Origin of the sequence: Thermodesulfobacterium geofontis OPF15 (assembly GCF_000215975.1) — a bacterium.
GTDB classification, from domain to species: Bacteria; Desulfobacterota; Thermodesulfobacteria; order Thermodesulfobacteriales; family Thermodesulfobacteriaceae; genus Thermodesulfobacterium; species Thermodesulfobacterium geofontis.
Map to the genome: position 1 here is coordinate 742,662 of NC_015682.1, position 56,729 is coordinate 799,390.

General features: G+C 30.8%; 64 protein-coding genes, 3 tRNA genes and 1 pseudogene (1 of these 68 only partly in view). 50 read left to right on the forward strand and 18 right to left on the reverse strand.

Annotated elements, in window-relative coordinates; genetic code table 11:
* The 39 genes from rpsG to lon all read left to right on the forward strand — a co-directional run.
* Positions 1-61, forward strand: partial view of a 30S ribosomal protein S7 gene (gene rpsG, locus TOPB45_RS03880; protein ID WP_013909550.1) — the final stretch only. It extends 413 nt beyond the left edge of the window; 61 of the gene's 474 nt are visible here — the last part of the coding sequence; its start codon lies beyond the left edge, outside the window; the stop codon is at positions 59-61.
* Between the two features lie 85 nt (positions 62-146).
* A complete protein-coding gene (gene fusA, locus TOPB45_RS03885; RefSeq protein ID WP_013909551.1) occupies positions 147-2,231 on the forward strand; it encodes an elongation factor G in 2,085 nt (694 codons plus the stop codon).
* A gap of 22 nt (positions 2,232-2,253) precedes the next feature.
* A complete protein-coding gene (gene tuf / locus TOPB45_RS03890; RefSeq protein ID WP_013908987.1) occupies positions 2,254-3,453 on the forward strand; it encodes an elongation factor Tu in 1,200 nt (399 codons plus the stop codon).
* Positions 3,454-3,474: 21 nt separating this feature from the next.
* Complete coding sequence (gene rpsJ / locus TOPB45_RS03895; RefSeq protein WP_013909552.1) at positions 3,475-3,786, forward strand: 30S ribosomal protein S10; 312 nt, start codon at positions 3,475-3,477, stop codon at positions 3,784-3,786.
* A 16-nt stretch (positions 3,787-3,802) separates the two neighbouring features.
* Entirely contained in the window at positions 3,803-4,450 is a 648-nt protein-coding gene (gene rplC / locus TOPB45_RS03900) for a 50S ribosomal protein L3 (RefSeq protein ID WP_013909553.1), read from the forward strand.
* Positions 4,451-4,452: 2 nt separating this feature from the next.
* Positions 4,453-5,085 carry a 50S ribosomal protein L4 gene (gene rplD / locus TOPB45_RS03905; RefSeq protein ID WP_013909554.1) on the forward strand — a complete coding sequence of 211 codons (633 nt, stop codon included), beginning with the start codon at positions 4,453-4,455 and terminating at the stop codon, positions 5,083-5,085.
* Positions 5,086-5,089: 4 nt separating this feature from the next.
* Positions 5,090-5,380: a 50S ribosomal protein L23 gene (gene rplW, locus TOPB45_RS03910; protein ID WP_013909555.1), complete on the forward strand. Its 291-nt coding sequence runs from the start codon at positions 5,090-5,092 to the stop codon at positions 5,378-5,380.
* An 18-nt stretch (positions 5,381-5,398) separates the two neighbouring features.
* Entirely contained in the window at positions 5,399-6,220 is an 822-nt protein-coding gene (rplB, locus tag TOPB45_RS03915) for a 50S ribosomal protein L2 (protein WP_013909556.1), read from the forward strand.
* A gap of 19 nt (positions 6,221-6,239) precedes the next feature.
* A complete protein-coding gene (gene rpsS, locus TOPB45_RS03920) occupies positions 6,240-6,530 on the forward strand; it encodes a 30S ribosomal protein S19 (RefSeq protein WP_013909557.1) in 291 nt (96 codons plus the stop codon).
* 11 nt (positions 6,531-6,541) lie between these two features.
* Positions 6,542-6,901 carry a 50S ribosomal protein L22 gene (gene rplV / locus TOPB45_RS03925; RefSeq protein WP_013909558.1) on the forward strand — a complete coding sequence of 120 codons (360 nt, stop codon included), beginning with the start codon at positions 6,542-6,544 and terminating at the stop codon, positions 6,899-6,901.
* 3 nt (positions 6,902-6,904) lie between these two features.
* Positions 6,905-7,567 (forward strand): 30S ribosomal protein S3, encoded by a 663-nt coding sequence (gene rpsC / locus TOPB45_RS03930; protein WP_013909559.1) that lies wholly within the window; start codon positions 6,905-6,907, stop codon positions 7,565-7,567.
* Between the two features lie 18 nt (positions 7,568-7,585).
* Positions 7,586-8,002 (forward strand): 50S ribosomal protein L16, encoded by a 417-nt coding sequence (gene rplP / locus TOPB45_RS03935; RefSeq protein ID WP_013909560.1) that lies wholly within the window; start codon positions 7,586-7,588, stop codon positions 8,000-8,002.
* Entirely contained in the window at positions 8,002-8,199 is a 198-nt protein-coding gene (rpmC, locus tag TOPB45_RS03940) for a 50S ribosomal protein L29 (RefSeq protein ID WP_013909561.1), read from the forward strand. Before rplP ends, rpmC begins: the two co-directional genes overlap by 1 nt.
* A gap of 16 nt (positions 8,200-8,215) precedes the next feature.
* On the forward strand, positions 8,216-8,506 hold the full coding sequence (gene rpsQ / locus TOPB45_RS03945; protein ID WP_013909562.1) for a 30S ribosomal protein S17: 291 nt from the start codon (positions 8,216-8,218) through the stop codon (positions 8,504-8,506).
* Positions 8,503-8,871: a 50S ribosomal protein L14 gene (gene rplN, locus TOPB45_RS03950; RefSeq protein WP_013909563.1), complete on the forward strand. Its 369-nt coding sequence runs from the start codon at positions 8,503-8,505 to the stop codon at positions 8,869-8,871. Before rpsQ ends, rplN begins: the two co-directional genes overlap by 4 nt.
* A 20-nt stretch (positions 8,872-8,891) precedes the next feature.
* On the forward strand, positions 8,892-9,260 hold the full coding sequence (gene rplX, locus TOPB45_RS03955) for a 50S ribosomal protein L24 (protein ID WP_013909564.1): 369 nt from the start codon (positions 8,892-8,894) through the stop codon (positions 9,258-9,260).
* A 4-nt stretch (positions 9,261-9,264) separates the two neighbouring features.
* A complete protein-coding gene (gene rplE, locus TOPB45_RS03960; protein ID WP_013909565.1) occupies positions 9,265-9,804 on the forward strand; it encodes a 50S ribosomal protein L5 in 540 nt (179 codons plus the stop codon).
* Between the two features lie 6 nt (positions 9,805-9,810).
* Positions 9,811-9,996: a type Z 30S ribosomal protein S14 gene (locus TOPB45_RS03965; protein ID WP_013909566.1), complete on the forward strand. Its 186-nt coding sequence runs from the start codon at positions 9,811-9,813 to the stop codon at positions 9,994-9,996.
* A 14-nt stretch (positions 9,997-10,010) separates the two neighbouring features.
* A complete protein-coding gene (gene rpsH / locus TOPB45_RS03970) occupies positions 10,011-10,406 on the forward strand; it encodes a 30S ribosomal protein S8 (protein WP_013909567.1) in 396 nt (131 codons plus the stop codon).
* A gap of 13 nt (positions 10,407-10,419) precedes the next feature.
* Positions 10,420-11,004 (forward strand): 50S ribosomal protein L6, encoded by a 585-nt coding sequence (gene rplF / locus TOPB45_RS03975; protein WP_013909568.1) that lies wholly within the window; start codon positions 10,420-10,422, stop codon positions 11,002-11,004.
* A gap of 15 nt (positions 11,005-11,019) precedes the next feature.
* Positions 11,020-11,409, forward strand: a complete 390-nt coding sequence (gene rplR, locus TOPB45_RS03980) for a 50S ribosomal protein L18 (protein ID WP_013909569.1) — start codon at positions 11,020-11,022, stop codon at positions 11,407-11,409.
* Between the two features lie 21 nt (positions 11,410-11,430).
* Complete coding sequence (gene rpsE, locus TOPB45_RS03985) at positions 11,431-11,934, forward strand: 30S ribosomal protein S5 (protein ID WP_013909570.1); 504 nt, start codon at positions 11,431-11,433, stop codon at positions 11,932-11,934.
* Positions 11,934-12,119, forward strand: a complete 186-nt coding sequence (rpmD, locus tag TOPB45_RS03990) for a 50S ribosomal protein L30 (protein ID WP_013909571.1) — start codon at positions 11,934-11,936, stop codon at positions 12,117-12,119. The genes rpsE and rpmD overlap by 1 nt, the downstream gene beginning before the upstream one ends.
* On the forward strand, positions 12,112-12,573 hold the full coding sequence (gene rplO, locus TOPB45_RS03995; RefSeq protein WP_013909572.1) for a 50S ribosomal protein L15: 462 nt from the start codon (positions 12,112-12,114) through the stop codon (positions 12,571-12,573). The genes rpmD and rplO overlap by 8 nt, the downstream gene beginning before the upstream one ends.
* Before the next feature lie 20 nt (positions 12,574-12,593).
* Positions 12,594-13,904 carry a preprotein translocase subunit SecY gene (gene secY / locus TOPB45_RS04000; RefSeq protein ID WP_013909573.1) on the forward strand — a complete coding sequence of 437 codons (1,311 nt, stop codon included), beginning with the start codon at positions 12,594-12,596 and terminating at the stop codon, positions 13,902-13,904.
* Between the two features lie 13 nt (positions 13,905-13,917).
* Entirely contained in the window at positions 13,918-14,565 is a 648-nt protein-coding gene (locus TOPB45_RS04005; RefSeq protein ID WP_013909574.1) for an adenylate kinase, read from the forward strand.
* Between the two features lie 2 nt (positions 14,566-14,567).
* The gene (gene map / locus TOPB45_RS04010) at positions 14,568-15,341 is read left to right on the forward strand and encodes a type I methionyl aminopeptidase (protein WP_013909575.1); all 774 of its coding nucleotides are present in this window, start codon (positions 14,568-14,570) and stop codon (positions 15,339-15,341) included.
* A gap of 2 nt (positions 15,342-15,343) precedes the next feature.
* Positions 15,344-15,586 carry a translation initiation factor IF-1 gene (infA, locus tag TOPB45_RS04015; protein WP_013909576.1) on the forward strand — a complete coding sequence of 81 codons (243 nt, stop codon included), beginning with the start codon at positions 15,344-15,346 and terminating at the stop codon, positions 15,584-15,586.
* Between the two features lie 5 nt (positions 15,587-15,591).
* On the forward strand, positions 15,592-15,705 hold the full coding sequence (gene rpmJ, locus TOPB45_RS04020; RefSeq protein ID WP_013909577.1) for a 50S ribosomal protein L36: 114 nt from the start codon (positions 15,592-15,594) through the stop codon (positions 15,703-15,705).
* Positions 15,706-15,717: 12 nt separating this feature from the next.
* A complete protein-coding gene (gene rpsM, locus TOPB45_RS04025) occupies positions 15,718-16,089 on the forward strand; it encodes a 30S ribosomal protein S13 (protein WP_013909578.1) in 372 nt (123 codons plus the stop codon).
* 13 nt (positions 16,090-16,102) lie between these two features.
* A complete protein-coding gene (gene rpsK, locus TOPB45_RS04030) occupies positions 16,103-16,489 on the forward strand; it encodes a 30S ribosomal protein S11 (protein WP_013909579.1) in 387 nt (128 codons plus the stop codon).
* 25 nt (positions 16,490-16,514) lie between these two features.
* The gene (gene rpsD / locus TOPB45_RS04035) at positions 16,515-17,147 is read left to right on the forward strand and encodes a 30S ribosomal protein S4 (protein ID WP_013909580.1); all 633 of its coding nucleotides are present in this window, start codon (positions 16,515-16,517) and stop codon (positions 17,145-17,147) included.
* 40 nt (positions 17,148-17,187) lie between these two features.
* The gene (locus TOPB45_RS04040) at positions 17,188-18,153 is read left to right on the forward strand and encodes a DNA-directed RNA polymerase subunit alpha (RefSeq protein ID WP_013909581.1); all 966 of its coding nucleotides are present in this window, start codon (positions 17,188-17,190) and stop codon (positions 18,151-18,153) included.
* A gap of 19 nt (positions 18,154-18,172) precedes the next feature.
* Complete coding sequence (gene rplQ, locus TOPB45_RS04045) at positions 18,173-18,673, forward strand: 50S ribosomal protein L17 (RefSeq protein ID WP_013909582.1); 501 nt, start codon at positions 18,173-18,175, stop codon at positions 18,671-18,673.
* Positions 18,674-18,692: 19 nt separating this feature from the next.
* Positions 18,693-20,147 carry a CCA tRNA nucleotidyltransferase gene (locus TOPB45_RS04050; protein ID WP_013909583.1) on the forward strand — a complete coding sequence of 485 codons (1,455 nt, stop codon included), beginning with the start codon at positions 18,693-18,695 and terminating at the stop codon, positions 20,145-20,147.
* A gap of 71 nt (positions 20,148-20,218) precedes the next feature.
* Positions 20,219-21,514 (forward strand): trigger factor, encoded by a 1,296-nt coding sequence (gene tig, locus TOPB45_RS04055; protein ID WP_013909584.1) that lies wholly within the window; start codon positions 20,219-20,221, stop codon positions 21,512-21,514.
* A 4-nt stretch (positions 21,515-21,518) separates the two neighbouring features.
* Positions 21,519-22,103 (forward strand): ATP-dependent Clp endopeptidase proteolytic subunit ClpP, encoded by a 585-nt coding sequence (gene clpP / locus TOPB45_RS04060; RefSeq protein ID WP_013909585.1) that lies wholly within the window; start codon positions 21,519-21,521, stop codon positions 22,101-22,103.
* 8 nt (positions 22,104-22,111) lie between these two features.
* On the forward strand, positions 22,112-23,374 hold the full coding sequence (gene clpX / locus TOPB45_RS04065) for an ATP-dependent Clp protease ATP-binding subunit ClpX (RefSeq protein ID WP_013909586.1): 1,263 nt from the start codon (positions 22,112-22,114) through the stop codon (positions 23,372-23,374).
* Positions 23,375-23,382: 8 nt separating this feature from the next.
* Entirely contained in the window at positions 23,383-25,806 is a 2,424-nt protein-coding gene (gene lon / locus TOPB45_RS04070; RefSeq protein WP_013909587.1) for an endopeptidase La, read from the forward strand.
* Between the two features lie 3 nt (positions 25,807-25,809).
* On the opposite strand, the gene rho is transcribed toward lon, so the two are convergent.
* Both rho and TOPB45_RS04080 read right to left on the reverse strand, forming a co-directional pair.
* On the reverse strand, positions 25,810-27,150 hold the full coding sequence (rho, locus tag TOPB45_RS04075; RefSeq protein ID WP_013909588.1) for a transcription termination factor Rho: 1,341 nt from the start codon (positions 27,148-27,150) through the stop codon (positions 25,810-25,812).
* A 103-nt stretch (positions 27,151-27,253) separates the two neighbouring features.
* Positions 27,254-27,326, reverse strand: a tRNA-Asn gene (locus TOPB45_RS04080).
* 139 nt (positions 27,327-27,465) lie between these two features.
* Between TOPB45_RS04080 and ahbB the strand changes: the two genes are divergently transcribed.
* Positions 27,466-27,939, forward strand: a complete 474-nt coding sequence (ahbB, locus tag TOPB45_RS04085; protein WP_013909589.1) for a siroheme decarboxylase subunit beta — start codon at positions 27,466-27,468, stop codon at positions 27,937-27,939.
* On the opposite strand, the gene TOPB45_RS04090 is transcribed toward ahbB, so the two are convergent.
* Entirely contained in the window at positions 27,936-29,264 is a 1,329-nt protein-coding gene (locus tag TOPB45_RS04090) for an ArnT family glycosyltransferase (RefSeq protein WP_013909590.1), read from the reverse strand. The genes ahbB and TOPB45_RS04090 overlap by 4 nt on opposite strands.
* 124 nt (positions 29,265-29,388) lie before the next feature.
* Between TOPB45_RS04090 and TOPB45_RS04095 the strand changes: the two genes are divergently transcribed.
* Both TOPB45_RS04095 and TOPB45_RS04100 read left to right on the forward strand, forming a co-directional pair.
* The gene (locus TOPB45_RS04095) at positions 29,389-29,940 is read left to right on the forward strand and encodes a hypothetical protein (RefSeq protein WP_013909591.1); all 552 of its coding nucleotides are present in this window, start codon (positions 29,389-29,391) and stop codon (positions 29,938-29,940) included.
* A complete protein-coding gene (locus tag TOPB45_RS04100; protein ID WP_013909592.1) occupies positions 29,918-32,014 on the forward strand; it encodes a sensor histidine kinase in 2,097 nt (698 codons plus the stop codon). The genes TOPB45_RS04095 and TOPB45_RS04100 overlap by 23 nt, the downstream gene beginning before the upstream one ends.
* 1 nt (position 32,015) lies before the next feature.
* Here TOPB45_RS04100 and polA read toward each other — a convergent pair whose 3' ends face one another.
* The gene (polA, locus tag TOPB45_RS04105; RefSeq protein WP_013909593.1) at positions 32,016-34,616 is read right to left on the reverse strand and encodes a DNA polymerase I; all 2,601 of its coding nucleotides are present in this window, start codon (positions 34,614-34,616) and stop codon (positions 32,016-32,018) included.
* Between the two features lie 109 nt (positions 34,617-34,725).
* On the opposite strand from polA, the gene rpsU reads away from it, so the two are divergent.
* The 5 genes from rpsU (at position 34,726) to ahbA (ending at position 41,745) form a co-directional block, all read left to right on the forward strand.
* Positions 34,726-34,935: a 30S ribosomal protein S21 gene (gene rpsU / locus TOPB45_RS04110; protein ID WP_013909594.1), complete on the forward strand. Its 210-nt coding sequence runs from the start codon at positions 34,726-34,728 to the stop codon at positions 34,933-34,935.
* A gap of 18 nt (positions 34,936-34,953) precedes the next feature.
* Positions 34,954-37,245, forward strand: a complete 2,292-nt coding sequence (locus TOPB45_RS04115; protein ID WP_013909595.1) for an endonuclease MutS2 — start codon at positions 34,954-34,956, stop codon at positions 37,243-37,245.
* 205 nt (positions 37,246-37,450) lie between these two features.
* Positions 37,451-39,193: a DNA primase gene (gene dnaG, locus TOPB45_RS08555; protein ID WP_013909596.1), complete on the forward strand. Its 1,743-nt coding sequence runs from the start codon at positions 37,451-37,453 to the stop codon at positions 39,191-39,193.
* A 13-nt stretch (positions 39,194-39,206) separates the two neighbouring features.
* Positions 39,207-40,760 carry a sigma-70 family RNA polymerase sigma factor gene (locus TOPB45_RS04125; RefSeq protein ID WP_013909597.1) on the forward strand — a complete coding sequence of 518 codons (1,554 nt, stop codon included), beginning with the start codon at positions 39,207-39,209 and terminating at the stop codon, positions 40,758-40,760.
* Positions 40,750-41,745 carry a siroheme decarboxylase subunit alpha gene (ahbA, locus tag TOPB45_RS04130; RefSeq protein WP_013909598.1) on the forward strand — a complete coding sequence of 332 codons (996 nt, stop codon included), beginning with the start codon at positions 40,750-40,752 and terminating at the stop codon, positions 41,743-41,745. Before TOPB45_RS04125 ends, ahbA begins: the two co-directional genes overlap by 11 nt.
* Before the next feature lie 4 nt (positions 41,746-41,749).
* Here the strand turns inward: ahbA and TOPB45_RS04135 are convergent, their stop codons facing one another.
* Both TOPB45_RS04135 and TOPB45_RS04140 read right to left on the reverse strand, forming a co-directional pair.
* Positions 41,750-42,622, reverse strand: coding sequence for a sulfite exporter TauE/SafE family protein (locus tag TOPB45_RS04135; protein WP_013909599.1), 873 nt, complete (start codon positions 42,620-42,622; stop codon positions 41,750-41,752).
* Positions 42,623-43,891 (reverse strand): M48 family metalloprotease, encoded by a 1,269-nt coding sequence (locus tag TOPB45_RS04140; RefSeq protein ID WP_013909600.1) that lies wholly within the window; start codon positions 43,889-43,891, stop codon positions 42,623-42,625.
* Between the two features lie 64 nt (positions 43,892-43,955).
* Here TOPB45_RS04140 and sixA point away from each other — a divergent pair, with 64 nt between their 5' ends.
* The 3 genes from sixA to TOPB45_RS04155 all read left to right on the forward strand — a co-directional run bounded on the left by sixA (position 43,956) and on the right by TOPB45_RS04155 (position 44,707).
* Positions 43,956-44,420, forward strand: coding sequence for a phosphohistidine phosphatase SixA (sixA, locus tag TOPB45_RS04145; protein WP_013909601.1), 465 nt, complete (start codon positions 43,956-43,958; stop codon positions 44,418-44,420).
* A 58-nt stretch (positions 44,421-44,478) separates the two neighbouring features.
* Positions 44,479-44,550: transfer RNA gene (locus TOPB45_RS04150), tRNA-Val, on the forward strand.
* An 82-nt stretch (positions 44,551-44,632) separates the two neighbouring features.
* Positions 44,633-44,707: transfer RNA gene (locus TOPB45_RS04155), tRNA-Asp, on the forward strand.
* Positions 44,708-44,822: 115 nt separating this feature from the next.
* Here TOPB45_RS04155 and TOPB45_RS09235 read toward each other — a convergent pair.
* From TOPB45_RS09235 to TOPB45_RS04210, 12 genes and pseudogenes are all read right to left on the reverse strand, one after another.
* Positions 44,823-45,377: pseudogene (locus TOPB45_RS09235) on the reverse strand (tyrosine-type recombinase/integrase); the annotation flags it as partial.
* A 116-nt stretch (positions 45,378-45,493) separates the two neighbouring features.
* On the reverse strand, positions 45,494-45,817 hold the full coding sequence (locus tag TOPB45_RS04160; RefSeq protein ID WP_013909602.1) for a hypothetical protein: 324 nt from the start codon (positions 45,815-45,817) through the stop codon (positions 45,494-45,496).
* Positions 45,817-47,022: a hypothetical protein gene (locus TOPB45_RS04165; RefSeq protein ID WP_013909603.1), complete on the reverse strand. Its 1,206-nt coding sequence runs from the start codon at positions 47,020-47,022 to the stop codon at positions 45,817-45,819. Before TOPB45_RS04165 ends, TOPB45_RS04160 begins: the two co-directional genes overlap by 1 nt.
* A gap of 35 nt (positions 47,023-47,057) precedes the next feature.
* The gene (locus tag TOPB45_RS04170) at positions 47,058-48,143 is read right to left on the reverse strand and encodes a hypothetical protein (RefSeq protein WP_013909604.1); all 1,086 of its coding nucleotides are present in this window, start codon (positions 48,141-48,143) and stop codon (positions 47,058-47,060) included.
* A 10-nt stretch (positions 48,144-48,153) separates the two neighbouring features.
* Positions 48,154-49,950: a Do family serine endopeptidase gene (locus TOPB45_RS04175; RefSeq protein WP_013909605.1), complete on the reverse strand. Its 1,797-nt coding sequence runs from the start codon at positions 49,948-49,950 to the stop codon at positions 48,154-48,156.
* 71 nt (positions 49,951-50,021) lie between these two features.
* Positions 50,022-51,164: a hypothetical protein gene (locus tag TOPB45_RS04180; protein WP_013909606.1), complete on the reverse strand. Its 1,143-nt coding sequence runs from the start codon at positions 51,162-51,164 to the stop codon at positions 50,022-50,024.
* A 20-nt stretch (positions 51,165-51,184) separates the two neighbouring features.
* Positions 51,185-53,227: a hypothetical protein gene (locus TOPB45_RS04185; RefSeq protein WP_013909607.1), complete on the reverse strand. Its 2,043-nt coding sequence runs from the start codon at positions 53,225-53,227 to the stop codon at positions 51,185-51,187.
* Positions 53,228-53,229: 2 nt separating this feature from the next.
* Positions 53,230-53,544 (reverse strand): hypothetical protein, encoded by a 315-nt coding sequence (locus TOPB45_RS04190; RefSeq protein WP_013909608.1) that lies wholly within the window; start codon positions 53,542-53,544, stop codon positions 53,230-53,232.
* 30 nt (positions 53,545-53,574) lie between these two features.
* Positions 53,575-54,090, reverse strand: a complete 516-nt coding sequence (locus TOPB45_RS04195) for a hypothetical protein (protein ID WP_201763803.1) — start codon at positions 54,088-54,090, stop codon at positions 53,575-53,577.
* 42 nt (positions 54,091-54,132) lie between these two features.
* Positions 54,133-54,360 carry a hypothetical protein gene (locus tag TOPB45_RS04200; RefSeq protein ID WP_013909610.1) on the reverse strand — a complete coding sequence of 76 codons (228 nt, stop codon included), beginning with the start codon at positions 54,358-54,360 and terminating at the stop codon, positions 54,133-54,135.
* 37 nt (positions 54,361-54,397) lie between these two features.
* Positions 54,398-55,630, reverse strand: a complete 1,233-nt coding sequence (locus tag TOPB45_RS04205; protein WP_013909611.1) for a serpin family protein — start codon at positions 55,628-55,630, stop codon at positions 54,398-54,400.
* Between the two features lie 160 nt (positions 55,631-55,790).
* The gene (locus TOPB45_RS04210; protein WP_013909612.1) at positions 55,791-56,513 is read right to left on the reverse strand and encodes an SIMPL domain-containing protein; all 723 of its coding nucleotides are present in this window, start codon (positions 56,511-56,513) and stop codon (positions 55,791-55,793) included.
* Positions 56,514-56,729 lie beyond the last annotated feature (216 nt).

Genomic DNA, 56,729 nt, shown 5'->3' on the forward strand with positions numbered 1-56,729 from the left:
AAGAGACGATACTCACAAGATGGCAGAATCTAATAGAGTTTTTGCTCATTATCGCTGGTAATATTTTTCTTTTATAAAAATAAAAATTGACAATAAGGAGTTAAGATAATATTTTTGTTTTTTTTAAACATAGGTAAGGTGAAAAGATGACGCCAGAGGAATTAAAAATTTTAAAAACAACAAGAAATATAGGCTTTGTTGCACATATTGATGCTGGTAAAACTACTACTACAGAAAGGGTGCTTTATTACACTGGAAAAACTTATAAAATTGGTGAAGTAGATGAAGGTACAGCAACAATGGATTTCTTGCCTCAGGAACAAGAAAGAGGTATCACTATCACTTCTGCTTGTACTACTACTTTTTGGAGAGGACATAGAATAAACATTATTGATACACCAGGGCATGTGGATTTTACTATTGAAGTAGAAAGAAGTTTGAGAGTTCTTGATGGAGCAGTAGTAATTTTTTGTGCTGTTGGAGGAGTGGAACCTCAATCAGAAACCGTTTGGAGACAGGCAAATAAATACAAAGTTCCAAGATTGGCTTTTATTAATAAAATGGATAGAACAGGTGCAAATTTTGAGAGAGTTGTAGAACAGATTAGACAAAGATTAGGAGCAAATCCATTGCCTATTCAAATTCCTGTAGGACAAGAGAGTGATTTTGTAGGGGTAGTAGACCTAATAGAAATGAAAGCTATCATCTGGGATGAAGAATCCTTAGGTGCTAAGTATCATTATGAGGAAGTTCCTGCCTACTTAAAAGATAAAGCTGAAGAATATAGAATAAAAATGATTGAAACCTTAGCAGATATAAATGATGAAATTATGGAAAAATATTTAGAAGGAAAAGAGATATCTCCTGAAGAAATAAGAAAAGCTATTAGAGAAGCAACTATTAATTTTAAAATTGTACCTATTTTATGTGGAGCAGCTTTTAAAAATAAAGGAATTCAACCTTTGCTTGATGCTATTATAGACTATCTTCCTTCACCTCTTGATATTCCACCTGTAAAGGGAGTTAATCCGGATACAGGAGAAATAGAAGAAAGACCTACAGATCCAGATGCTCCCTTAGCTTGTTTAGCTTTTAAAATAATGACAGATCCTTATATAGGAACGCTAACTTTTTTAAGAATCTATTCAGGAAGATTAGAAAGTGGAATGTCAGTATATAATTCTACCAAAAGAAAAAAAGAAAGAATAGGGCGTTTGGTAAGGATGCATGCTAATCAAAGAGAGGAAATTACAGGAGCTTTTGCAGGAGATATAGTTGCTGCTATAGGTTTGAGAGTAACTACTACAGGAGATACATTATGTGATGAAAATCATCCTATAGAACTTGAAAAACTTGAAATTCCAGAACCTGTTATTTCTGTAGCAGTTGAACCTAAAACTAAAGCTGATCAAGAAAGACTTGCTCTTGCATTACAAAAAATAGCTATAGAAGACCCGTCCTTTAGAGTAACTGTTAATCATGAAACAGGACAAACCCTTATTTGGGGAATGGGAGAATTACATTTAGAAATCATTATAGATAGACTTCTGAGAGAATTTAAAGTAGGCGTTAATGTTGGCAAACCAGAAGTAGCTTATAAAGAAACTATTACAACTTCTGCTGAAGCAGAAGGAAAATACATTAGACAAACTGGTGGAAGGGGTCAGTATGGACATGTAAAATTGATTGTAGAACCAAATCCTGGTAAAGGATTTCATTTTGTTTCAGAAATTGTAGGAGGAGTTATTCCTAAAGAATTTATACCTGCTATAGAAAAAGGTGTAAGAGAAGCCACTCAAGAGGGAGTTTTAGCAGGATATCCAGTTGTTGATGTTAAAGTAAGACTTGTTGACGGAAGCTATCATGAAGTAGACTCTTCTGATCTTGCTTTTGCTATTGCAGGTTCTTTAGCATTTAAAGAAGCTTGTAAAAAAGCTAATCCAGTTTTATTAGAACCTATTATGAAAGTAGAAATTGTAGTTCCTGAAGAATATTTAGGAGATGTATTAGGGGATATCTCTTCACGTAGAGGGAAGGTTGAGAGTATGGATATGAGAGGGAATGCAAGAGTTATTTTGGCTTTTGTTCCTCTTGCAGAAATGTTTGGATATGCTACAACTTTAAGGTCTCTTACTCAAGGAAGAGGAACTTTTATTATGCAATTTTCTCACTATGAAAGAGTACCTGCTCAGTTAGCAGAAAGTATTATAAAAAAGGCCAAAGGATTATAAAATTTTTTAGGGAGGAGAGGAGATGGCGAAGGCTAAATTTGAGAGGAAGAAGCCTCATTTAAATGTAGGGACTATTGGGCATATTGATCATGGGAAGACCACATTAACGAGTGCGATAACGAGGGTGTTATCAACGAAGGGATTAGCAAGGTGGGTTCCATTTGATGAGATAGACAAGGCACCTGAGGAGAAGGCAAGGGGTATAACGATACAGCTTGCGCATGTGGAGTATGAGAGTGAGAAGAGGCATTATGCGCATATAGATTGTCCTGGTCATGCTGATTATATAAAGAACATGATAACTGGTGCAGCGCAGATGGATGGGGCAATACTTGTTGTTGCAGCAGATGATGGACCTATGCCTCAGACGAGGGAGCATGTATTGCTTGCAAGGCAGGTTAATGTTCCGTACATATTGGTATTTATGAACAAGATTGACATGGTAGATGATCCTGAGTTATTGGATTTAGTTGAGTTAGAGGTTAGGGAATTACTTACGAAGTATGGATTTCCTGGTGATGAGGTACCGGTTATAAGGGGTAGTGCTTTGAGAGCGCTTGAGTGTGGGTGTGGTAAGGAGGAGTGTCAGTGGTGTGGGGCTATATGGCAGTTGGTGAAGGCGATGGATGAGTATATACCTGAGCCAATAAGGGATGTAGACAAGCCGTTTTTGATGCCTATAGAGGATGTATTTAGTATAAGTGGTAGGGGAACGGTTGTGACGGGTAAGGTAGAGAGGGGAGTGCTTAGGCCTGGGGATGAGGTTGAGGTGGTAGGGCTTAGGCCGACGATTAAGACGGTTGCAACAAGTATTGAGATGTTTAGGAAGATACTTGATGAGGCATTACCTGGTGATAATATAGGGATACTTTTGAGGGGAGTAGGGAAGGATGATGTAGAGAGGGGTCAGGTGGTAGCGAAGCCTGGTAGTATAAAGCCGCATATTAAGTTTAAGGCTGAGGTATATGTGTTGAAGAAGGAGGAGGGAGGTAGGCATACGCCATTTTTTAGTGGGTATAGACCGCAGTTTTATTTTAGGACGACAGATGTTACAGGGGTTATAAAGTTACCTGATGGGGTTGAGATGGTGATGCCTGGTGATAATGTGGAGTTAGAGGTTGAGTTGATAAAGCCGGTTGCATTAGAGGAGGGTTTAAGGTTTGCTATAAGAGAGGGTGGAAGGACGGTTGGAGCAGGAGTTGTTACAAAAATTTTAGAATAAAAAGAGGTGTGAGGTTTAAATATGGTACCTATGCAAAAGATAAGGATAAAGCTAAAAAGCTTTGATCATAGAATACTTGATAAATCTGTAATGAATATTGTAAATACAGCTAAGGAAACAGGAGCTAAGGTAGTTGGTCCAATTCCACTTCCTACTAAAATAAGCAGGTGGACAGTGCTTAGATCTCCTCATATTGATAAAAACTCAAGAGAACAATTTGAAATAAGGATCCACAAAAGACTTATTGAAATATTAGAACCTACACAACAAACTATAGATGCTTTGATGCAACTTGAATTACCTGCAGGAGTAGAAGTAGAAATAAAGGTATAAAAGGGAGTGAAGAAAAATGAAGCTTGAAGGACTAATAGGAAAAAAGTTGGGAATGACAAGAATATTTGATGAAGAAGGAAATGCTATACCAGTTACTGTTTTACAAGTAGGACCTTGTGCAGTAGTTCAAGTAAAAACAGTAGAAAAGGATGGGTATAATGCGGTACAATTAGGTTTTGATCCTAAAAAGCTTACTAAATGCACTTTTCCTATGATAGGACATTTTTTGAAAGCAGGGTTAGAAACAGGATTTTATATTTTAAGAGAATTTAGAATAGATGATCCCTCGGAGTTTAAGCCAGGACAATATATTTCTCTTTCTGATTTAGCTTTAGAAAAAGGTATTAAAGTAGATGTTACAGGAACTTCGAAAGGGAGAGGTTTTACAGGGACTATTAAAAGATGGAATTTCTCAAGACAACCTATGAGCCACGGTGCAAAACAGGTTCATCGTAAAAAAGGGTCAAGTGGATCAACCACTTTTCCTGGAAGAGTTATAAAAGGGAAGAAAATGCCAGGACATTATGGAAATGAAACAGTTACAATTAAGAATTTAACCGTGGTAGATATAATTCCAGAAAAAAATTTACTTTTAGTAAAGGGCGCTGTTCCTGGATGGAACAACGGATATGTAATGGTTTATTTTAAAGAGAAGGGGAGTTAAAAATGGAGGCTATAAAAGCAAAGTTAATTGATAGTTCAGCTAATATAATTGGTGAAATAGAATTACCTTCAGATTTATATGGAGTAACTCCTAAGGTTGGATTACTACATGAAGTTGTTCGTTGGCAGATGGCAAGATGGAGAGCAGGAACTGCTTGTACTAAAACAAGAGGTGAAGTAAGAGGAGGAGGAAGAAAGCCTTGGCCTCAAAAACATACTGGAAGAGCAAGACAAGGATCTATTAGAGCTCCTCAATGGGTTGGAGGAGGGGTAGTTCATGGTCCAAAACCAAGAAGTTATGAGTTTAAGTTAAATAAAAAAGTAAGAAGATTAGGATTAAAAATGGCTCTTTCTTCAAGAGCTTTAGCAAATAAAGTTTATGTAGCTGAAGATTTTCCTGTGAAAGACAAACCCAAAACAAAAGTTTTAAAGAACTTTTTAGATACCTTAGGGATAAATGATGCTTTGATTGTGGTTCCAGAAAGAAATTTAATATTAGAAAAAAGCGCAGACAATTTACCTAAGGTTAAGGTTCTTGCAGTTGAAGGATTGAATGTTTATGATATTTTAAACCACCAAAATTTAATTTTAGCAAAAGATGCTTTACCAAAAATAGAGGAACGTTTAAGGAGATAAGGAAATGAGAGATCCAAGAACAATTATTTTAGCACCTATTATTACAGAGAAGTCTATGTATTTGAAAGAAAAATATAATCAAGTTAGTTTTTGGGTAGACCCCTCTGCTAATAAAATAGAGATAAAGAAAGCAGTAGAAGACCTATTTAAAGTTAAAGTTGTAGATGTACAAACTATAAGAGTTAAAGGAAAACCTAAGGGAGGGTTTAGAAATCCTGGAAGAACTTCAATAAGAAAGAAAGCAATAGTAAGACTTGCAGAAGGACAAACTATAGAATTTTTCGAAACTTTATAAATAAAGGGGTGAAAAAATATGCCTATTAAAAAATTTAAACCTACTTCCCCTGGTAGAAGGTTTATGACTTGTTTAGTTAATCCAGAACTTTCTAAAAAGGAGCCTGAGAAGAGTTTAGTTGAACCTTTAAAAAAGACAGGAGGAAGAAATAATTATGGAAGAATTACAGTAAGATTTAGAGGTGGTGGGCACAAAAGACTTTATCGTATTATTGATTTTAAAAGAGACAAAGATAATATTCCAGCAAAAGTTATAGCTTTAGAATACGATCCTAATAGATCAGCCAATATTGCTCTTCTTCAGTATGCTGATGGAGAAAAAAGATATATTTTAGCTCCAGAGGGTTTGAAAGTAGGCGATGTAGTTATGTCTGGAGAGAATGTGGAAATAAAAGTAGGTAATGCTCTACCTTTAAAAAATATTCCAGTAGGAACTATGGTTCATAATGTAGAGCTAAGACCCAAAAAAGGTGGACAAATTGCTCGTTCTGCAGGTACTTTTGCTCAAATACTTGGTAAAGAGGGTGATTATGTAATATTGAGGCTTCCTTCTGGTGAAATAAGAATGATTCATGGAGATTGTAAAGCTACTATTGGACAGGTAGGAAATTTAGATTGGGAAAATATAACTATTGGTAAAGCAGGAAGGTCAAGATGGCTTGGGAGAAGACCTCATGTAAGGGGTGTAGCTATGAACCCAGTTGATCACCCCTTAGGAGGTGGAGAAGGAAGATCCCATGGCGGAAGACATCCTTGTTCTCCTTGGGGTTGGTTATGTAAAGGATTGAAAACCCGTAAGAAAAAACCTTCTGATAAATTCATTTTAAAGAGAAGGAAGTAAGTATCTGGAGGTGATTTGAATGCCAAGATCAAAAAAGAAAGGCCCTTTTGTAGATGAGCATTTATTAAAAAAAGTTTTGAAAGCTAAGGAAACTGGAGATAAAAAGCCAATAAAAACTTGGAGCAGAAGATCTACTATAATTCCTGAAATGGTAGGATTAACTTTTGCAGTCCATAACGGGCATAAATTTATTCCTGTTTATGTGACAGAAAATATGGTAGGACATAAATTAGGAGAGTTTGCGCCCACGAGAACTTACAAAGGACATCCTGCAGATAAAGGAAGAGTTAAAGGAGTAAAGAAAAAATAAAGGAGAAAAAAATGAAGGCTCGAGCAACAGCTAAATATGTTTTAATTTCTCCTTATAAAGCAAGGTTAGTAATTGATTTAATAAGGGGGAAAAAGGTAGATGAAGCACTAAGTATTTTACAATTTACTCCTAAAAAGGCTGCAAGAATTATTAAAAAGGTTTTAGAAAGTGCAATTGCAAATGCAGAAAATAATTATGGAATGGATGTAGATAAACTTTATGTAACAGAGGCTTATGTAAATGAGGGGCCTCGTTTAAAAAGAATCTGGCCCAGAGCTTGGGGTAGGGCAAGTAGAATTTTAAGGAGAATGAGCCATATTACTGTAGTTGTTGAAGAAAAAGATTTAGAAAAAAAGAAAAAAAGGAGGTAAATCTTGGGGCAGAAGGTTAACCCTATAGGATTAAGAATTGGTATTATAAAAACTTGGGATTCTCGTTGGTTTGCAAAGCCTTCTGAATTTGCTAAATATGTACATGAAGATTATTTAATAAGAAAATATCTAAAAGATAATTATTTTCACGCAGGAATTGCAAGGATTGAGATAGAAAGAGCTTCAAATAAAGTAAGAATAATAATACATTCTGCTCGTCCAGGAATTATAATAGGTAAGAAAGGAGCAGAAATAGAAAAAATTAAAAAAGAATTAGCAGAGATTGCTAAAAATAAAGAAATAGAAGTTTTAGTTAATGAAGTAAGAAGACCAGAGCTTGAAGCTCAACTTGTGGCTGAAAATATTGCAACTCAGATAGAAAGGAGAGTTTCTTTTAGAAGGGCTATGAAAAGAGCAGTTACTTTAGTTATGAGATTTGGGGCACAAGGAGTAAAAGTCCAGTGTTCTGGAAGATTGGGAGGTGTTGAAATTGCAAGAAGTGAATGGTACAGAGTGGGAAGAGTTCCTTTATCCACATTGAGGGCTGATATTGATTATGGTTTTGCAGAGGCTATTACAAAATATGGAAGCATAGGGGTAAAGGTTTGGATATTTAAAGGTGAAGTATTACCTGAGAAAGGAGAACAGGAAAGAATAGTAATATAAAGTTAAAGGGGTGAAAAGATGTTACTTCAACCAAAAAAGACGAAATATAGAAAGCAACAAAAGGGTAGAGTTAGAGGAAAAGCTACTTGTGGATACACCTTAGAATTTGGAGAATATGGTTTAAAAGTTTTAGAGGGAGGCTGGTTAACAGCTCAACAATTAGAAGCTGGTAGAGTTGCTATTGTAAGAACAGCTAAAAAGGGTGCAAAAATATGGATCAGAGTCTTTCCTGATAAACCCATTACCAAAAAACCTGCAGAAACTCGTATGGGTAAAGGTAAAGGAGCAGTAGAAGGATGGGTAGCTGTTGTAAAACCAGGTAGAATTATTTATGAAATTTCCGGGGTACCAGAAGAAGTTGCAAAAGAGGCATTAAGACTTGCTGCAAGTAAACTTCCTTTTAAGTGTAAAATTGTAAGTAGGGAGGAAATTTAATGAAAGCTCGTGAATTGAGAGAACTTTCTATACCTGAATTAAAAGAAAAATTATCTCAATTAAGGGAAGAATTATTTAATTTAAGATTTCAAAAAACTATACATAAACTTGAAAATCCTATGAGAATTAGACAGGTTAAAAGAGATATCGCAAGAATTTTAACTATTTTAAGAGAAAAAGAACTTAATATTAGATAATCTTGGGAGAATTACTATGAGTAAAAGAAAGCAATTTATAGGAACTGTAGTGAGTGACAAAATGGATAAAACAGTTGTAGTAATGGTAGAAACTTTGGTTAAACATCCTTTATATGGAAAATATATAAAAAGAAGAAAGAAATATATGGCTCATGATGAAAATAATGAATGTAGAATAGGTGATAAAGTTTTAATAGAAGAAACAAGACCACTTTCTCGTAGAAAAAGGTGGAGAGTAAGACAAATATTAGAAAGAGGAAAAATTGTTGAATTAGGAAAAGGTTTAGAGGAGGGTGGTGAGGAATGATTCAGCAGCAAACGTATTTAAATGTAGCTGACAATTCAGGTGCAAAAAAAATAATGTGTATTCGTGTATTGGGAGGTCCTGGCAGGAAATATGGTTCTGTGGGGGATATTATTGTTGCTTCTGTAAAAGAGGCACTTCCTAATTCTAAAGTAAAAGAAGGAGATGTAGTAAGAGCTGTAATAGTTAGAACAAAAAAAGAGGTAGCAAGACCTGATGGAACTTATGTTAGATTTGATGAAAATGCAGCGGTTTTGATAAATCAATATAAAGAACCTATTGGAACTCGTATTTTCGGCCCTGTAGCAAGAGAGTTAAGAACAAAAGGTTTTATGAAAATTATATCTTTAGCTCCAGAAGTAGTATAAAAGTTAAAGGAGATAGAATTATGATAAAAAGAGGTGTAAGTAAAAATTTACCTAAACCTCATGAAGCAAAAATTCATATAAGAAAAAATGATATGGTGGTAGTAATAGCTGGTAAGGATAAAGGGAAAATTGGGAAAGTATTAAAGGTTTTTCCAAGAAAAGGAAGGGCAATTGTTGAGGGGGTAAATATTGTAAAAAAACATATGAAACCCACACCTTATAGTAGCGGAGGAATTATAGAAAAACCTGCTCCAATTCATGTTTCAAATTTAATGATATATTGCCCCAAATGTAAGAGAGGTGTAAAAGTAGGTAGGAAATTTCTTGAAGATGGGACTAAAGTAAGATTTTGTAAAAAGTGTGGAGAAATAATTGAGGCAAAGGAGTAAAAAAATGAGTTGGTTGAAAGATTATTATCTTAATGAAGTGAGGAAAAGATTAATGGAAAAATTTAATTATAAGAATATTTATGAAGTTCCAAAAATTGAAAAAATATGCATAAATATGGGATTAGGAGAAGCTACAGCTAATCCTAAAATTATTGACCAAGCCTTAGTTGAGCTTGCTCAAATTACAGGACAAAAACCTAAAATTTGCAGAGCAAGAAAATCTATAGCTGGATTTAAACTAAGGAAAGGTGTTCCAATCGGAGTTGCAGTAACCTTAAGAAAGAAAAGGATGTATGATTTTTTGACAAGACTTATTCACGTTGCCCTACCCAGAGTAAAGGACTTTAAAGGTCTTTCAAGATCAGGATTTGACGGAAGAGGAAATTATACTTTCGGTATAACAGATCATACTATTTTCCCGGAAGTAGACTTAAGTAAAGTTGAAAAAATAAAAGGGATGAGTATTACTATTGTTACCACAGCCGAAACAGATGAAGAAGCATATGAACTTTTAAAAGAATTAGGTATGCCATTTAGGAGGTAATTTTAAATGCCAAGAAAAGCCCAAATAGAAAAGGCAAAAAGAGAGCCAAAATTTAAGGTTAGAAAAAGAAATCGATGTTCCATTTGCGGAAGACCAAGGGGATATATAAGAAGATTTGGTCTTTGTAGAATGTGCTTTAGAAAATTAGCTTCTGAAGGAAAAATTCCTGGGGTTAGAAAAGCAAGTTGGTAGGAGGTATATAAGATATGATGACAGATCCAATTGGTGATATGTTAATAAGGATTAAAAATGCTTTAATGGCAAGACATAAAAGTGTTATTATTCCTGCCTCTAAAATAAAATTAGAAATAGCAAGGATATTAAAAGAAGAAGGTTATATAGAGGATTATAAATACATTAAAGAAGAACCACAACCTAAAATTGAAATAATTCTTAAATATGATGAAAATAAACGCCCAGTTATAGCAGGGGTTAAAAGAGTAAGTAAACCTGGAAGAAGGATATATAAGGGTTACAGAGATTTACCTAAGGTATTAGATGGTTTTGGTATTGCTATAGTTTCTACCTCACAAGGAATTATGACAGATCATGAAGCAAAAAAAAGAAAAATTGGTGGAGAGGTTATTTGCGAAATTTGGTAAAAGGGGTTTTAAAATGGGAGAATTATCTCGTATAGGAAGAAAACCTATTAAAATACCAAGTGGAGTAAAAGTTCAAATTAAAGAGGATGGGATTATTGAAGTTGAAGGCCCAAAAGGTAAACTGGTTAAAAAATTACCACCTTTAGTTAAAGTGCATATTGAAGATAATACCTTAATTGTTCTTCAAGATGAGGTAAGAAAAAAACTTAAAAAGAAAGCGAAAGCTTTTCAAGGATTAGCAAGATCTCTGATAAATAACATGGTAATTGGAGTTACCGAAGGATTTAAAAAATCTTTAGATATTGTAGGACTTGGTTATAAAGCGGAACTTAAGGGAGATGAAATAATTTTTAGTTTAGGTTATTCCCATCCTATTAATTTTAAATTACCTGAAGGGATTTCAGCTAAAATTGAAAAGGGAAGTGGAGATATTCAAGCAAGAGTTATTATAGAAGGAATAGATAAAGAATTAGTTGGGCAAGTGGCTGCAAATATTAGAAAACTTAGACCACCAGAGCCTTACAAAGGAAAGGGTATCAGATATACAGGAGAAGTAATTTACAGAAAAGCTGGCAAAGCTGGAAAAGGAGCTAAATAAGTAAAGGAGCAGTGTATGGCTAAGCTTGAGAAACGTAAAAGAAAAGAAGAGGCAAGATTAAGAAGAAAGAAAAGGATTAGAAAAAAAATTTTTGGAACCCCTGAAAGACCAAGGTTATGTGTTTATAAAAGTTGTAAACATATTTATGCACAAATTATAGATGATACTATTGGACATACTTTAGTTGCAGCATCATCTCTTTCTCCAGAAATAAGAGAAAAATTGGAAGAGTTAAAGAAAAAGGGTGGAAAAACTGAGGTAGCAAGAGCAGTAGGAGAGTTAATAGCTAAAAAAGCTTTAGAAAAAGGAATTACTAAAGTTTGTTTTGATAGAGGTGGATTTAAATATCATGGTAGAATTAAAGCTTTGGCTGATGCTGCAAGAGCTGCAGGATTAGAATTTTAAAAAATTTAAAGGAGGTAGGCTTTGGCAAAAGTAGGAGAAGAATTTATAGAAAAAATAATAATGATAAATAGAGTAACTAAAGTTACAAAAGGTGGTAAGAAGTTGAGATTTTCAGCTTTGGTTGTGGTAGGAGATGGGAAAGGAAAAGTTGGTTTTGGACTTGGTAAAGCTCCAGAAGTTCCAGATGCTATAAGGAAGGCTATAGAAAAAGCTAAAAAAAACCTTATTGAGGTTCCGATAGTTAAAGGGACTATTCCTCATTCTATAATGAGTAAATTTGCTTCAACTAAGATATTACTAAAACCAGCTAAATCAGGAACTGGAGTTATCGCTGGGGGTACAGTGCGTGCCATAATGGATGCAGCTGGGATAACAGATGTAGTAACTAAATGTATAGGAAGTAGTAACCCCCACAATCTTGTAAAAGCTACTTTTAAAGCCTTATCTCAACTCCAAAGTTTAGAATATGTAGCTAAAAAGAGAGGGAAAACTGTAGAGGAAATTTTAGCTCAGGTGAGGGCATGATGAAAAGATTAAAGATAACTTTAGTAAGAAGTAAATTTGGAAGGAAGCCTGATCAAAGAGAAGCTTTAAAGGGATTAGGATTAAGGAAAATAGGTCAAAGTGTTATAAGGGAAGACAATCCCATGATAAGAGGTTTAATAAGAAGGGTAGAACATTTAGTAAAGGTGGAGGAATTAAATGAGTGAACTTATAACTCTTGAAAATTTAAAACCCTTTCCTAAATCAAAACATAAAGAAAAAAGAGTTGGAAGAGGACATGGTTCTGGACATGGTAAAACTTCTTGTAGAGGTCATAAGGGACAGAAGGCTCGTAAATCTCCTGATATTGCTCCTTGGTTTGAAGGAGGGCAAACACCCCTTATAAGAAGAGTTCCTAAAAGAGGATTTAAAAATCCTTTCAAGATTGAGTATAAAATAATAAACATAAAAGATTTAGTAAAAAAATTTCAACCCAATGAGGTAGTTGATCATAATAGTTTAAAAGAAAGAGGGCTTTTGAAGGGTAAAAACAAACCTGTTAAAATATTAGGAGAAGGAGAAATTGATATTCCTTTAATTGTAAGGGTTAATGCTATTTCCAAAACTGCTAAAGAAAAGATTGAAAAAGCAGGTGGAAAAGTAGAGATAATTAAAGTTTAGGGATCTGGAGAGAATATAGAGTGAACACCCGTGAAAGTCTTTTAAGTCTGGCAAATATTCCTGAATTAAAAAGGAGGCTTTTTTATTTATTTCTTGGACTTGCAATTTATCGTTTTGCTGTTCATATTCCTACTCCTGGAATAAATGGAGAAGCATTTTTAAGTTTATTTAAACAGGCAAGTGGGACTCTTTTTGGATTTTTAGACATCTTTTCGGGTGGAGCTTTAAGAAGATTTTCTATTTGTGCTCTTGGGGTAATGCCATATATTAGTGCATCCATTATTTTACAATTAATGACTGTAATTTATCCTTCTATAAAGGAACTTTACAAAGAGGGTCCAGAGGGAAAAAGGAAATTAGCCTATTATACTCGCTATTTAACAGTAGTTATTTGTTTAATTCAAGGATTTGGTATTTCCTTAGGGTTGGAAAGAATGACAGCTCCTAATGGTATTCCTATAGTAAATGAACCAGGATGGCTTTTTAGGATAACTTCGATGATTAGCCTTACTGCAGGAACTATGTTTCTTGTTTGGTTAGGTGAACAAATGACAGAACATGGAATAGGGAATGGAATTTCAATAATTATATTTGCTGGTATTGTAGCTGGTATTTTCCCAGCTATTGCAAGAACTCTTAAATTTGTTCAAACAGGTGAATTTTCGGTATTTTCTCTATTTTTTATTCTTTTTCTTATTGTTGGAATTTTAGCTTTTACTTGTTTTATGGAATTAGCTCAGAGAAGGATACCTATTCATTATGCTAAAAGACAGGTAGGGCGTCAGATAATAGGTGGGCAAAGTACTTATCTTCCTTTAAAAATAAATACTGCAGGAGTTATTCCTCCTATATTTGCCTCTTCAATCTTGATGTTTCCTGCAACTATAGCTAATTTTATTCCTATAGATTATTTTCAAAAAGTGGCAGCTTTTTTAAGACCAGGTGCTATATTTTATGAAGTTCTTTTTGCACTTCTTATTATTTTCTTTTGTTACTTTTATACAGCAGTTATTTTTAATCCAAAAGATGTAGCTGATAATTTAAAAAAATGGGGTGGTTTTATTCCTGGAATAAGACCTGGAAGGGCAACTGAAGAATTTATTGATAAAATTTTAGCAAGAATTACTCTTATAGGTGCGCTTTATGTAGCTTTTATTTGTGTTTTACCAACTTTTTTAATTACTAAGCTTAATCTCCCCTTTTATTTTGGTGGAACCTCACTTTTAATTGTAGTTGGTGTGGCTATGGATATAATGGGGCATATTGAGGCCCATTTACTTACACGTCATTATGAAACATTTATAAAACAAAGTAAGATAAAAATTAAATAATGGGAGGTGAGCTATGAATATTATATTTTTAGGGCCTCCAGGAGCAGGTAAAGGAACACAAGCAAAAATTTTAATAGAAAAGTATGGAATACCTCAAATTTCAACAGGAGATATGTTAAGAGAACATGTAGCCAAGGGAACAGAACTTGGACTTAAAGCTAAAGAATATATGGAAAAGGGACAGCTTGTTCCAGATGAAATAATTCTTGGTATGGTAAAAGAAAGACTCAGTCAAGAGGATGCTCAAAAAGGATTCATTTTAGATGGATTCCCAAGAACAGTTGCCCAAGCTGAAGCTTTGGACAAAATATTAGAAGAAATGGGTAAAAGAATAGAATATGTTCTTGCACTTATTGTACCTGATGAAGAATTAGTTATAAGGCTTACAGGGAGAAGGACTTGTAAAAATTGTGGAATGATGTATCATATTAAGTTCAAACCTCCTAAAGAAGAAGGAAAATGTGATGTTTGTGGAGGAGAACTTTATCAAAGACCTGATGATAATGAAGAAACAGTAAGAAATAGATTAAAGGTATATCACGAACAGACAGCTCCACTTATTGAATATTACAAAAAAAAGGGTGTTTTATTTGAAGTTGATGGAAGCAAAAGTATTGAGGAAATTACTCAACAACTTATTAATATATTAGAGAAAAAATAAAGTTGTACAAGAAATTTTTTGGTAACAAACCTATTTTAAAGAATAAATGGGAAATAGAAATATTAAGGAAAGCAAATATTATTGTAATGGAAATTTTGCTTTCCTTTAAAGAAAGGGTAAGACCTGGTATAAGCACTTTTGAGTTTGAAGAATTAGCTTTAGAACTTTGTGAAAAAAAGGGAGTTAAACCTGCCTTTAAAGGATATAGAGGTTATCCTTATGCAGTATGTGTTTCTGTAAATGAAGTTATTGTACATGGTATGCCTAAGAAAGAAAAAATTCTTAAAGAAGGAGATATAGTGAGTTTTGATTTCGGTGTTGTATACGAAGGATATGTAGGAGATGCAGCATTAACTGTGGGGGTAGGAGAAATATCTGATAAGGCTAAAAAGTTACTTAAAGTAACAGAAGAAGCTTTATATAAAGGTATTGAAAAAGCCCATTTTGGTAATAGAATAGGAGATATATCCTATGCTATACAAAAACATGTAGAAAGTAATGGATTTAATGTAATTAGGGAATTTGTTGGACATGGAGTGGGGAGACAATTACATGAACCTCCTGAAGTGCCAAATTTTGGGAAACCTGGTAAAGGTCCTAAGATAGAAATAGGAATGGTTTTAGCAATAGAACCTATGGTTTCAGCAGGAAGTCCTGAGGTAGAAATATTAGAAGATGGATGGACTGCAGTGACTAAGGATAGAAGTTTAGCAGCCCATTTTGAACACTCAGTAGCAATAACTCCACAAGGACCAGAAATTTTATCAAGGATTTAAATATGCCTAAGGAAGATGTAATACTTTTAGAAGGAAAGGTTGTTGAAGCTTTACCAAATGCTATGTTTAGGGTAGAGTTAGAAACAGGAAATAAAGTTTTAGCTCATATTTCTGGAAAAATGAGAATGCACTATATAAGAATATTACCTGGTGATACAGTAGTAGTTGAGCTCTCACCTTATGATTTAACAAGAGGTAGGATTGTATATAGAGGAACAAAAAAAGATTATGAAAAGGGAGGTTAGAAATTATGAAAGTTACTCCTTCGGTAAAGAAAAGATGCAGAAAGTGTAAAATAATAAGAAGGAAAGGGGTTGTGAGGGTTATTTGTGAAATACCTAAACATAAACAAAGGCAAGGTTAAGGGGGATAAAATATGCCTAAAATTGCAGGAGTAGATATTCCAGAAAATAAGCCAGCAGAAATAGCTTTAACTTATATTTATGGAATAGGAAGAACTTTAGCTCAAAAAGTTTTAACTAAGGCAGGAGTGGATTGGTTTAAAAAAATTAAAGATTTAACAGAGGAAGAGATAAACAGAATAAGACAAATAATTGAAAGAGAATACAAAGTAGAAGGTGATCTCAGAAAAGAAGTAAGACAAAATATACAAAGGCTTATTTCTATTGGGTGTTATAGAGGTTTGAGACATAAAATGGGTCTTCCTGTAAGGGGTCAAAGAACAAGATCTAATGCAAGAACATGGAAGGGTCCGAGACCCGGATCTTTAAGAAGAAAGAAAAAATAAAGGGGAATGAAAAATGGCTCGCCCAAAAACAAAAAAGAAAAAGATTAAAAAAACTGTTACTGAAGGTATTATTCATATTCATTCAACCTTCAATAACACTATAGTTACCATAACTGATAGGCAAGGAAATACAATTGCTTGGGCAAGTGGAGGCACAGAGGGATTTAAAGGTACAAGAAAAGGGACTCCTTTTGCTGCTCAATTGGCAGTTCAATCAGCTTTAAAAAAAGCTCAAGCTTATGGACTAAAAGAAGCTTGGGTATATGTTAAAGGTCCTGGTCCAGGTAGAGAAGCAGCTTTAAGAGCTTTACAAGGATCAGGAATAAAGATTACACTTATTAAAGATGTAACACCTATCCCTCATGATGGGTGTAGACCGCCTAAGAGAAGAAGAGTGTAAAAATTTTTAAAGGAGGTTATCAAGGGTGGCAAGATATACAGGACCAAGGTGTAGACTTTGCAGAAGAGAAGGAGTTAAATTATTTTTAAAAGGAGAAAGATGTTATACTGATAAATGTGCTTTTGAAAGAAGAAGTTATCCTCCTGGTCAACATGGACCTCAACAAGTTAGAGTTAAGCTTTCTGATTACGGAATTCGTTTAAGAGAAAAGCAAAAAGTAAAAAGAATTTATGGAATCTCTGAAAAACAGATGAGAAAATATTATGAAATGGCGACCAAAATGCCAGGTCAATCTGGTCACAATTTGTTGCAACTATTGGAGAGGAGACTGGATAATGTTGTTTATAGATTAGGGTTTGCGGTTTCTCGAGCACAAGCAAGACAATACGTAAACCATGGATTTTTTAAGGTTAATGGGAAAAACGTAGATATACCCTCTTATTTAGTTAAACCTGGGGATGTTATAGAACTTAAAGAAAAATACAGAAACAATCCCCAAATTCTTGAATCATTAGAAACAGTAGCAAGAAGAGGGATTCCATCCTGGTTAGAACTTGATGCAGAAAACTTTAAAGGAGTTGTGAAAAGTCTTCCCACTAGAGAAGATATTACTATGCCTATTCAAGAAAGCTATATTATTGAGTTCTACTCCAGATAATTAATTTAAAAAATCCTAATTAAAAGAGGGTAAAAAACTTATGAAAAAAGAAGTAGAATTAATTAAACCAGAAGAAATTAAAGTTCATAAGGACAGTCAGTTTCCTTATTATGGTAAATTTATTATTGAACCTTTGGAAAGGGGTTATGGAATAACTCTTGGTAATGCTTTAAGAAGAATTTTGCTTTCTTCTATCCCTGGTTATGCTATTACTGAAGTAAAAATAGAGGGTGCTCCTCATGAATTTGTAAGTTTACCAGGTATTATAGAGGATGTTCCTGAAATAATTCTCAATTTAAAAGGTGTAAGATTTAAACTTAATGGAGAAGGTCCATTTTATTTTAAACTTGAAAAAGTAGGAGAAGGAGAGGTAAAAGCAGGAGATATTAAAATAAATAAAGAAGGAGAGATTGTAAATCCGGATCATCATATTGCTACCTTAACTAAGGATGGAAAACTTTTTATGGAACTAAAAGTTGAAAAAGGTAGAGGTTATGTTCCTGCAGAGTATACAAAAAATAACGAAATAGGAGTTATTCTTGTAGATGCTATATTTTCTCCTATAACTAAAGTTAATTTTACTGTTGGACAGGCTCGTGTAGGTAAAAGTAGTGATTATGATAGTTTGATTATGGAAATTTATACTGACGGAACAATAGATCCTAAAGAAGCTCTTACTCAAGCTGCTAAAATTTTGGTAGAGCAACTTATGATATTTTTAAAAGGAGAAAAAATATCTTTAGAACCTTATATTTCAGAAGCTCCTACAATTGAAAATTTACTGAATATGACTATAGAAGAGTTAGATCTCTCTGGTAGGGCTTATAATTGTTTAAAAAACGCTGGCATAAATTATGTAGGACAACTGGTACAAAAAACTGAAACAGAATTACTTAAATTAAGAAGCTTTGGTAAAAAATCCTTAGATGAAATTATAGAAAAACTTTCTAAATTGAATTTAAGACTTGGAATGACAGATATTAAATGGAAACCCTCTAAAGATTAATTTTAAAAGGAGATAAAAAATGAGGCATAGAAAGGTTAGCAGAAAACTTGGCAGAGATACAGAACATCATAAAGCTATTCTCAGAAATATGGTAACTGATTTGTTTAAACATGGAAGGGTTACAACTACATTAGCTAAAGCAAAAGAATTAAGAAGAGTAGCTGATAAAATGATAACTCTTGCTAAAAAAGGAGATCTTGCTTCAAGAAGAAGAGCTTTAGCTTTTATTAGAGATAAAGGTATAGTAAAAAAATTATTTACTCAATTGAGAGAGAAATATCTTGATAGAGCAGGTGGATATACGAGAATTATAAAAGTTGGTCCAAGAAGAGGGGATGCTTCTTTTATGGCTATTGTAGAGTTGGTAGAAGAAAAATTGACTACTAAAGGTTCAAAACTTAAAAAGGAAAGGATAAAAAAGGTTTTAGAATTTATAGAAAAGATGAAGAAAAAATATCAATCAATCCCCACTTCTACCGAAGAAAAAGCTTCTATCGAAGAAGAAAAGGCGTCTCAATAACGACACAAAATTTTTATGAATGTTTCTGGAATTTGACGAAACATTAAGAAATAAGTTTTTAAATCTTCTTGATTTTCCTCAGAAAGAAAAAGATTTAATAATTTCTTTTTTAAGAAAATTTAAGAATAGAGAAGAATTCTATTTGACAGGGGGTTCAGTAAGAGCTCTTTTTACCTCCGAAAAAATTACAGATCTTGATTTAACAGTTAAAGAAAATGTAGTGGATCTTGTTTTATTTGCTCAAAAATTTTTAAATTACCATTTTGTTCCTCTCTCCCCAGAGTGGGGAATATATAGATTAGCTAAAGGGAAAAACACTATAGATTTTACAAGTTTTAGAGGAGAAACAATAGAGGAGGATTTAAAAAAAAGAGATTTTACTTTTAATGCTATGGGGCTTCCTGTAAAAGCTCTTTTTGAGAATAGGTTTTTAATTTTAGATCCCTTTTCAGGATATAAAGATCTAAAAGAGGGTGTTATAAGAGCTATTAGTGAAGAAAATATTATTGAAGACCCTTTAAGAATTTTAAGAGGTTATAGGTTTTTTGCTTACGGATTTGGAAAAATAGAAGAAAAAACAAGAAATTTTTTTCGCATCCATAAACAAAAGATAAATAGGTGTGCAAAGGAGAGAATTTTACAAGAGCTTTTATATATTTTAATTTCTAATAAAACTTTTGAAACTTTTAAATTAATGGATGAGGATAATCTTTTAACAGAAATTTTTCCTTATTTGGAAAAGGCTAAGGGTATTCCTCAACCTACTTTCCACCACTTAGATGTAAAAGATCATCTCTTAGAAACACTTAGATGGACTGAAAAAATATTAGAAAATCCGCAAAAATATTTAGAAATCGAAAAAACAGATGAAATGGAGAATGAAGATTTTATACTTTCTGTTAAATTAGCAGGTCTTTTTCATGATCTTGGTAAAGCTTATACCTTTGAGATAAAAGAAAGAATAACCTTTTATGGACATGAAAAGGTTTCTGCTGAATTGTTTAAAATTATGGCGGAAAATTTAAGATTTAAAAAGGATTTAATAAATAAAGTTTGTAATCTTATAAAAAACCACATGAGACCCTTTCATTTACTTAATGAAAAGGAAAAGGGAAGTCTCACTTTGCGAGCTAAGAGAAATTTAATAAAAGATGTGCCCTATCTTAAAGAACTTTTTATAGTTTGTATGGCAGACTCATATGCAAGTCAAGGTCCTGATAAAGAACCAGATTATGAAGAACGTTTAAGAACTTTTTTTCACGAACTTTTTGAATTAAAAGAACAACTTGAAAAGGAAAGCCAGAAAAAAAGGCTTATCACAGGAGATGATTTAATAAAACTTGGATTTAAACCAGGTCCTCTATTTAAAGAAATTTTGCAAGATGTAGAAATACAAATATTGGAGAAAAAGTTCGTTTCAAAAGAAGAACTTTTGGAATACATAAAAGAGAAATACAGCAAAGAAAAGCTTTAAAGTCTTTTACCTTGTAAAATTTTAAATTTAAGGTAAGGTAAGGATAAAAATTAGAGGGGGTAAAAGAGGGTATGAAGGTAGAGTTGCAAGATTTAAATGAAGTAGAAAAAATTTTAAAAATAGAAGTTTCCCAAGAAAAGGTTGATGAGGTAATTCAAAAAGTTACTGATCAAATTAGAAAAAAAGCAAAAGTTAAAGGATTTAGAGAAGGGAAAGTCCCTATTTATTTAGTTAAAAAACTTTATAGAGAAGAAATTGAAGAAAAAAGTATAGCAAAAATTATAGAAGATACCCTTGAAAAAGCTATTAAGGAAGCAAAAGTAGAACCTCTTTTAAGGCCGAAATTGGAAGAATTGGGAGAATTAAAAGAAGGAAAACCTTTTAATTATTCAGTTTTGGTAGAGGTAAGACCTGAAATTAATATAAAAAAGGAGGATTATATTGGTATTGAAGTTGAAAGGGAATCTGACGAAATAAATGAAGAGGAGGTAGATAAAATTCTACATGAATTAAAATATTCTTTTTCGCCACTAAAAAGAGCTGAAAAAGAAGAAATAATTGAAGATAGATCTATAGCAGTTATTAAATTTGAAGCCTATGATGGAGAGGAACTCATCCCTGGACATCAAGCTGAGGCACTTTTTATAGATGTAGGAACTGGTGAATTTAACGAAAAGGTAGAAAAAGAATTGATAGGAAAAAAAGAAGGAGATAGATTTAGTGTAGAGGTTGAATATCCCGAAGATGGTCTTAACCCTCTTTTAGCTGGTAAAAAAGTGAGATATCAAATAGAAGTAAAAGAAATATATAAGAGAGAATTGAAGGAATTGGATGACGAATTTATAAAAAGCTTGAACATAGGTTTTGAAACAGTAGAGGCTTTAAGAGAAAGTATCAAAAAGAGACTATTAGAAGACAAAAAGAGAAGAAACGAGGATAGGTTTAGAGAAAGACTTTTAGAAAAAATTTTAGAAAAAGTAGATTTTAAAGTACCTACCCGATATGTTGAATTAAAGTTATATCAATTAATAGATAAAATAAGAGAAGGATTAGAAAGGGATGGATTTAGTTTTGATAAGCTTAATATTTCTATGGATAAATTAAGAGAAAGACTTTATCCTATTGCTGAAAAACAGGCAAAAGAGGAGTTGTTATTAGAAAAGATAGCCGAGCTTGAAAATATTGAAATTCCTCAAGAAGAAATTGATAAAACTGTTGAGACCATTTCCAAAAATTTAAGGGTTTCATTAGAGCAGGCTCGAGGAATTGTTTATTTTAATATACTTCCCAAAAAGTTAGCAGAGAAGACCTTGCAATTTTTAGTAAATAATGCTAAACCTATAAATAAAGAAAATAAGGAGAGTTAAGATTATGGCTTACTATATTCCTATAGTGATTGAACAGACAGGCAGAACTGAGCGTGCCTTTGATATATATTCTCGCCTTTTAAAAGAAAGAATAGTTTTTATAGGTACTACTATTGATGAAAATGTGGCTAATCTTGTTATAGCACAACTTTTATACTTAGAAGCTGAAGATCCTGACAAAGATATTATGCTTTATATTAACTCACCAGGAGGATTAGTAACAGCGGGGCTTGCTATTTATGATACTATTCAATACATAAAACCAGATGTTTGTACTATTTGTGTAGGGCAGGCTGCAAGTATGGCAGCTGTTCTTTTAGCAGCAGGAACTAAAGGGAAAAGATATGCCCTTCGTCATTCAAGAATAATGCTTCATCAACCTATTGGTGCTTTTCAAGGACAAGCAACAGAAGTTGAAATTCAGGCAAAAGAGATTTTACGTTTAAGAGAAATCATTACTGAAATTTTATCTCAGCATACTGGGCAACCTAAGGAAAAAATTAAACAGGACACTGAAAGAGATTTTTATATGTCTGCAGAAGAAGCATTAGAATATGGAATTATAGATAAAATCTTAATTACAAGGTAGGTGATAATATGAAAGAATTTGGAAGAGAACCAAGATGTTCCTTTTGTGGAAGGTCTCAAAGTGAAGTTAAAAAACTTATAGCAGGATCCTCTGCTTATATCTGCAATGAATGTGTAGAATTATGTAATGAGATTTTAGAAGAGGAATATGAAAGGATAAATTTATCAGAAGAGAATCATACTAAACTTTCTAAACCTGCTGAAATAAAAGCTTATTTAGATCAATATGTAATTGGTCAAGAAAGAGCCAAAAAAATACTTTCTGTAGCAGTATATAACCATTATAAAAGAATAGAATATCAGAAATCTAACAAAAAGCATTTGAAAGACGTAGAACTTCAAAAAACTAATATCTTGTTAATAGGACCAACTGGTTCTGGTAAAACCCTTTTAGCTCAAACATTGGCAAAATTTTTAAAAGTTCCTTTTACTATTGCGGATGCAACCCCTCTTACCGAAGCCGGTTATGTAGGGGAGGATGTGGAAAATATCCTTCTCTATCTCCTTCAAGCTGCCAATTATGATTTAGAACTTGCTCAAAAGGGAATTGTTTATATTGATGAGATAGACAAAATTGCTAAAAAAGGTGAGGGTCCATCTATTACAAGAGATGTTTCTGGAGAAGGTGTTCAGCAGGCGCTTTTAAAAATTTTAGAAGGAACTATAGCTAATATTCCTCCTAAGGGAGGAAGAAAACATCCTCAACAAGAATATATAAAAATGGATACCACTAACATTTTATTTATCTGCGGAGGAGCATTTGTAGGTCTTGATGAAATAATAAAAAGAAGACTGGGTAAGGGATCTATAGGATTTGGGGCCCAAATAAAAAATGTTAAAGATTTGACCTTAGGAGAGATTTTATCTCAGGTCCAACCAGAAGACCTAATAAAATACGGGTTTATTCCTGAATTTGTAGGAAGACTCCCTGTTATTGCAACCTTAGATGAACTTACTGTTGATGATTTGGTTAGAATACTTGTTGAACCTAAAAACTCAATAATAAAACAATATCAGAAACTTTTTGAAATGGAAGGAGTAGAACTTAAATTTACAGAAAAAGCTTTAAGAGTAGTTGCCGAAGAAGCAGTAAAGAGAAAAACAGGGGCTCGCGGTTTAAGATCAATAATTGAAGAAGTAATGGTAGATGTAATGTATGAGATCCCCTCCTTAACCGATGTAAAAGAATGTATAGTTACTGAAGAAGTAATCTTGAAAAAAGAAAGACCGATCTTAATTTTTAAGAAAAACAAAAAAGTAAAGGAGAGGTAGATAAAATAATGTCTAACGAAAGTTTAAAAGTTTTACCTTTATTACCTTTAAGAGAGATTGTAGTTTTTCCTTATACTGCAGTCCCACTCTTTATTGGAAGAGTTAAGAGTATTCTTGCTATTGAGAAAGCCTATGCAACAGATAAATTAATTTTTCTTTCTGCTCAGAAAGATGCTAAATTAGATAATCCTACTGAAAATGATATATATAAAGTTGGAACCGTATGTAAAATTATTCAACTTTTAAAACTTCCTGACGGAACTTTAAAAATCTTAGTAGAAGGTTTAAACAGAGGAAGAATAGTAAGATTTTTATCTGATTCTGAGTATTTTCTGGTTGAAGTAGAATTGAAAACTGAAATAATTGAAGCTGATGTTGAAACAATAGCTCTTATTAAACTTTGTAAAGAGTCTTTAGAAGAATATTCTCACTACAATAAGAAGCTTAATCCAGAAATTGTCAATAATCTTCTTAACATAGACAACCCCTCAGAATTTTCTGATAGACTTGCAGCTATTTTAAATTTAAAGTTAGAACAGAAACAGAAATTACTTGAAACTATAAGTGTTAAAAAGCGTTTAGAAATCCTTCTCAATCATCTAAGAGGAGAAATAGAAATAATCAAGACCGAATCTCGTATAAGAGAAAGAGTTAAAAAACAGATGGAAAAGACTCAGAGAGATTATTATCTCCATGAACAAATGAAAGCTATTCAAAAAGAATTGGGAGAAAGAGAAGATGGTAGAAGTGATCTTGCAGAATTAGAAAAAAGAATAAAAAAGAAAAAACTTCCTAAGGAAGTTGCAAGTATTGTAAGAAGAGAGTTTAAAAAGCTCTCTTTAATGTCTCCTATGTCTGCTGAGGCAACTGTGGTAAGAAATTATATAGATTGGCTTATTAGTCTTCCTTGGTATGAAAAAACACAAGACAACATAGATATAGAAAAAGTTGAAGAATTGTTAAATAAAAACCATTATGGATTAGAGAAACCTAAGCAGAGAATTATAGAACATTTAGCTGTTCAAAAGCTTACTAAATCTATTAAAGGACCTATTCTTTGTTTCGTTGGTCCTCCGGGAGTGGGTAAAACTTCCTTAGCTAAATCTATAGCTGAAGCTATAGGAAGAAAATTTGTTAGGGTTTCTCTTGGAGGAATAAGGGATGAAGCAGAAATAAGAGGACATAGAAGAACTTATGTAGGAGCTTTACCTGGAAAAATTATTCAGGGAATGAGAAAAGCAGGGACTATTAATCCTGTTTTTTGTCTTGATGAGGTAGATAAAATAGGCATGGATTTTAGGGGAGATCCAGCAGCAGCTTTACTTGAAGTTCTTGATCCTGAGCAAAATCATTCTTTCCAAGATCATTATTTAGAAGTAGGATATGATTTATCTAAAGTTCTTTTTATCACTACAGCCAATGCACTTTATACAATTCCACCTGCTTTACTTGATAGGATGGAGGTTATAGAACTTCCTGGATATACAGAAGAAGAAAAATTAGAAATAGCTAAAAATTATCTATTACCGAGACAACTTCAAGCTCATGGGTTAAGTCCGGAGATGGTTCCTTTAGATGATGATGCTTTACTTGAAATTATTAGAAAATATACCAGAGAAGCAGGAGTTAGAAACTTAGAAAGAGAAATTGCAACTATTTGTAGAAAAATTGCTAAAGATGTAGCTAAGAATCCTAAAGAATTTATTCCTTTCAAGATTACAATTTCTAAGTTAGAAGAGTTTTTAGGTGTTCCTAAGTATAGATATGGAGTAGCTGAAGAGCAACCACAAGTTGGTATTGCTACAGGACTTGCCTGGACAGAAACTGGGGGAGCATTACTTCAGATTGAAGCAGTTATTATGCCTGGTAAAGGAAATCTTCAGATTACAGGAAAGCTTGGAGAAGTAATGCAAGAATCAGTTCAAGCTGCTATGAGTTATGTAAGATCAAGAGCTCTTCAATTAGGTCTACCTCTTGATTTTTATAGAAAAATAGACATTCATGTTCATGTACCAGAGGGAGCTATACCAAAAGATGGCCCAAGTGCTGGAATAACAATAGCAACAGCTATTGTTTCTGCACTTTTGAAAATACCTGTTAAAAATACTGTAGCTATGACTGGAGAAATAACTTTAAGAGGAAGAATATTACCTATTGGGGGTTTAAAAGAAAAATTACTTGCAGCTGTAAGGGGTGGAATAAAAACTGTTCTTATACCTAAGGAAAATGAAAAAGAATTAAAAGAGATTAATCCTAATGTATTGAGAGATCTTGAAGTTATATTAGTGGAAAATATGGATGAAGTTTTAAAAATTGCTCTTCTTCTTGAAGATCCTTCAACTCTATTTAAAGAGGCTCCATCTCTTGATATTTGGAAATTAATGGAATTACAGGAAAAATTGAAAGATAAAACAGTTCCTTTAGAACATTAGTCTTTATTGATTCATCTTACTTAAGAATTCTTCATTACTTTTAGTGTCTTTCAATTTTTCTAATAAAAATTCCATGCATTCTACTGGATTTAAGGGAGAGAGAACCTTTCTTAATAACCAAACTTTATGTAAAATATCAGGAGGAAGAAGCAATTCTTCTTTTCTTGTTCCGCTTAAATGAATATCAATAGCTGGCCAGATTCTTCTATCTGCTAAGCGTCTATCTAAAACTATTTCCATATTTCCTGTTCCTTTAAATTCTTCAAATATTACTTCATCCATTCTACTTCCTGTGTCAATAAGACAAGTTGCAATTATAGTAAGACTTCCTCCTTCTTCTACATTTCTTGCTGCTCCAAAAAATCTTTTTGGTTTATGAAGAGCATTAGCATCTATTCCACCGGAAAGAAGCTTACCACTTGAGGGAACTACTACATTGTAAGCTCTTGTTAAACGTGTTAAGCTGTCAAGTAAAATTACCACATCATATTTACATTCAACTAACCTTTTTGCCTTTTCAATAACTATTTCTGCAACTTGGGTATGTTTCTGGGGAGGTTCGTCAAATGTAGAACTTATAATTTCTGCTCTTGGGACAGTTCTTTGCATTTCTGTTACTTCCTCAGGTCTTTCGTCAACAAGAAGAATGATAAGATGTACCTCAGGATAATTTTTTACTATTCCATTAGCAATATTTTGCAATAAAACAGTTTTTCCAGTTCTTGGGGGAGCCACAATGAGACCTCTTTGTCCTTTTCCAATAGGAACAAATAAATCTATAATACGAGTAGAATAATTTTCTGGATCTGTTTCTAAACGAAGCCATTTATTAGGATGAATAGGTGTGAGATGATCAAAGGGTGTTCTTGTTCTTACTACTTCTGGAGGATAATAATTTACTTTTTCAATTTTAGCTAAGGCAAAATATTTTTCTCCTTCTTTTGGTTGTCTTATATATCCTAATATGGTATCCCCTGTTTTAAGACCGAATTTCCTTATTTGAGGAGGAGAAACATATATATCCTCAGAGCTTGGTAGATAATTATAGTCATTAAATCTCAAAAATCCAAACCCTTCAGGTAAAACTTCTAAAACACCCTCAACAATAACTTCAATTTCTTTTACTAAAAGGTTACTTACTATTTGATAGATAACTTCAGATTTCTTGTAATAATTATATATATTTTCAATTCCTAATTTTTCTCCTAAGGCATAAAGTTCAGAAAGGGATTTTTTTCTTAATTCAGAAAGATATACAGGTGAGGTAATTGTTTCAGGTAGTTCTTCAGAAATTGAAATTTTTAAGTTTTCAGAAATAAGTTTCCCGTTTACAGGCTGATCCATTCTTTCTCTCCTTTTAAAAAGGAATTTATTAAAGTTAAAAATAGACCATGCATTTATTAAAATAAGACCTTATTGAGATCTCAAGATCTCTCAGATTTAAATGCTCCCCGGGCAGGACTCGAACCTGCAACCTATGGGTTAACAGCCCACCGCTCTGCCTGTTGAGCTACCGGGGAACCTTAACTTAATCAAATATAAATAATAAATTGATTTTTCCTTTTGTCAAGTTATCTTTAAAAAACTTTCTTCATTTTTATAAAATAAATATGAAGTTGAAAAGAAAAAGAGGAAAAGTATAATAAGAGCTTTAATAAAATGGTAAATCTTTCTGAAAAAGAAAAAAGAATTCTCCAAATTTTAATAGAGGGAATTCCTCTTTCAGAACGCCCCTTTTATGAAATTGCCAAAAAAACAGGATTTACAGAGAAAGAAGTTTTAGAAATAATAAAAAACTTAATGGATAAAAAGATAATAAGAAGATTGGGTATAACACTAAGACACAATCTTGCAGGAATTAAAGGAAATGCTATGGTTGCTTGGAGGGTCCCTGAAGAAAAAATTGAAGAAATTGGACAATATTTGTCCCAACTTCCCTATATTTCACATTGCTATGTTAGAGAAACTTATGAAGATTGGAATTATAACCTTTATACCATGATTCACGGAAAAAACAAAAGAGAAGTCAAAAAAAGGATAAAAGAAATTTCGGAAAATTTTTCTCTTAAAGATTATCAAATCCTTTTTACCAAAAAGGAAATAATAAGAAAACATGCCAAGTATGAGATTTAGTTTTTCTTACATTCTAATAAGATAAAATGCTCATTAAACTCGTAAGCGGATATAACTTTAGTACAATTTCTAAATAAATTTTCGTATTTTTTCTTGGTAATAACAAATCCTTGATTTAAAACTTGAGGATTGTCCACCTTGGGGATACATCTTTCAAGATAAAAGGGGAGGGTTGTTATTTCGTTTTTATAAAAGTAAATTTCTCCTTTGTAGTTTTTTAAGAAGTTTTTAGCCTGAAAGGTAAAGCGATTTTTTTCATAAGTATAGCCGGAGATAGCAATTACTAATAATAAAATTCCGGAAATTGACATAATCCAGCGAATATATTTTTCAGAAACAAAATTGGCTAAAATAACACAAAGAGGTGGATAGGCAAAAAGTATATAATGATGGAGCTTATTTTTAGAAAGGCTATAAAATATTAATATAAATAAAAACCAAAATACAAAAGGTGTAAGTGGATTGTTCAAAAGAACTTTATAATTTTTATTTATCATAGTATATAAATGTTTGAATTTTGAAAAAATTTTGAAATAAATAGGTATATAAAAAAAGGAAGTAACTAAAATAATTAAAAAGTAATAAAAAAAAGGTTGGGGATGAAAAAGCTTTTTTCCAGTATATCTAAAGATATTTTCGTGAAGAAAGAATTTATAAAAGTAAAAATATCCAAATTTATAAAACATATAAATATACCAAGCTCCTCCAACAAGAAAAAAAAGAAAAATTCCTAAAAAACTGAAAAGAGGAAAGTTTCTTTGAGTTAATTTGAAAAACAGAATTACTATAAAGGGTAAAATAATTCCTACAGGTCCTTTAGTAAGAACTGCAAAACCTAAAAATATCCATCCCAAAATTGGATTTTTCCTTAAAAAGAAATATATGCTTCCTACAGAAAAAAAGTTTAAAAGCATCTCAGGTGTAAAAGATCTTGCTTCTATCCAAACATGAGGAAAAGTTAAAAAAATTAACATACCTTTCCAAGCCAAATTTTTATCAAAAGATTCTTTTGCTATTAAACCTAAAAAAATTAATACTCCTAACGCAGAAAGCCCAGATACAAGTCTCAAAGAAAATTCATTTATCCCTAAAATAAAAGAACCTATTACACCACACCAATAAAGAAGAGGTGGTTTTTCTAATCTCAGCTCACAGTTATAATAGGGCACCAAAAAATCTTTAGTTTTAATCATATTTAAGACTACATAGCCGTTTTTTCCTTCATCAGAAGAAGTTAAATCTATAGACCAATTGAATAATATAAAAAAATAAAAAGAAAGAGCTAATAAAAGAAAAAAATATTTTTTGTTAATAAAGTCATTCATAAAAATTTATATTTATTACAAATTTATTACAAAAGCGTTATTTTGCAAATCTTAAAGGTTTTTAAAAAGATAATTTTTAATAAAGTTTTAAACTTTTAAAATCGTGTTATTATAAAATTTTAAAATGAAGATTTTTAAAAGTTTTTTTCTTATCTTAATTTTTCTAATAGTCTCTCAGTCCTATGCTTTAGAAATAAAAAAATTAAAAGGATACCTTTATGAAAAAAATATTCTTATAGATGTGTTTTATAAAGATTTTCCCTTTCAAGAGATTGTTCTTTCTCTTAAAGAACAAAAAGAACCAGTTTCAATAGAATATCAATTTGAAATTTATAGAAAACGTTTCTTATTAAAGGATGTTCTTCTTTATAAGGAAAGATATTATCAAAAACTCTATTATGCTTCTGATAAAAATCTTTATTATTTAGAAGATAACTTTGGTTTAAAGACCTTTGAAAAACCAGAAAATGCAGTACTCTCAGTGGTTAGTTTAGAATCTTATCCTTTAAAATATACTTATACACCTGAAAAGGATTCCCTAATTTTTAAAATGAAGGTCATTCTAACTTATAGCACTCATCTTTCAGAAAACTTAAGATATACAAAAAAGAAACATTTTAAAAAATTAGAAACAGAAAAAACAGTTGGAATTAATGAATTATTGGGAAATTTTTAAATTAAATCTAAAAAAAATTAAGATTTTAATTTTTCTTCTTTTTATAGGGATTACTCTTTGGTTAGAATTTAATATTTTTGATTTTTCTTTTCTTAGTTTATCTCAAAAAAATATTTTTCTTTTCTTGTTATTTCAGCTTAATCTTATTTTTATTTTAGTTCTTCTTTATTTTATTTTTAGATATCTTTTTAAAATCTTTTGGGAAATTAAGATTAAAAAAATCTCTAAAAGCATAAAGATAAAACTCTTTTCTATTTATTTTATTTCTATAATTTTTCCTTCCCTAATATTGATTTTAGGAAGTTTTTTCTTTTTCAAAAAAACTTTAGATTACTGGATTAAAGAATTTTTTGAAGAAAAGGTTATTTCTCAATTTATGAAGGCAGAGGATTATTATAAAGAAACGGAAAGATATTTACTTCAAAAGGGACAGGAAATTATTAATGAATATGTTTCATCCGCTGAGGAATTGAAAAGCAAAGACCTTAGAGAGAAATTTAGATATTTTTCAAACCTTGATTCTATAGAAATTTATAATTTTTCTGGACAACTTTATAAAAAGACCTATTCCTCAGAAATTCCGGAAAAATTAGGTATCCCTCCTTCCATTTTAGAAAAGCTTAAAACAGAAAAAATTCCTGTTACCCAATTTTCAATAATAAGATCTAAGCCTTTATTAAGGGTTTTTATTGCCTGTAAAGACAAATATGGTAATGAATGGATATTAGCTACAGGAAAGGTTTTAAACCTACAAAAATTTGCAGAAAGTTCTGCTTTTCCTGAAAAAAAATATTTTAAAACCTTTAAAAAATTTTTGTTAATGACAGGCATCTCAGTTTTACTTCTCATAATCTTTGTTGGTATTTGGGTAGGAAGTAAAATAGGAAGAAATCTTACAGAACCCTTACAAAATCTTATTTTAGCTACTCAAAAGATTTCTCAAAAAAAATATCAAATAGAAGAAATACCTCTTACTTCTTTTTCTGAAGATGAGTTAGGGATTTTGGTTAATTCCTTTAAGGAAATGGTTAAAAAAGTGAAAGAATATGAAGAAGAATTGAAGAGATATAATGAATATTTAATGTCTATTTTAAACCATCTTCCTGTAGGAATTTTAATATTGGATTTCAATTTTAAAATAAAATTTCTTAATGAAAATTTAAAAAAATTTTTGGAAATTTATGAATTTAAGAATATAGAAGAGCTTTTGAATTATTTGGATTTGTTTAATTTATTGCACACTGTAGATCTGGAATCTCCTTTTTATAAAATTTTTGAATTTACTGTGGGGGAAAAGGAAATATTTTTAGGATTAACACTTTTGAAGCTTAATCTATTTCGAGAAGAAAATTTTATGGTTATTTTGGAAAATTTAGAAGAAAAGGAAAATTTAAAAAGGCTTTCTATTTGGAAAGAAGTAGCTATAAAAATAGCTCATGAAATTAAAAATCCTTTAACTCCTATTAAACTTTCTATAGAAAGATTGAGAAAAAGGTTAGGGGAAAATCTTGAAGATTCTGCAAAAGAAATCCTTTTTAAAACAACTGAGATTATAGAAAAATATGTAGAAGAATTAAGAAAATTAGCAACAAATTTTTATTATTTCTCAAAAAAACCCAGTCTCAATTTAGAAAAAGGTAGTTTATTAGAAAATATTATAGAAGTGGTCAATCTTTACGAACTTGCCTATCCTGAAGTTAAGTTTAATATTCAGGCTGATGATGACGGAGAGTGTATTTTTGATAAGTTTCACTTTAAAAGGGTATGGATAAATTTAATTGATAATTCTATAAAAGCTATGCAAGAGAAGGGAGAAATAAAAATCTTTTTAAGTAGAGAAAATGGAGAGGTGATTGTAAAAATGATAGATACTGGGAAAGGTATTCCAGAAGATATAAAGGCAAATATTGCTGAAGGAGATTTAATAAAACTTAAAGAGTTCGGGATGGGATTGATTATAGCTTATTCAGTGGTAAAGCTTCACAAAGGGATTTTTCAAGTAGAGAGAAATAATCCTTCGGGAACAGTTATTACTATAAAAATCCCCTGTGTTTCTGAATTAAAAATTATCTAACCTATTTACATTCTGCCCAATTTTTGCCAAAGGAAAAATTAACTTTTATGGGAACATTAAGCTTATAAGGAAGGTTTAAATATTTAAAAGGATTTTCCATTATTTTAGGAGCAAGCTCTTTTATTATTTCTATTTCTTCTTCAGGAACTTCAAGTACCAATTCATCATGGACTTGTAAAATTATTGCAGTTTTAAGATTATGCCTTTTTAACTCTTTTTGCAAAGCTACCATTGCGCATTTTATAAGGTCTGCAGCAGAACCTTGAATTGGGGTATTAATTGCCATTCTTTGTCCTAACTCCTTTATACTTTTATTTGGGCTAAAAAGTTCAGGTATATAGCGCTTCCTTCCAACTAAGGTTTTTACATAACCATTCTCTTTAGCAAATTCTATAGTTTTTTGAATGTATTCTTTGATTCCAGGATAACGACTAAAATAACGATTTATTATAATTTCTGCTTCCTTAGGGCTTATTTTTAATTCTTTAGCTAATCCATAAGCACTCATTCCATAAGCTATTCCAAAATTTATAGCTTTACTCATTCTTCTCATTTCAGGGGTAACCTTTTCTGGAGTTACACCAAACACTTCACAAGCTGTAAAAGTATGAATATCTTCTCCCTTTTCAAAGGCAGAAATAAGATTTTTATCTTCAGAAAAATGAGCAAGGATTCTTAATTCAATTTGAGAGTAATCTAAGCTACAAAGCATACAGCCATCTTCAGCAATAAAAGCCCTTCTTATAGAAAGCCCCTCTTCTCCTTTTATAGGTATATTTTGTAAATTTGGATTTTGGGAACTTAGCCTTCCTGTAGCTGTTCCTGTTTGATTAAATTCGGTATGTAATCTGTGTGTTTTAGTCTCCGCATATTTTAAAAATGCTTCTAAATAAGTACTTTTTATTTTGTAAAGTGTTCTATATTGTATAAGTAACCTAACAAAAGGATGAAGAGGAGCAAGTTCTTCTAAAACTTCCGCATCGGTTGAAGGGAGGGAACTTTTAGGTGTCTTTTTAATGGAAGGTAAATTTAATTTTTTAAAAAGAATATTACTTACTTCTTGACTTGATTTGGGATTAAATCTACAACCTGCTATTTCAAATAATTTATCTTCCAATTCTTTAAGAGTTTTTTGATATTCCTGATTAAGTGTTCTTACGTATTCTAAATCTATTTTGAATCCCTTCTTTTCCATTTCAAAAAGTACTTCGCTTAAAGGTATTTCAACCTTTTCAAGCCATTCACTAAGACCTTCTTCTTCAATACGATTAATTAATTCCTTTCCTAATAGAAAAAGACTACAAGTTTTTATAGCAATTTCTTCATCTTCAGAAATTTTTGAGGAACCTAAGCTAATATCTAAATATTCTTGCAATAAAAATTCAAGCTCATATTTTTTTAGAGAAGGATTTAAAAGATAACTTGCTAATTTAGTATCAAATACTTTATTCAGAGAAAAACCGAAAAGTTTAAGAAAATTTTTATAATCATGCAAGATGAATTTGGTTTTAGTAAATTTTGAGATTAAATCTTTTAAACAGGAAGTTGATAATTTATAAGCTTCCTTTTCAGAAAAGGCTACTGCTATCTCAGGGGCATGAGCTAAATTGAATATATAACCCTGGTATTGTAAGGGAAAAAGGCTTAAATAATCCCTTTCTGGAATTTGAGAAAGATCCTTGTTTTCTATTAAGAGAGGTTTAAATTCAGGAGGAGTGTATTTTATCTCTGATAGGAGTTTTCTAAATTCTAATTCTTTAAAAATTTTTCTTAAAGTAGAATAATCAGGTTCCTTTCTTTTATAATAGATAATATCTAAAGAAGGAAGTGGTGCATTATAATTTAAAGTTAAAAGGCTTAAATTATTTAATACCTGATCTTTATATTTAAGAAGACTTTCTCTTAATTTAGATAAAGAAACTTGTTTGATATTTTGATATAGATTTTCTAAATTTTTAAATTTTATTAATAATTCTTTAGCTGTTTTTTCTCCTATTCCGGGAACACCAGGAATATTATCACTGGGATCCCCAGTTAAGGCTCTAAATTCAGGAAAAACTTGGGGAGGAAATTGGTATTTTTCAAGAAAAGCATCAAGATCTAAGAATTTTTCTCTAACAGGATCATAAATAGCTATATTTTTATCAATTAAAGAATAAAGATCCTTGTCTCCTGCCACAATAATAGCAGAAAGATTCTGTTTTTTTATTATGTTCTTTATAAAGCTCGCTATAAGGTCATCTCCCTCATATCCAGGATGTGAGAGAACGGGTATTCCCAGAGAGTGGATTATATTTCTTATATAGGGAATTTGTATTTTAAGGTCATCTGGCATTTTGGGACGAGTAGCTTTATAATTTTCATAGATTTCGTGTCTGAAAGTTGGCTCCTTTTCATCCATAAACCAAATAATGTATTCTGGATCCCATTCCTTTAAGATTTTAAGAACCATTTGGGTTACACCAAAAATTGCTTTAGTTGGGAAGCCTTTAGTTGTGGCTAAATAACCAGGTATGGCAAAATAAGCTCTATAAATAAAAGAAGAACCATCTATTAAAATTACTGTATCTTTAGGTATTTTTTTTAAATAAGAACTAACCATAGTAAAAAGATTTTTTAAAACATTTTAAAATAAAATCAAGTAATTTTTCTTGACAAATTTGGAAAAGAGTTTAGACTTAAGCAAAAATCAAAAAGGGGAGGGGATCTCTTTGGCAGGAATAATAATTAAAGATGGGGAATCTTTCGAACAGGCATTAAAAAGGTTTAAAAGGTTAGTTGAAAAAACAAAAATACTTTCTGAAGTTAAAAAAAGAGAGTTTTATGAAAAGCCTGGGGTAAGAAGAAGAAAGAAATCTCAAAATGCTCGTAAGAAATTACTTAAAAAACTTAAAAAACTTCAACAAAAAAATAAAGGTTAATTTTTAAATTCATTTGGAGTGTTTAAATCTTTAAATAAATTAGATTGGTCAAGGATATTAAATTATTTAAATAATTTTCTCTATTCAGATTTTTCAAAAGAGCGTTGTCAAAATTTAGTACCCCTTTTTTCCTATGAAGAAGCTGTTAAAGCACAAGAGAAAACTAAATTTATCTGGGATTTATTAGAAAAGGGTAAAAAATTAGAGCTTAATCCTTTAAAATCTTTAAAAAGTCTATTTGAAAGGGCATCAAAAAGGGAATTTTTCTTACCTATTGAACTTTCAGAAATTAAAAAATGGTTTCTCACCTTAGAAAAACTTATTTCTTATCTTGAAAATTCCCCTTTTTCTAATTTAAAAACTCTATATGAGGAAATCAAAGAAATAGATCTTTATCTTGATAGAGTACTTGATTGGGAAAAAGGAGAAATAAAGGATAAAGCTTCTTACAATTTATTTATCATAAGAAAAAAGCTAAAAGAAGCAAAAGAAATTTTGTTTACCAAACTGGAAAAAATAAGAGAAAATCTTTTCAAAAAAGGTTATCTTCAGGAGAATCTTTTCACACAAAAAGAGGGCAGATATGTATTGCCTGTTAAGGTAGAATATAAAAATAAGGTAAAGGGTATATTGCATGGGGTTTCCCAAAGTGGAGCTACAGTATTTATAGAGCCTGCAAGTATAATGTCTTTAAGTAATGAAATAGAAAATCTTCGTCGTATAGAGCAAAGAGAGGTAGTTAAAATTTTAAGAGAAGTTTCTCAGGAAATCTTTTCTCGCTCCCAATCTTTTTTCAATTTAGAAGATATTTATGCGGATTTTGAAATTGCTTTTGCAAAAGCAAGTCTCGGAAAAACTTATAAAGGGAAGTTTCCTCTTTTAAAAAAGGAAGGTTTAATAAAAATTTGCTCAGGTATTCACCCCCTTCTTTTATTAAAAGAGAATTCTTCTAAAGTAGTTTATAATGATTTTATAATTGAGAAGGGTCTTCTTATCTCTGGTCCCAATTTAGGGGGTAAAACCGTATCCTTAAAAACCATAGGTATTCTTATCCTTATGGGACAAAGCGGTTTTCCTATTCCAGTTGAGGCAGCAGAATTTCCTTTATTTTCTAAAATCTTTGTAGATTTGGGAGATGATCAAGATATAATAGAAGGCGAGTCTTCTTTTTCTTCACATTTAAAAATTTTAAAAGAGATTTTAGATAATGCTGATGAAAACACTCTGGTTTTGCTTGATGAACCTGGGAAGGGCACTAATCCAGAGGAAGGAATAGCCTTAGTTGCAGCTATTATAAATGAAATCCTTAAGCGAAAAACCAAAGTTGTGGTTACTACCCATTCTCAATTTCTTAAAACTCTTAGTTTAAAAATGAAAGATCTGAAATTAGCTACTATGGAATATGATTCAGAAACAAAAGAACCAACTTATAAAATAAGATATAATGTTTTGGGAGAATCTTTAGCCTTTGATCTTGCTAAAAAATTGGGGTTTTCAGAAAATATTTTAAGCGAGGCAATAGGTTATCTAAAAAATAAAGAGTATTGGGAATGGTATAAAATAATAGAAAAAGAAAGAAAAAAACTTAAGGAGCTGGAAGAGGAGCTTAATTTAAAATTGAAAAACCTTGAGTCTAAAGAAAAGGAGTTAGAAGAGAAGAAAAAAGAATTAAAAAGCCTTTATGAGAAAAAGATAGAAGAATTAATCTCTATTTGGAATGAAGAATTTCAAAAAATGATAAAAAATATAAAAAAGGAAAGCATTAGTTATAAAAAGGCAATTAAAAATTTTGAAGAATTTGTGAATAAATTTTTAAAAAGTTCAACAAGAGAAGAAGAAATAAAAGAAGGGGATAAAGTGCTTGTGTTACCTTTTAAAAGGGAAGGGGAGGTTTTAAAAGTAAAAGATAAATTGGTGGAGGTAAAACTTGGGAATTTTAGGATAGAGGTTCCTAAAGGAAATATAATAAAAGATTATTCAGAAATAAAACCACCTTCTTTTAAATATTACAAACCTAAGGATTTAGAAAATTTTCAGAAATCTCACGAAAAGATCGAGAAAAAAGAAATTTTAAAACTTTTGGGATTAACCGTTGAGGAAGCATTAGAAGAAATTGAAAAGACCTTAAATAAAGCTTTTTTAGAAGGAATTCCGAAAGTCTATTTAGTTCATGGACACGGGACGGGTAAACTAAGAGAAAGTGTTAGAGAATATCTTAAAAATCATCCCCTGGTTAAAAATTTCAAATTTGCTGATTTAATGGAAGGTGGAACAGGAGTCACTATTGTTTATTTGGAAGAAAAAAATTAAAAAGATAAAATTTGTAAGTAACTCTTGAACTTTTTAAAAACTATGTTAGAAAATATAAAGATTTTTCATATTCATTTGACCGAATACTCGATGAGGCTAATTTTAAAAGTCTTTTACTTATCAAGATTTTTTCTTGCTCCTGCTGAAAGGTTAAGTAAGTTTACTGATTTTTAAAATTAATTTTTAACTAAAAATTATTTAAAATATGTCTTTCGAAGACCTTTTTGAAGAAATAAAAAATTCTTATGATATTGTAGATGTGGTTTCTTCTTATGTTAGACTTAAAAAGGTAGGAAAAAATTTTGTGGGTTTTTGTCCTTTTCATTCAGAAAAGACCCCTTCTTTTGTAGTAAGTCCTGAAAAGCAGATTTTTAAGTGTTTTGGATGTGGGGCTGCTGGTGATGTAGTTACCTTTTATACCAAAATTAAAGGATTAACTTTTAAAGAGGCACTTTTAGAACTTGCTGAAAAAGCAGGCATCTCAGTAGAGAAAAATTTTTTTGTTGAAAAGAAAAAAGAGAAAGGGTTAGCCGAGTTTAATTATAAAATTGCTAAATTCTATCATCACCTTTTATATTTTCATAGTTCTTCAAAATTGGCTCGAGAATATTTAGAACAAAGAGGTATTAAGGAAGAAACTATTAAAAACTTTCTTTTAGGTTTTGCTCCACAAGATGGTAGAGTATTAGCAGGCTATCTTAGAAATACTTCTGAAGATTTAGCTAAAGGAGAAGAGCTTGGCTTAATAAAGAGAACTTCTGATGGTTCTTATATAGACCTTTTTAGAGGAAGAATAATTTTCCCTATTTTTAATTTAAAGGGAGAATGTGTAGGATTTGGGGCAAGAGCCTTAGATAAAGATGCAGAACCCAAGTATTTAAATACTCCGGAATCAAAAATCTTTAAAAAAAGTGAAATTCTTTATGGGTTTTATCAATCAAAAGAAGCTATTAAAAAAGAAAATCTTGGTATATTAGTTGAAGGTTATTTTGATTTTCTCAGTCTATGGGAAAGAGATATTAAAAATGTAGTTGCTACTTGTGGAACAGCATTAACAGAAAAGCATGTTAAACTTATGAAAACTTTAACAGAAAATTGGATAATCTTTTATGATGGTGATTTAGCAGGTAAAAAAGCTACTCTTAGAGCTATTTCTCTCTTTTTGAAAGAAGGAATTTTACCGAAATGTGTAATACTTTCAGAGGAAGATGATCCAGATTCTTGGGCAAGAAAAGAAGGATTAGAAGGAGAAACTTTAAAAAGAAAAATAGAAAAACTTACTGTAGATGCCATTTCCTTTGTTATTAATTTTTATGATGAAGAATATAAAATTAATTCATCTAAAGCATTTAAAGAAATTATGGAGGTCTTTAAATCTACAGAAGATCCTTTTTTAAGAAATCATATAGCAAGAGAACTCAGTTTTTATTTAGGAATTCCAGAAAATGAAATTTTAAAATATTTTGTAAAAGATGTTTATACAGAAGAAATACCAGGAAAGCCTATAGAAAAAGCTAAGGAAGATGTTCCGGGGTTAAGAAACATTGCTCAATTTTTGATAAATTATCCAGAATATTATCTTGAACTTGAGTCCTCAGGGCTTTCTAGACTTCTTGAATTTTATCCAGACACTCTTTATGGTAGATTTTTAAAACATCTCATAGAAGAATTTAAAAGAGGAAATAAAGAAATTGATTATATTCCTGATTTGGAATTCCAAGAAGTTTTAAGCGATCTTCTTTTAGAACCGCCTTTTGAGAATAAAGAAGAAGCTCTTAATCATATTAAAATTTACATAAAAAGAGAGCTTGCTAAAAAAGAAATAAGAAAAGTTACAGAAAATTTAAAACTCCTTCAAGTAAAAGGCTCAAAAGAAGAAATAGAAAGATACCTTTTGATCTTAAAAAATTCGATAACAGGAAAACTTATAAGAGAAAATAAATTTTAACAAAGGAGGAGATATGAGCCTCCAAAAGGATAAAAAATTTTGTTTATTTAAAGATGATGTAGATTTTGAAGAAATATTGGAAGAAGAAAAAGATGATTGGTTAGATGAAGAAGGAGAAAAATTAAAGGTTTCTAAAAAGAAAGATACCGAGGATCCGATTAAAATTTATTTTAAAGAGGTTTTTTCTCATAAACTTTTGACTCGAGAAGATGAGATAAGGATAGGACAGACTATTGAAAAAAATGAAAAAGAGATTTTAAGAGAAGTTTTGAATTATTATTCTCAACTTATAAAATTTTACCATCTATTAATTAAGGCAGAAAGAAGCAAAAATCTTCATTTACTCTTTAAAGACTATGAAGAACTTTCAAGAAATAGCGAAAAAGCAAAAAAATGGTTAGAGGAGATAAAAACCAATATTAATAAATTAGTAGAAAATTTTGGAAAGGGTAAAAAGGAAAAATTAATAGATAAAGTTATAGATTTGATCTATGAAACAAGACCTACTAAGTTTTTACTTGATGAACTTGCTTGTGAAATACTTGAAAGCTATGAAAAAATCAAGGAATTTTATAAGTTTAAAGAAAAACTTCAAAAAGATTATTTTTTGAATGAAAGGACCTTTAAAAAGATTTTTTCTCTAAATGGAAAACATGAAAATATTGAAAAATACTTTAAAAAGACACCTTTAGAAAATTTAGATATAGAAAAAATTAAAAAGAACATTAACGAATTCAATAATTTTATAAAGAAAACTAATGACTATTTTGGAGAGCCTTTAGAAAAAATTTATAAAAGCGGAGAAAAAATTTGTAAAGCCTTTAGAGAGATCAAAAAGAATAAAGAGGAATTAGTAAAAGCTAATCTTAGATTAATAATTTCTCTTGCTCGCAAATATTCTCCTAAGGGGATGTTTTTAAGTGATCTTATTCAAGAAGGAAATATTGGATTATTAAAAGCTATAGAAAAATTTGATTATAGAAAGGGGTTTAAGTTTAGTACTTACGCTACCTGGTGGATAAGGCAAAGTATAACCAGATACTTAGCTGAGAATACAAGAACTATAAGGGTACCTGTTCATATAATTGAGACTATTTATAAAATAAGCAAAATCATTTCCACTAAATTTTATCAAGAATATGGAAGAGATCCTACTCTTGATGAATTAGCTAAAGAAACAGGTCATTCTATTGAAAAATTAAACTATATTTTTAAAGTTATGAAACAGCCCATTTCTCTTGAGACTACCATTGGAGAGGATGAGGATGCAACCTTGAGAGATTTTATAGAGGATCAAAATACAATTAAACCTGATGAAGCAACATTTAATACTGCACTTTCAGAAAAAATTAGAGAGCTTTTAAAAACCCTCTCCCCAAGAGAAGAAAAAATTATTAGATTAAGATTTGGAATAGGAGAAAGGGAAGCCTATACTTTAGAAGAAGTAGGTAATAAATTTGGTGTTACTAAAGAAAGGGTTAGACAAATTGAAAGCATGGCTTTGCGAAAACTTAAACATCCCAACAGAATTAAATTATTGAAAAACTTTTTAATTTATGGTTCTTAATATTTCTCCTACGACTGAAAAAGAACTTTTAAGTATAATTCAAAAAGAATTTCCTTTAGAAAAACGCCCTTTTTTAAAAATAGGAGAAAGGCTAAATATAAAAGAAGAAGAAGTAATTAAATATTTAGAATATCTCAAAAAAAAGAGGATTTTAAGGCAAATTTCAGCTATATTTAATCCTTGGTTTTTTGGTCACAGATCTTCGCTTTTTGCCTTTAAAGTTCCTCCAGAAAAACTTGATAAAGCAATTTCAATTATTAATAAACATCCAGGAATAAGCCATAATTATTTGAGAAATCATGATTATAATCTTTGGTTTATTTTAGTTAGTTTGCCAGAGAAAGACCCTTTAGATGAAGCTGATAAATTAGCTAAACTTTGTGAAGTGGAGGATTATTTATATTTACCTGCTTTAAGAACTTTTAAAATTTCTGCAGTTTTTGGAGATAAAATTTCTGACTTTGATAAAGAAGAAATTATAGATATAGAAACAACTGTTGAAGCTAATAAAAATATTACAGAAAAAGACAAAATTTTGGTAAAGATATTACAAGAACCTCTACCTTTAGTTAAAACCCCTTTTAAAGAAATAGCAAAATTTCTTGGTATTAAAGAGGAAGATTTATTTTTATGGATTAGAGAAATGAAAGAAAAGGGTGCTTTAAGAAGGTTTGGAGCACTTTTGAAACACAACAAATTGGGATTTAAAGTAAATGTAATGGTGGCTTGGGAAACAAAAAGGGATAAGATAGATTTTCTTATTGAAAAACTTTCTAAAGAACTTTTAATAACCCATTGTTATGAAAGAAAGACCTATCCCAATTGGAAATATAATCTTTATACCATGTGCCATTTTAAAGAAGAAAAAGAAAAAGAAAAAATACTACTTCTTGCCCAAAAATATAGTATTAAAAACTTTATTATGCTTGAAACCGTAAAAGAATTAAAAAAAATAAGATTAAAGCTGTTTTATGAGTTAGAATAAAATTCTACTTAAAAAAGGAAATCACATAATTGATAGAGATAAAAAGAACTGCTCCTGTAATTATTATTCTTATTAATCTTTGAGGCATATATTTTTGAATTCTTGCTCCTAAGGAAAGACCAAAAGCTCCTCCTATTCCTAAAAGTAGTCCCAATAGCCAATCAGGAGGGTGTCCACCCAAAGCAAAAACTATAACTCCTACTATAGAGGTGATACAAGTTCCAGCAAGGGTTGCTCCTGCAAAAACATAAGCTGGTATTCTAAAAAAAGCAAGTAAAATAGGAGCCATTAACGCTCCTCCACCAATTCCATAAATTCCTCCAATTATTCCAATAAAAAAAGCAAGAGAAGAAATAATAAGAGAATTTAATTTAAAATGCTCTTGAGAATAAATAAATTCTATTTTTCTCCAATTAAAAGTTAATGTTTTTGGAGGTTCTGGGGAAAATTTAGTTTCCTTTTTAACTGCAAAAAATTCATATATTAATCTTATAGCAATAGTTAAGAGCACAAGACCAACTAATAATTTAAATCTTTTCAACTCTTCAAAAAAGGAAATTCTTAAAAGATAACCTATAATTACTCCTGGGAAAGTTCCTAAGATAATTATTAAAGTTAGAGGATAATAAAATCTTTTTTCTTTCCAATATCTATAAACTCCAAAAGGGATAGCAAATACGTTATATAGGTGATTGGTAGCACTTACAGAAGGGGTAGTAAATCCAAGAATACTTACTTGAAAAGGAAGCAATAAAAAAGCACCACTTATTCCACCAGAGGCACATAAAAAGGATATTAAAAAACTAACCAGAGGAGGTATTAAAATAGAAGTAGTTACACCAGAAATAGGAAAGGTATATACAAAAGGTAAATTCATTTAAAACCTTCTTAGTTTATCATATCTATAATAACAATCTCTATACCAAGGTTCATTTTTAGGTCCTAATTCTAAAGCCTTTTCATAATTTTTTAAAGCTAAATTGAAATTTCCCTTTTCTTCATAGGTTCTTCCTGCATAATAATAGGAAACTCCGTTAAAGGGAATTAAAGATTTTCCTTTTTCAAAAAATTTTAGGGCACTCTCATAATTTTTAAGTTTAAAATTAATTATTCCAGAAATTATATTAGCAGTAAAAAAATTGGGGTCATATTTAAGGGAGCATTCTGAATATTCCTTAGCTTTATTTAGATTTCCTTCTTCCATCTCCAATTTTGCTAAATAAATCAAAGCAACTGTATTTTTTGGATAAAGCTTTAAGGCTCTTTCAAAAAGATTTTTAGCTTCTTCTTTTCTTCCATCTTTATAAGCTTTTTTCCCATTTTCTACATAATCATAAGATTCTTTAGTTTGAAGGATAAGCTTTCTAATTTCTTGAAACTTTTGAGTGTCCTTTATAAGAATACCTGTTGGTCTAAAAGTTGCTATATATTCTTTAACTTCTTTAATTCTTAATTCTGGTAGAGGGTGAGTGGAGAGCCATTCAGGTGGTCTTTTTTTCTCCATTTTTTTAAATTTCTCAAAAACTTCTATCATTCCTTGGGGTGAATAACCAGCTTCAAAAGCATAAAGGAATCCATATTTATCTGCTTCTCTTTCTTGATCTCTACTAAATTTAAGGGTTAAAAGAGAAGCTGAAACTTGACCAAGCTGAAGCAATATTTCTCCAGTTAGGTCTTGAGGAACAAGTAAACTTCCAATTTGTAAAAGCATACTTAAGGCTAACTGTTTTTCTAAGAATTTTACATGATGTCTTGCATTAATGTGTCCTAATTCATGAGCAAGGACTCCAGCCAATTGGCTTTCATTATCAAGTTGCAAAAGAAGTCCTCTTGTAATAACTACTGGTCCACCAGGAAGCGCAAAAGCATTTATAATACCTGAATTTACTACATAGAATTTGTAAGGAACCTTTCTTTCTGCAATTTTAGCAATTTTTAGACCTACATTATTTACATAGTTTTGGATTTTTTCTTCAGGATAAAGTCCTTCAAATTCATCGATTGAGAAGGGGGTATAAAGTTTTCCTAATTCTATTTCTTTTTCTTCTGGAATAAGAGTGAAAAAAGGTTTATTAGAGTTAGATGTGGTACAGGAATTTATAAAAAAAGTAAAAAATAAAAGAATTAGAAATGTAATAATCCTCATAAATGGTTATAATTATATATAAAGGATTAAAATTGTCAAATTTAAAATAAAGGGAGGTGAGGGGATGAGAGTTTATTTGGTTCAACATGGTATACCAAAGCCAGAAAGTGAGGATCCTCAAAAATCTCTTTCTGAAATTGGCAAAGTAGAAGTTGAAAAGGTTGCTCAAGTTCTCAAAAAATCAGGAATAAAGGTTTCAAAAATTTTTCACTCAGGAAAACTAAGAGCTAAGCAAACAGCAGAAATTATGGGAGATTATCTAAATCCTTTAGAAGGTATAACTGAGGCAGAGGGACTAAATCCCCTTGATTCTCCAGAGATATGGGCTGAAAAATTATCTGTTTTAAAAGATGATATAATGTTAGTTGGGCATTTACCTCATCTTCAAAAACTTTGCTCTTTATTAGTGATCAATAATCCAGAAAAGCCTATTATTAAATTTAGACAGGGAGGGGTTGTAGCCCTTGAAAGAGATGATAAAGGTAATTGGATAATTTGTTGGACTCTTTATCCAGAATTTGTTTTATAAAAATTAAATTTTTATATTTATTGACAAAAGTAAATTTTGAGGTATTAATAAATAATGTGGGCGGATAGCTCAGGGGGAGAGCATCGGCCTTACAAGCCGGGGGTCAGAGGTTCAAATCCTCTTCCGCCCATTCTTTATTTAAATTTTTCAAATTATTTAGAACTTCTTGAAAATTTTTAAAAATTTTATATAATTTTTTTAAAAGTAAGTTCGGGGCTGTAGCTCAGCACGGTTAGAGCGCCTGCCTGTCACGCAGGAGGTCGCGGGTTCAAATCCCGTCAGCCCCGCTTTTCTAAATGGTTTCCTGTAGTCAGTGATGTCGTCAGTGACGACATAGTGATGACATGTCTGAGCTTCAAGAATTTGAATAGCCCTATAAAGAACTGGCATTGCAACCTTTGTGTAAATCTGAGTTGTTTTGATATCTTCATGACCTAAAAGTGCTTGAATGGTTCTCAAGTCAACTCCAGACTCTAAAAGATGAGTTGCAAAGCTATGCCTTAATTGGTGTGGTGTTATTTTTCTTTCAATTCCTGCTTTTTTTGCTATCCTACAAATTGCTCTTTTGATATCAGTTAAAGGTTTACTTGTCTTAGGTGATGGGAAAACAAGTGGGTTATCATCAGTTCTCATTGCTTTTAAATGTAGGAGAGCTTTTTTTAACGTTTGACTCATAGGAACAAATCTTTCCTTATTCATTTTAGCTTTTCTAACTCTGATTAAGCCATGTTCAAAGAAGATGTCATCCCAGGTTAGATTTAAGGCTTCATTTTTTCTCATACCTGCATGATACATACATAGAAACAAAGCATAATAAAAAGGTTCAGATTTTGCAGCGTTTAAGAATCTTATTGTTTCTTCTAAACTGAGTGGCTCTGGTAGCTTGTAGCGGTGCGGTAGCCGTTTTATTTTTAAAGGCTCTTGTATATAGCCTCGTTCTACAGCAAATCTTGACATAGCTGAAAGCACGTTTAGTTCAATATTAACTGCGTGGGTTCCTCTTCTTGCTGACGCCGTTGATAAGAAGTATCAGGTTTTGGCATTATGAGATCTATTATACTATTATATATCATCTATCCTAATGCTCCAAATAATGGTGCCATAATCCCTTGGAACATTTGAAGTTGCATTTGTTGAAATGGAGTAAGACCAGGAGATGATGCATAGTTAGACGTACGTCCAAAAGAATTATTGTTTAGAGTACATCTACCACAACCAACACATCTATATCTTACTCCATTAATATAAACTTCTCTTACTTCACCTTTAGGTATATATGTTCCATCTGGAAGTTGACTTCCCTCACATACTGGATTTGGCTCGGGAATATCATAACAATAAGCTTGAAAAGAGAGAAATAATGAATTTGTTAATGCTAAAACTATTTTTTTATTCATTATTGCTCTCTTTTTAAGAGTTTTTTAGAATAATCTTGGCATTTTTTGTATTTTTCCATGTCTTTATCAAATTGAGCTTTTAGAATCTTATACTGTTTAAATAAATCCTCCGTAAATTTATAGTCTCCATTTACTTCATTGTCAAGATAGTTTATTTTAACACTAAGATATACAGTATTAATTACCATATGAAAAGCATTTGCAAAAGGTGCCAATTTAGTCACTGCTAACTTATATCTATTATTTATTTTTTCTAATTCAGAAAGTGTTTCAGAAAGTGCTAAGTCTCCAAGCAGTTCTTTAGTTTCTGGAGAATTATTTAAGTCATATAGGTCTTTCTTCAGATCTTCCAGATAGTTTTTTACATACTCATTACTTTCAAACATAAGTTTTAAATAAGCAGTAATCTTAGGATACATATCAGAGCTCCATGAACCAGTTTCAATACCTTGTGATGTTAATTCAACATATTCTGAAATATGTTTATCAAGCCAAATATTAAATTCCCTTATTTTTTCTCCAGTCTTCCAAAGCATTTCTTTGGTTTTATGATCTTTTATCTTTGGATCATTAATTAAATACTGAATTCTTTTCCCCAACCTTCCAATGTTTCCATAACTTCCCCATAGTTCTTTAATACTATGTACAATACTAAGCACATCAGGTAAAAAACTTAAAAGTAAATCTTTTTTTGTTTCAAATTCTTCTTTTAAAAGTTCTTTTTCTCTTTCTTCTTGTCTTTTACTCAATGCTTCTGCATCTCTTACAAACCTTTTCATTACCTCTTTATCACGGTCAATTTGCTCTTTAAGCTTATTACATACATCTGACATACATTGAAAATTATTTTGTTGAGCAATATCAATATAACGTTTAATAATCTCAATTTCTTCTTCTGCTTTTTGTTTATTTTTTAGATGCATATTCTTTGCCTGTTCTGCCTTTCTTGCTGTATCTTCAGCTATTTGACCAGCTTTTACATCTCCATTGGCTCTTGCAAGCAGAATAATTTTCTGAGCTTTCATAAGAATCCTGTCGCTTTCTATTATTCCTCTTTCTGCTTCTTCTTGATCTTTTTGTAAATCAATAAGTTTTTTCTTCAGTTCAGTTATGCTTACGTCACAAACACTTTGTGCCAAAACTTTTGAGGAAAATATCAAGAGAGCAACAAATATAATTTGGAATGTAAAAAGTTTTTTAATCATTTTTTAAACTCCAATTTTTCAATCTAATAGTAAAATTATTTGTTTATTTCTTCTTTCTTTCCTATTAATCCCTTTTCTAAATCATTTAATTTATTTTCAATTTCCAGCTTTTCTTTTGATAATCTCTCTTCGTTTTTCAAGGCAATTTGATAATTTCGTTCTGCTCGTTGGAGTAAAATTTTAGCTTCTTCTTCAAGAAGTTCGAAATCTTCTTTTTTCTCTGGATTCTTAGTCGTTTTAATTTTCTTTTGCAAATCTTTTAATTCATTTTTCAGTTGTTCCATTTCCTTTTGAAGTCTTTGCTTTTTGTCTTGAATTATTTTTGATTCTTCATTATTTGCTTGTATTTCAAGAATTAAATTTGATACTGATTGTGTTATTTCTTGATAACTTTTATAAATAGGATCTTGGTCAATAGACATTTTTGGCTCTGGAATATTAAATTCTATATTTCCAGGACAATCAATTGAAGTCTTATCGTCAAATCCTGCTTTAGCTTTATCTGTCATTATCTCCAAATTAGTTAGTATATTTTTAGATATTTCAAAATTTCCTTTTAATGCTAATTCTGCAGCTTGAATTGAGTTATAGGCTATGCAGTTTGCTTGCTTTAAAATCTTTCTATGTTCTTCTTTTTGAGATTGTGGTATAGGTGGAGATGATATTTTCATGTAGTTTGATAGTAATTCATATTTTAAAATTTCTTCTGCTTGTTTGTGTTTTAATTCTTTTATGAATCTTTCTTTTTCTTGTTGAGCTTTTTGTTGTTCTAACTTTAGACGTTCTCGTTGCTGTCTTAATTCTTCTTCTTGCTGTTGCTGGAAATCAGGCTGTTGAGATGGAGTATAAGAGCTTGATTGTTCATCGTAGCCTACACATCTTGTTTTATTCTGCCAGTGCACATCATTTGGTAATGCACTCCTTCGAGCAATTTCGCATTCTTGATAAGTTGCAAATCTGCCAGTTCTTGATGGAGCATTACAAGCTCTTGGCTCATATCTACATAAAAAGCTATTAAATTCAGATTGGTCAATTTCCCAATAAGCATAGGATGTAATAGGTGAGAAGTATAAGAAACCTAAAAACATTAAAAAATTATGTAAATATTTATTTTTTAACATAGTTGTCCTCCTATTCAATTTTATAAACCTCTATCGGATTACGCCATATAAGATGCCTTTCTATAGGCTTTTCTGTGCCTATTAACAACTCATACTTAGAATCTTCAATTTCATCCAACTTGAAAGTTGATATCATATTATTTGCTTGCCTAAATGCTTCTTCAACATTGTCTCGACTATATCCATAAATATCGTGCCTAAACTTTGATATTTTGACCGTAGAAGTATCCATATTTATTTCGCCCTTTATTAAAAATAGAGAAATTTTCAGGTTGTTTGACATTATGTCTGGAAAAACACCAAAATATCTAACTTCAAAATATCTGCCATCAAATTTAACAGGGAAAAAAGGAAGTCGTTTTGAATTTATATCCCACCATACCCATGTTCTTTCAAAATTCTTTTTAAGAAATTCTTGTTCAGTAAAAGCAGGATTTATCATTACTATTTGATTTGATTTGTCGTATTTAAATCTTATATTTCCATACTTATAATATATAACTTCATCATAATCTTGCTTTTCTCCCATTACTTCTACCATTCTTTTCTTTATATATTCCAATTTCTCATATTTCTTTCTATTCTCCTCAATTCTAAAAGTCATATTTTTAGCTTCTACAGAATTCTTGTCTTTTACAAAATCTACATATTTAGAAAAATTCTCTGCAGCTTTATCGTAGTAACTTAGTTCCTCATAAACTAATCCCAAGTTATAATAAATATCAGCCCATTCTGGAGATAATGCTTTGGCTATTTCAAGCAATTGTGCAACATTTTTCAAGTCTTCCCTTGATGACACATTTTTTAAAGCTTCTAAAAAATAAAATTGAGGATTGTTTTCAATAGTTAAAATAGTAATTCCTAACCTTGGTGTAGATGATATATTAGGAAGATTTATAGTTGTAGTAATTTTTCTTCCTTCTCTTATGAGAGTCATTTCATAAGAACCTGCGGGTAAGCTTTTTATATATTCACTAAATTCTTTTGCCAAATCTTTATTAGTTGATTCATAAAAAGTCTTACCATTTAAAGAATAAATAATATCCCAAATTTTGCCACCTGCTTTTTCGAAAGGAAAATTAGACAAAACTTCTGTTACAATCATGTTGTATTTTGTTTCATTCTTAATATCAGGCAACTTTATATTCGGGAACTTTAATTCTGATATAGATTTTCCCTCAAGAGCTGCTTCAACAATATCTGGACGATAGAAAACTTTTTCAAAGTCATCCATTTTATAAACTTTATCACCGAGTTTAACATTCAGATATTTTCCTGCAAAATCGCTTGCACTATAATAACCTGATGGTGTAAGAATTATCCACTCTCTGTTTTTAAAAATAAAAAGTTTTGCAAGTTCTTTATTATCCGATGTTCTTACTAAGCTTATAATTTGCTTTCCTTGGTATGGAATAATTTTTGCAGTTAATTTACCATCCTTAGAATGTTGAGGTTCATTACTTATATCTATGTTTAAATTATTATCAAATTTCTTTTTTGTATAGTTCAATCCCTTGAGATAAAATAAAAAATTTTCTAAAATCTTATTATCTTTTTTTAATGCCTCCGAAGGAATTGACTCTACATAAGTACTCGTAACATCCCATATAAAGTAAATTCCGTTATTTTCAGGTGAATAAACTATTAAGTAATCTGTAAACTTTCCTGAAACAAAAGAAAATTCATCTAAAAGCAATTTGCTATTTTCTTCAGGTATAAAAACTTCTGGTTTTTCTAATGCTTTTACAGGGGAAAAATACAAAAATATTAGAAAAATTCCTATTAAAGCTTTATATACTTTAACCATAATAAACCTCCAAAAGCTTTCTGTTCTATTACGTCTGCTAAGATACATAATTATCTATTAAAAATAGATGTTTACTTACATTTATTTCTAGTCATTAATTGATAACTATCAATAACAGGTTTAACTATTAATTCTTTAACTACACTTCCATCAGAAATACTATGAATCTTTATGCTTCCATCAGTATATCCTACAATAATAAATCCACCGTTTGTAACTAATAATGAAGTTGCTTGGTCGAAGTGAAATTTCTTCTCTTTAGTTAAACAATTATCCGTGATATTGAATATCGAAACATAAAAATGTTCTGCAAATATGTTTTTTTTGTCTTGTTCAGAATGAATAATCGCTATATCCCCGTTTTTTAGAATCACTTTATTAGCCATATTATTATGAAAAATATCACAAACTTTTTTGCCAGTATTTATATCAAATAATCTCAAATTTTGCCCTTTATCTAAATAAAGATATTTTCTATTAATGTCTAGCACTGCCCAAATAATATCCCATGGTTCTCTCTCGTCTATTTGGAATTCTGTTACGGGATTTAATGTTTCTTTGTCATACAACATTACCAAAAGTTTTTCTTTACCGTGATCTGATAAATCCTTACGACTAATTCTTTTAAAGTGACCAATATATAAACCAAGATCATATAAATGTAAATCAATTTTGTCGTATAGTTCATCATCTATTAAAGAAAAATCAGGGAGTTTAACCTCAGAGCCATTTTCTAAATTAATGATACGTACACGATTACTTATATCCCCAAAAACTCCTTCTAATAAGTATGTTCTATTGTTTGAAATTTTTCTTATTCTTCCATCTACCTTTATTTTGGTTAAAGTTTCAAGAGTTTCTATCTTTTTACCAAAAATACTGTATATTTCTATGGGTCCATTATATGGTTTTATAACTAATAAAGAATTTTTTATAAAGAACATATCTTCTGTAAGATGATTAGTTATAATAATCGATACTTGACGCCCACTTTGTATGTCCCATATTCTTATCTTTCTTCTCATAGCATCTACCGAAGCTAAAAATCTTTCACTATCATCAATTGCAAGAAAGTGTGCAGCCTCACAAATTTTATTCCAATTTTCTGCATATCCTGATTGTGCAAAGTCATTTGGTTTTTCTGACGCTTTTACAGGTGAGAAATAAAAAAATATTAGAAATAATCCAATCAAGGCTCTACATCTTTTAATCATATTTAACCTCCAAAAGCTTTCTATTCTTCCACATCAGCTAAATATACATAATAATCAGGTATAAAACCAAAATATTCCCTTTTATAAACTAAACATAAATTTGCTTTGTATGTTTTCCCTACTTTCATTTTTTCCAATACATCTTTCCTTATACCTGCTACATGATAAAAAGGTCCTGATCTTGTCATACCTTTAACTTTTAAAATATCTCCTGTTGAAATTATTTTATCTGCAATAATTTCAGTTTGTATAGCTTTGCAGGGATAAATAGGACCAAATGATAAATCTTTAGATTTAGATTCATACTCTTGAACATTTTCTGGTATTTGAAAATCTTCATCTTTTATTTGCTTAATCTTTTTTAGTTCATTTTCTAATTTTTTTACCTTTTCTTTTTCTCCTCTCTTTTTATATCTCTCTATTTCTTGCTGTATAGCATAAATAGTTGCATTTTTTACATCTCGTCTTATCTCTGTTATCATTTCTTGAATTACACCAAGAATAAATTTTCCTTGTTCTCCTTCAATTGGTTCTTCTTGAATTGTTTTAACTTTTCCTACTGTAAAATAGGGGTCATCCTTAGTAAAAGGCATTACAGGATTTTCAATTTTTAAAGTATAAGGCATTTGAATATTAAAATCTCTTTTCAAATCATACTCAATAACCGCTCCATCGGGAATAAAGGCTTTACAATTGTCTGGTTTTTCTCTTATAAAAGTTATTTTATAATCTGGAACTCTTGAATCTATTCTTGATGATTTTTTAACAACAGCTTTAATTGAGTTTTTATCAGTGCAACCGTTAGCATTTACTTTTATTTTGATTTTGTGATCTTCAATATTTAAAGAACGTAAAACTAATATGCCTTCTTCTGTTGGGGAAAAAGAGTATTTTACTGATTTTATATCAGACTTATCTGAAGTCTCTAAAATTCCTCCCCATTCTACTGCGGTAAATCCTTTTCTTATAGGTGTTTTAATTTGAGGTTCTATTAATTTTTCTTTACTATAGTAAGTACCCTCAAAATAAAAGATTACCCTAATAAAAGTATCTGGTTTTGGGTTTATTTTAACTGTTATATTTTCATCTAAAAATTCTTCACTTAGTAATCTAATTTTATAATAAGGATATCCTTTTAGTTCACCAAGCCAATATTCTTTAAAGTCTTTTATTTCTTTTTTATTAAGTCCTAATTTAGGAAGATTTACATCAAACCATTTTTCCAAATCTGTGGTTTTAACTATCCAACCTTCTTTTGGTAAATCAACTGAATTTTCTAATGCTACTTCGTAGAAAAGATACGGATATTTATTATCTATCAACCCATTTGGATTAGCTACAACTAACCATTTATCTTTGTATTCTGGAATAGTTTTTGTAATCTGTCCTTTTGGTTTCAAAATTACTTCTACTTTTTCAGTTTTATTTGGATAAAGATAAAGAGCCGGTTTTTTTAAAATGTGTGGAGGATGTTCTTCTAAAAGAAAACTTTCTAAGCAGGTTAATAATTTCATTTCTTTATTTTTATCTCTTGCTAAAGTAAAGCAAAGTGTTTTTTGCTCAGTTGGGCAACAAGAAGGGTCAGTTTCTTTATAAGTAAGAAGTGATAAATATATGGAGTCTCTCTCTATATCATTAAAAGAAACAAATCCTGGCTCAAACCTTAAATCTTTTATTATAACTCTATCTCCAAGCTCAATTGAATTAGTTTGAACGATTTTATCATCTTCTTTTACAAGAGCTGTTATTTCAAAAAACACGCCACTTCCACCAAAATTTTCGGAAAGTATAACTATGGCAAATGGTGGCAAGAATTTGGGTTTAAATATGCCGTATTTTTCTATCTTTACACTGAGATAATTTTTCATATCCTCTTCGTTACCAGGTCTTAATGGAGTTTTATATTCTCCATTCTTCAATGTGACTGTTTGCTTTGAATACTTTAAATGATATGTAAAGTTTTGAACGATCTCTTCATTTAGATTATTAGAATCTTCTAAGGCTATAGCTGGTTGTATCATAAGTAAAAAAATCCACATAATTATATATTTAAAAGCTTTCATAATTAACCCTCCTTATGAGTGGTTTTAAGTTTTATTCTTCTAATGTAAACATATATAACTATTTCTATCAGAAGCACTGCAATAGCACTTAATAAGAACAGAATAACGCTCCCTTCTAAAGATGAAATAATATTTTTTTGTATTAATAAGTTATTAACTAATTTAATTAGAAGTATTAAAGCTGGCAAAGATAAAATAGATAAAAGGAGATAAAAAATTTTCTTCCCCTTTATTTTTGCCGAATTTATAATTGCTAATAAATAGAATGCAAAAGAAGCAAGATAAATTATCACTCCTAATTCAGGTAATCCAAACATAATAACCTCCTTGTTAAGTTATTTTAAAATTTAACTATACTCCAAAACATATTTAGTCTTATCCTTCTTTTTAAATATCTTCAGTAGTTCAAAGCCCTCGTATTTGATTAAACCACCGGGCGTATTAATATTAAGTTCTTCAACATTAAGTTTATCAGCAAATCTTTTCTCTGGACCTGTATAGCTACAGCATATTTCAGCTACTTTTATTGATTCTCCCGGTGCTAAAGTAACCTCAAGCTCACATTTTTCTTTATCGTATTTGTATTTATCAGGTTGAAGGGTTCTGCACTCACCACCTTCTTTACATATATAGATTTCTTTCTTAAATCCAATATACCAGCATGACTTCTTTTCTAATTCCTCCCATCTTTTTTCAACTTCTGGCGTTGGAGTAGACTGTTTTGGTTTTTCAATTTTTCTGTATTTAACTGCTATCGTTATTGGCATCTCGGACTTGTTTACAACATAAAAACTCGTTGTCCATGAACAGGATAAAAGGAAAAGAGCAATGATAAATGTCATGGAAGTTATTAACCTTTTCAATCTTTCTTCCTCTAATACGTTACTATATTTTTCTCTTCTACCTTATCTATCCTCACTGCATTTTGCTTCATACTTTACACAAGTCTTATATACTCCACATATTTGTTTACCAGGAAAAACCGGATCTGGCTGACAGAATCTCCTTTCCTCCCATTGTACACACACTTTTTCACATTTTTTAGTAGATTCTGACTGTTTATTTTCGTCTTCTGCCAAAGCAATACCACTCAATAATGGGAAAAAGGTAAACATAACTACTAATTTTTTCATGACTATTTACCTCCTGCGTTTATTTTTAAAGATTATTCTACTCCTTATTGGGGTCCATAACTCTTCCCATAAACAAAATAGAGCTCGCCTCTTTATCACGTACCAAAAAGATAAAAGGATGGTCGGCTTTAAATATTACTGGTTTTTCAATAATTGGTGCTGATTTTGTAAATATTATTACAGCGGTAGCTGCTGCAGCTTCTGTTCCCTCTTCATTTACATCTACAAATGCTTTGTGAATAACTTTACTTATATAAAGATCATTTTTTCGACCATTAATCCCTGAAAAGTCAGCTTTATTTTCGTCAAAAGCATCTTCCATACCCATCTTAGACAAATCTTCACTTAAGTCAAACCTTTGTGTAAATTTAAATCTTGGAATATATGCTTTAACTTCCTTTTCCGTAGCACTTTTCAACCACTCTTGTAATTTCTTTTCATCCATCATATTTTCAACTGTTTTAAACTTTCCTACTTTTGGTAAGATTATAACCATTGAAATTTTATTACCTTTATAAGGTATCTCCAATAATTGAAGATCGTCGTTTTCGTAATAATTAAACCTGTTTTCCTGGAACATCATTTTAACCTTAGTTTTTTGGCCATTTATTAAATAAAAATCTTCATCCCTCGTAGCCGTCTTATCAAATTCTGTTAGCCACTTTCCTTTAAAATAAATAGCATTTGTAAGCACCAATCTTGTAAGTTTTGTTATATCTCCTGGATTTAATATATCTTTAATCTTTTCTTTTGTTTCTCTTGAAACCCAATCATTAATTTTTATTCGTGCACCTTCAGGATTTGTTTTATAATCTACTTCGTTAAATCCACCTTTATAATATTTTTCCATTATATTTAAAAATGCCTGAAGACACTTATAATCCTTTTGCAACCATAAAGCATTAGCAATACTGAGTTCATAATCCTTATTAGATTTTAAATTTTCAATTAGCTTAGAGTAAGCTGGATGAAGACGATCTTGTGGAAGAGTAAAGTTTAATACATTAGCCATCTGCTTTTCCGTATTCCCCCTTGCTCCAGCATAGGTCATTGCAAGAGCAATTGATATACTAGCAGGTGAATAAAAGAGGTTCTCTTCTTTATTTTTATCTTTTTCTTTATTTTTATCTTTTAGTTTTTTATATAAATCAAAACTAAACTTGTTTATACCCTGTGATACAACTTTTAAATCGTTGTCTGTATCTGCCATAGCTATATTACAAAAGAACATTACTAAGACCATTAAAAATACGTTAACTAACTTTTTCATAGCTAAACCTCCTAATTTTTAATTGGGTATTAATAAATGATCAAGCTCCGGTTGCAATTTTAACATTATTGTTATCCATACCATAAAAGCCAATATTTCTAAAGGTATTTCATGACTTAGAAAACATTCTCTTTTTCTGTGAAATAATCACATATTAAAGCTATTCGCATAAATAATCTACGCTTGCTGATACTTCTATCGTTTTTTCATCCCTCTTAGGTTCAGGAGCTTCAATATCAGAAGCTTGAGTGCTTTTTAACATCGTAGTCCGAAAAACAATAGGAATATAACGCTCTGTAGAGAAACTAATAGAAGTAATACGACAAGTTTTACCTAACTTCTCAGTTAAGGCTTCTCTAAAGTCTTGAGCCTTTTCGATTAATTCTAATTTGATTTCATTCTGCACCTTATCTGTTAATTTCTGAGAAGCAATCCATACAGGTTCCGAAACTTCAAAAGTTAAGCTGGGATAGGTTTCTGTTATTTTATTTAAAGTCTCATAAAGCTCGTTCTGTTCTTTATAATCTTTTAGCTCAAAGTTATAGGAGATATAACCGTTAACCCCCTCACATACTTGTCCTTTCCTTGTCCACCAACAATTTTGTTCTATCCTGTAATTACCACCTTTATAATTCAATCCCAGTTTTCTAATCCTTTTATCCACATCTCCAAGAATATTAATCGCATCTATTTCTTTATCAGTCTTAATCTTAATATTAACCCTAAGGCTTAGAATATCAGGCTGAAGCTCTCTTTTATGCTCAAGAACTATACTAACTCTAGTAACTTTTTTAGAATCAACATTTGTTTCGCTTAGAGTTTTACTAACATTAAACAAAGATAATAAACCAATACCAAGACTAATAAGGGCTGTTTTTTTCATAATTTACCTCCTAATTATAGAATTAGATACAACATATTTTCAAAATGTTAATTATTCTCTACTACTATCCTCTAATACCTATGGCTCCATTTTTTTGATATTAAAATGTGGTTTTTCTAATTCTTTTATTTTATCTTCAATTTTCTGAATAACATTTTTATATTTGTTCTTCTCAGATGATGTAGTGCTATAAGAAGAACTGGAAGATGAAGAATT

Coding starts and splice junctions, on each gene's coding strand:
- fusA (WP_013909551.1), top strand. CDS start 147: ATGACGCCAGAGGAATTAAAAATTTTAAAAACAACAAGAAATATAGGC.
- tuf (WP_013908987.1), top strand. CDS start 2,254: ATGGCGAAGGCTAAATTTGAGAGGAAGAAGCCTCATTTAAATGTAGGG.
- rpsJ (WP_013909552.1), top strand. CDS start 3,475: ATGGTACCTATGCAAAAGATAAGGATAAAGCTAAAAAGCTTTGATCAT.
- rplC (WP_013909553.1), top strand. CDS start 3,803: ATGAAGCTTGAAGGACTAATAGGAAAAAAGTTGGGAATGACAAGAATA.
- rplD (WP_013909554.1), top strand. CDS start 4,453: ATGGAGGCTATAAAAGCAAAGTTAATTGATAGTTCAGCTAATATAATT.
- rplW (WP_013909555.1), top strand. CDS start 5,090: ATGAGAGATCCAAGAACAATTATTTTAGCACCTATTATTACAGAGAAG.
- rplB (WP_013909556.1), top strand. CDS start 5,399: ATGCCTATTAAAAAATTTAAACCTACTTCCCCTGGTAGAAGGTTTATG.
- rpsS (WP_013909557.1), top strand. CDS start 6,240: ATGCCAAGATCAAAAAAGAAAGGCCCTTTTGTAGATGAGCATTTATTA.
- rplV (WP_013909558.1), top strand. CDS start 6,542: ATGAAGGCTCGAGCAACAGCTAAATATGTTTTAATTTCTCCTTATAAA.
- rplP (WP_013909560.1), top strand. CDS start 7,586: ATGTTACTTCAACCAAAAAAGACGAAATATAGAAAGCAACAAAAGGGT.
- rpmC (WP_013909561.1), top strand. CDS start 8,002: ATGAAAGCTCGTGAATTGAGAGAACTTTCTATACCTGAATTAAAAGAA.
- rpsQ (WP_013909562.1), top strand. CDS start 8,216: ATGAGTAAAAGAAAGCAATTTATAGGAACTGTAGTGAGTGACAAAATG.
- rplN (WP_013909563.1), top strand. CDS start 8,503: ATGATTCAGCAGCAAACGTATTTAAATGTAGCTGACAATTCAGGTGCA.
- rplX (WP_013909564.1), top strand. CDS start 8,892: ATGATAAAAAGAGGTGTAAGTAAAAATTTACCTAAACCTCATGAAGCA.
- rplE (WP_013909565.1), top strand. CDS start 9,265: ATGAGTTGGTTGAAAGATTATTATCTTAATGAAGTGAGGAAAAGATTA.
- TOPB45_RS03965 (WP_013909566.1), top strand. CDS start 9,811: ATGCCAAGAAAAGCCCAAATAGAAAAGGCAAAAAGAGAGCCAAAATTT.
- rpsH (WP_013909567.1), top strand. CDS start 10,011: ATGATGACAGATCCAATTGGTGATATGTTAATAAGGATTAAAAATGCT.
- rplF (WP_013909568.1), top strand. CDS start 10,420: ATGGGAGAATTATCTCGTATAGGAAGAAAACCTATTAAAATACCAAGT.
- rplR (WP_013909569.1), top strand. CDS start 11,020: ATGGCTAAGCTTGAGAAACGTAAAAGAAAAGAAGAGGCAAGATTAAGA.
- rpmD (WP_013909571.1), top strand. CDS start 11,934: ATGAAAAGATTAAAGATAACTTTAGTAAGAAGTAAATTTGGAAGGAAG.
- rplO (WP_013909572.1), top strand. CDS start 12,112: ATGAGTGAACTTATAACTCTTGAAAATTTAAAACCCTTTCCTAAATCA.
- TOPB45_RS04005 (WP_013909574.1), top strand. CDS start 13,918: ATGAATATTATATTTTTAGGGCCTCCAGGAGCAGGTAAAGGAACACAA.
- infA (WP_013909576.1), top strand. CDS start 15,344: ATGCCTAAGGAAGATGTAATACTTTTAGAAGGAAAGGTTGTTGAAGCT.
- rpmJ (WP_013909577.1), top strand. CDS start 15,592: ATGAAAGTTACTCCTTCGGTAAAGAAAAGATGCAGAAAGTGTAAAATA.
- rpsM (WP_013909578.1), top strand. CDS start 15,718: ATGCCTAAAATTGCAGGAGTAGATATTCCAGAAAATAAGCCAGCAGAA.
- rpsK (WP_013909579.1), top strand. CDS start 16,103: ATGGCTCGCCCAAAAACAAAAAAGAAAAAGATTAAAAAAACTGTTACT.
- TOPB45_RS04040 (WP_013909581.1), top strand. CDS start 17,188: ATGAAAAAAGAAGTAGAATTAATTAAACCAGAAGAAATTAAAGTTCAT.
- rplQ (WP_013909582.1), top strand. CDS start 18,173: ATGAGGCATAGAAAGGTTAGCAGAAAACTTGGCAGAGATACAGAACAT.
- TOPB45_RS04050 (WP_013909583.1), top strand. CDS start 18,693: ATGTTTCTGGAATTTGACGAAACATTAAGAAATAAGTTTTTAAATCTT.
- tig (WP_013909584.1), top strand. CDS start 20,219: ATGAAGGTAGAGTTGCAAGATTTAAATGAAGTAGAAAAAATTTTAAAA.
- clpP (WP_013909585.1), top strand. CDS start 21,519: ATGGCTTACTATATTCCTATAGTGATTGAACAGACAGGCAGAACTGAG.
- clpX (WP_013909586.1), top strand. CDS start 22,112: ATGAAAGAATTTGGAAGAGAACCAAGATGTTCCTTTTGTGGAAGGTCT.
- lon (WP_013909587.1), top strand. CDS start 23,383: ATGTCTAACGAAAGTTTAAAAGTTTTACCTTTATTACCTTTAAGAGAG.
- rho (WP_013909588.1), bottom strand. CDS start 27,150: ATGGATCAGCCTGTAAACGGGAAACTTATTTCTGAAAACTTAAAAATT.
- ahbB (WP_013909589.1), top strand. CDS start 27,466: ATGGTAAATCTTTCTGAAAAAGAAAAAAGAATTCTCCAAATTTTAATA.
- TOPB45_RS04090 (WP_013909590.1), bottom strand. CDS start 29,264: ATGAATGACTTTATTAACAAAAAATATTTTTTTCTTTTATTAGCTCTT.
- TOPB45_RS04095 (WP_013909591.1), top strand. CDS start 29,389: ATGAAGATTTTTAAAAGTTTTTTTCTTATCTTAATTTTTCTAATAGTC.
- TOPB45_RS04100 (WP_013909592.1), top strand. CDS start 29,918: ATGAATTATTGGGAAATTTTTAAATTAAATCTAAAAAAAATTAAGATT.
- polA (WP_013909593.1), bottom strand. CDS start 34,616: ATGGTTAGTTCTTATTTAAAAAAAATACCTAAAGATACAGTAATTTTA.
- dnaG (WP_013909596.1), top strand. CDS start 37,451: ATGTCTTTCGAAGACCTTTTTGAAGAAATAAAAAATTCTTATGATATT.
- TOPB45_RS04125 (WP_013909597.1), top strand. CDS start 39,207: ATGAGCCTCCAAAAGGATAAAAAATTTTGTTTATTTAAAGATGATGTA.
- ahbA (WP_013909598.1), top strand. CDS start 40,750: ATGGTTCTTAATATTTCTCCTACGACTGAAAAAGAACTTTTAAGTATA.
- TOPB45_RS04135 (WP_013909599.1), bottom strand. CDS start 42,622: ATGAATTTACCTTTTGTATATACCTTTCCTATTTCTGGTGTAACTACT.
- TOPB45_RS04140 (WP_013909600.1), bottom strand. CDS start 43,891: ATGAGGATTATTACATTTCTAATTCTTTTATTTTTTACTTTTTTTATA.
- sixA (WP_013909601.1), top strand. CDS start 43,956: ATGAGAGTTTATTTGGTTCAACATGGTATACCAAAGCCAGAAAGTGAG.
- TOPB45_RS04160 (WP_013909602.1), bottom strand. CDS start 45,817: ATGAATAAAAAAATAGTTTTAGCATTAACAAATTCATTATTTCTCTCT.
- TOPB45_RS04165 (WP_013909603.1), bottom strand. CDS start 47,022: ATGATTAAAAAACTTTTTACATTCCAAATTATATTTGTTGCTCTCTTG.
- TOPB45_RS04170 (WP_013909604.1), bottom strand. CDS start 48,143: ATGTTAAAAAATAAATATTTACATAATTTTTTAATGTTTTTAGGTTTC.
- TOPB45_RS04175 (WP_013909605.1), bottom strand. CDS start 49,950: ATGGTTAAAGTATATAAAGCTTTAATAGGAATTTTTCTAATATTTTTG.
- TOPB45_RS04180 (WP_013909606.1), bottom strand. CDS start 51,164: ATGATTAAAAGATGTAGAGCCTTGATTGGATTATTTCTAATATTTTTT.
- TOPB45_RS04185 (WP_013909607.1), bottom strand. CDS start 53,227: ATGAAAGCTTTTAAATATATAATTATGTGGATTTTTTTACTTATGATA.
- TOPB45_RS04190 (WP_013909608.1), bottom strand. CDS start 53,544: ATGTTTGGATTACCTGAATTAGGAGTGATAATTTATCTTGCTTCTTTT.
- TOPB45_RS04200 (WP_013909610.1), bottom strand. CDS start 54,360: ATGAAAAAATTAGTAGTTATGTTTACCTTTTTCCCATTATTGAGTGGT.
- TOPB45_RS04205 (WP_013909611.1), bottom strand. CDS start 55,630: ATGAAAAAGTTAGTTAACGTATTTTTAATGGTCTTAGTAATGTTCTTT.
- TOPB45_RS04210 (WP_013909612.1), bottom strand. CDS start 56,513: ATGAAAAAAACAGCCCTTATTAGTCTTGGTATTGGTTTATTATCTTTG.